The organism is Pseudomonas bananamidigenes (assembly GCF_001679645.1).
Lineage (GTDB): Bacteria > Pseudomonadota > Gammaproteobacteria > Pseudomonadales > Pseudomonadaceae > Aquipseudomonas > Aquipseudomonas bananamidigenes.
Genome location: NZ_LRUN01000002.1, coordinates 1 through 57,671, shown reverse-complemented (window position 1 = coordinate 57,671; position 57,671 = coordinate 1). Strand labels below are relative to the sequence as shown.

The window sequence follows — 57,671 nt, the reverse complement described above, 5'->3', positions numbered from 1 at the left end:
GGATCTGCGCTTGCTGGCCTCGCCCATTGCCGTTCCGGCCGGCGAGCTGAGCAAGGATTCACAGGTCTTGCAACAGCTCTACGCCGACATGCTGCACCACGGATTGGACCGGCATTGCTATGTGCTGGCCCTGGGCGGTGGCGCGGTGCTGGATTGCGTCGGTTACGCCTGTGCCACTTTCCATCGGGGCATCCGGCTGATCCGGGTGCCAAGCACGGTGCTGGCCCAGAACGACGCCGGCATCGGCGTGAAAAACGGCATCAACGCTTTCGGCCAGAAAAACCTGCTGGGGGCCTTCTACCCTGCCACCGCCGTGATCAATGACTTCCAGTTGCTGACCAGTCTGAGCCGCCGCGATCAGATCGCCGGGCTGGCCGAAGCGGTCAAGGTCGCGTTGATCAAGGACCGGACGTTTTTCGAGTGGATGGAGCAACAGGCCGAAGCCCTCGCCCGCTTCGATCACCCGGCCAGCCGTTACGCGATTCGCCGCTGCGCAGAACTGCACCTGGCACACATTACCGGCGCCGGCGATCCCTTCGAGCGCGGCAACGGGCGACCACTGGATTACGGGCACTGGGCGGCGCACAAACTGGAAAACCTCAGCCACCATCGCCTGCGTCATGGCGAAGCCGTCGCGGTGGGCATGGCCCTCGACGGGCTCTACGCCAACGCCCTCGGGCTGCTGAACGATGGTGATACCGAGCGGGTGACGAGTCTGTTGAGCCGGCTCGGCTTCAACCTGTGCCCGCCGGAACTGGCCCTCAAAGATGCGCAAGGTCGCTCGCTGGTGTTGCTTGGACTGGAGGAGTTCCGCCAGCACCTCGGCGGACAGCTCTCGATTCCGATGCTCAGCGGCATTGGCCAGTCGGTGGACCTGCATGAGATCGACGACACGCGAATGGAGCAGGCGCTGGCGAAGCTGTCCGCTCTCAATGCCCCGGCTATCGGTCTGAGCGAGGGTTTCGCGAAATGAGCCAGACCCCGCAAAACCTCAAGACCTGGATGACCCTGGGCCGGGTCTCCAACCTGCCGACAGTGTGGACCAACACCCTGGCCGCCGCCCTGCTGGCCAGCAGCGCCGGTGCCCTGGCGCCGCCCTCGTCGCCGGTGTGGGTTCTGCTGCTGTTCACCCTTTCGCTGTTGTATCTGGCCGGCATGTTGCTGAACGATCTGCTGGACGCCGACTGGGATCAACAGCACCACAATCCTCGGCCCATCACCCTGGGGCTGGTCAGCCGCCGGCAAGTGCGCCTTGCCACCGTATTGTTGCTGACACTCGCGGCGGCGTCGGTGCTGGGCCTGAGCCAACTGATCGATCAACCTCATTGGCTGCTGGCCAGCGTCAGCCTGCTGGTGGGCTGCATCATCGGTTACAACGTGCTGCACAAGAAATACGCCCACAGCGTGTGGTTGATGGGTGCCTGCCGCTCGGCCCTGTACCTCACGGCGGCTGCCAGCCTGGCGCTGCCACCGGAGCCGATCTGGCTGTGCGCGGTGCTGCTGGGGGTCTACATCAGCGGGCTGACTTATCTGGCGCGTAATGAGCACAACAACCAGTTGCTCAGTCGCCTGCCTCTGCTCCTGATGTTGAGCCCGCTGGTCCTGGCGATCTACTCCGACAACCTGTGGTTCTGGCCGGTGCTGCTGCTCTGGCTCGGCTGGCTGGGCTGGCATTACTGGCACCACCTGGCCAACCCGCAGCATCGACAGATTCGCGCGTTCATCGGTGCCGGTCTCGCGGCGCTGCCGCTGTTCGATGCGCTGGTGATGGCCGTGGCCAACCAGCCGTTGGGCAGCCTGCTATGTGTTCTGGTGTTTTTCCTGCTCCCACACTTCCAACGCTGGGTCAAACCGACATGAACATGGACGTCACTGCACCGCCGACGGCGGCTCTTGGCATGCGCCGCGATTGCCTCGCCCGACAGCATCAGGCCCTGGCCGAACAACTCGATGACAGCGAATTGCACTGGTGGCGACAGGCACGGGAGCAACTGGCCCGGCAACCGGACGCCAACACAGCGGCGCTCCTGAGCGGTCAGTGCAAGCGTCATCTGCATGATCGCGCCCTGCCCGACAACGACAGCTGGAGTCTGATCCAGCTGGCCCGCGCCCTATTGCTGGCACAGGTCCTCGAACAGTCCTCCGGGAGCGGACAATTGTCCATGCTGCGCCAGCTTTTTCTATGGGGGGACGATCAGGAAAAGATCGCCATCCTCAAAGCCTTCGACTGGCTCGACAGCCATGGCGTGTGCGTTGAACTGGCGTTGCAGGCCGGACGCACCAGCAACAGCCAGGTGTTCGCCGCACTCGCCCTCGACACCCCCTACCCGTCCCGCCATTACCCGGAACGCGCCTTTCACCAACTGGTGCTGAAGGCGCTGGGCATGGGCCTGGACATAAGCCGTCTGGTCGGTCTGAGCCAGCGACACGGCACCGCTCTCAATCAACTGGCCCTCGACCTGCTGGAAGAACAGTTGGCCGCTGACCGGGCGGTATCCGTCGGGTTGCCTCTGGCGATCGCCTTCGACCAGCTCAGCCCGGTTCAACACCAGCGATTGATCGAGCTGAACCGACAGCGGCGCTTGCCGGCGCGATGGCGAGATCACCTGAACTGATACCCGACGATCCCTTTCCCTTGATGAGGATTCACCATGGCCAAGTACTTCGACCCGCATATTCATATGGTCAGCCGCACCACCGATGACTACCAGAACATGGCCGCCGCCGGGATCACCGGGGTGATCGAACCGGCCTTCTGGCAGGGCCAGGCCAGAACCAGTGTCGGCAGCTTCATCGACTATTTCGACACCCTGCTGGGCTGGGAACGCTTTCGCGCCAGCATGTTCGGCATCCATCACTTCTGCACCATCGGCCTCAACCCCAAGGAGGCCAACGATCTGTCGGTGGCCAACGAAGTGCTGGAAGTCCTGCCGCGCTACCTGGTGAAGGACGGCGTGGTGGCGGTCGGTGAAATAGGCTACGACGACATCACGCCCGAGGAAGACCGCTTTCTCGCCGCGCAACTGGAACTGGCCAGACAATTCAACCTGCCGGTGCTGGTGCACACACCGCATCGCGACAAGATCGGCGGCACCAAGCGCACGCTGGCGGTGATCCGCGAAGTGGGGATTGCTGAACATCTGGTGATCATCGACCACCTCAACGAGCTGACCCTGCCGTTGGTGCTGGACAGCGACTGCTGGCGCGGCCACTCGATCTATCCCAACACCAAAATGTCGGAACAGCGCATGGTCGCCCTGCTCCAGCAGTACGGCACCGAAAAAATGGTGGTCAACAGCGCCGCCGACTGGGGCATCAGCGACCCGCTCAAAGTGCCGAAAACCGGTCAGGCGATGTTGGCGGCGGGCTTCAGCGAAGCCCAGGTCGAGCAGGTGCTGTTCCATAACCCGGTCGACTTCTTCGCCCAGAGCGGCCAACTGGACAAAACCCTGATCAGCACGCCGTTGCCCATCGATCAGCGCCGGCAGTGGCAGGACAACTCTGCCCTGCGGGGGCAGGAGCCGGTGATCAAATGAGCACCGGCAAGGGGTGGGCCGCCGCGCAGGTCGGGTATTGCAGCAACGTGCACCCGACCCACGACCTTGCCAGGCTGAAGGCCTCCATCGACCAGCACTTTCAGGGTGTGCGTACGCAACGCGGGCTACAGGAACAGGACAGCGGGCTGTGGATCAGCGCTCTGGCCGCCTCCGCACTGCAGCAGACATCCGCTCGCTCGGAATTCCTGAGTCTGCTGCAACGCAGCGGATTGCGCCTCACGTCGCTCAATGGTTTCCCCTACGGTCAGTTTCACGAAGGGGCGGTGAAAGCCGCCGTCTACCTGCCCAGCTGGGCCGAGCCGAAACGGTTGGCGTACAGCCTCGAACTGGCGCAGATCCTCGCGCAAGCGTTGCCGGCGGACTGTCAGCAAGGGGTGATATCCACTGTACCGCTGGGGTACGCCGCCACCTGGAGCCCGACGCTGCAACAGCGGGCCGAGTTTCAACTGCGCGAACTCACCACGGCACTGGCCAGGCTGCATCGGGAAACCGGCAAGAAAATCGTGTTCTGTCTGGAGATGGAGCCGGACTGCGTGCTGGAAAACACCGAGCAGGCCATCGCCTTCTTCCGCCGCTGGCAAACCACTGATCCGCACCATGGCTATCTGGCGCTGTGTTTTGACGTTTGCCATCAGGCCGTGATGTTCGAAGACTGCTATCGATCACTGGTCAGGCTGCGTCAGGCGCAGGTGCCCATCGGCAAGATCCAGCTGTCCAGTGCCTTGGTGTGTCGCTTGCCTGCCCCGGACGACGAACGCCGCGAACACGTCCTCCAGACGCTGAGTGACTTTTGTGAAACCACTTATCTGCATCAAGTGAAGGCGCTCGACAGCGAGAACCGCCTGGTGGCCTGGGCGGATCTGCCGGCTGCGCTGGACGATTGCACAACGCATCCGGGACGCTACCCTGAGCTACGGATTCACTTCCACATCCCGCTGTTCAGCGAACAACTGGTGATACCCGAGCTCAGCGGCAGCCAGCTCGCCCTGGCGCAGACCTTCGACTACCTCGCCGACCATCGCGATTTTCGCCCCGTGCTGGAAGTGGAAACCTACAGCTGGGGTGTTCTGCCTGCCCAACTGAGGCCGACCACCGAACAGGCCCAACTGCAAGGCATCGCCACCGAACTGCAATGGGTCGAGGATCAGTTGCGCCAGCGTCAATTGCTGCGCCCACAGGCGCGGGAGGCGTACGCCGATGCCCTCTGATCGTTCACGCCAACCGCTACTGCTGATCAATGTGGTCGGGCTGACCCCGTCGCTGTTGGGAGACGCGACGCCGCACATCAATGTCCTGCTGAAAACCGCCAGAATGGCCAGCCTGCAACCGGTGTTCCCGGCGGTCACGTCATCGGTGCAAGCCTCGATTCTTACCGGCCGCCCACCGTCGGAACACGGCATCGTCGGTAACGGCTGGTATTTTCGCGATCAGGCCGAAGTACGCTTCTGGTTGCAACCCAATGCGTTGATCCAGGGCGAAAAGGTCTGGGAAACACTCAAACGCGAGATCCCAGGCTTCCGCTGCAGTCAGTTGTTCTGGTGGTACAACATGTACGCGGACGTGGACGCCGCCATCACTCCGCGTCCTCATTACCCCGCCGATGGCCGCAAGCTATTCGGCCTGTATTCGTCTCCGGCTTCGTTGCACGAAACCATCGAACAGCAGATCGGTAAGTTTCCTTTCCCCGGTTTCTGGGGCCCGGCGGCAGGCATTGCGTCGAGCCGCTGGATCGTCGATTGCGCCATCGCCGAGTTCCGGCTCGACCGGCCCGACCTGCAATTGATCTACCTGCCGCATCTGGATTACAGCCTGCAACGTGTGGGGCCTGATCATCCTTCGATTGCCGATGAGGTGCGGGCCATCGACCATGAAGTCGGCCGGCTGCTGGCCTTCGCCGAAGAGCAAGGCGCTGCGGTGATGCTCTTGTCGGAGTACGGCATCGAAGCGGTCAATCAATCGGTTTCCATCAACCGCGTGTTGCGTTCGGAAGGTTTGCTGCAGGTACGTCAGTCACTGACCTGGGAACTGCTCGATCCCGGCGCCAGCGCCGCGTTTGCTGTCGTCGATCACCAGATCGCGCATGTCTATGTGAAAAACACCCACGACATTCCTCGCGTCAAAGCGTTGCTGCAACGCCAGCCCGGCATCGAGCAAGTGCTGGATAAGGCCGAACAAAAGGCGTTTCAGCTGGACCACCCCCGCAGCGGCGAACTGGTGGCCGTGGCTGCGGCGGGTTACTGGTTCGATTACTACTACTGGTTCGATGATCGCAAGGCCCCGGACTTTGCCCGCACCGTGGACATCCACCGCAAGCCGGGCTACGACCCGCTCGAGCTGTTCATCGACCCGGCCATCCGTTTCCCGATCCTGAAAGTGGCGCGCGTCTGCTACAGAAAAAGCTTGGCTTTCGCTACTACATGGACCTGATTCCGCTGGACACCGGACTGGTTCGTGGCAGTCATGGTCGCCTGCCCGGGCGCGAGGAGACCGGCCCGCTGCTCATCACCAATTGCGATCTGCCGCTGCCGCAAACCCTGGCGGCCACGGCGGTGAAACAACTGCTCCTTGCGCATTTTCTGGGGCATCTCTACCACCACTCGGCCAATGCCAAGGAGCTTCCATGCGGCGAGCCATTTCTTTAACCGTTCTCAGTGCACTGGCCGGTTTGGCTCAGGCACAGGACACCAACAGTTTCGATTGCAACCAGTTCCTGAAATACGGAACCGATATCACCAAGACCCGGGCCGCGTTTCAGCAGAGTCCCGAAACCATGGCCTGGAACTGGTTCGTCTGTCTGAACCAGCCCAGCGCCGCACAGACCAGCAACCGGGTGTGGGAAACCATGAAACCTTCGGATCAGGTCTACCTGCCCGATGGCGCTGCGCCCGGGCCCTATGCCAGTAACGCGCCGCTTCCGGCCGACGTGACAAAACAGGCTACGGCGCTGGGCATGGACTTGAACCGGACCTTCCACAACATCAACGCGGTGCAACAGGTCGATGGTCTGGCGCTGCACATGGGCGGGTCGGTGCCGGCCTCCGAGAAAGGCAAACCCGTGCGCTTCCAACTGTTGATGGGGCAGGACACCTACGACTACATCGTGGCGCGCAATGTCTACAACATGAACGGCCAGAATGCGCTGGCCGGCAATCTGGACTTTCCCGCGACCGCCTGGGAGCTGAAAGCCGCGTGGCTGTGGATCGGTTCGGACACGACCTATCGGCAGACCCTGGCCAACGACGGTTACTACATCGGCCAGGCCTATTACCAGCAGGATGACGGCACCTATCAGGTCGGTTATGCGGCATTGAGCGGTCTGCATGTGGTCAACAAGCTGGACGCCAACTGGGTCTGGACCACCTTTGAAAACGTCAACAACAGCAAGTACACCGTCACCAACGCGCCGACCCCGACGCCGATGACCAACACCACGGGGCCGACCCCGGCTGCCAAACCGGTGAACGCCAGCTTCCAGGCCGGCAACCCGTCGCTGTCGAAGTACGAATTGATCGGCGTCGAGTTCCAGCCGGTCACGCAGGTGCTGGCCAACTCGCAGCTGGAGTCGGCGTTCCAGAACACCTCATCGTGCCTGGCCTGCCATGGCACCGCCGCCTACTCCAACGACAAGGGCTACTTCAACTTCGCCATCAAACAAGGTGGCGGCATCGTCTACCCGACCACCCCGCTGCCGCCGTCCGATTTCGACGGCTACAAAAAACTGGACTTTGTCTGGTCGCTGAAGCGCGCCCAGTGGCAACGCTAAGGAGCACGACATGAGCGTATTGAACTTCCCCCGCATCTACCTCAACGGCCATATGTTCTGGAATCCGCCCACGGCCAACAACAACGATGTGCTGCCGTTGTATGACGCGGTGAACATGGACATCAACTGGCCGTTCACCAACTACTTCGACATCACCCAGGCCAACGCCCCCACCACCCTGATGCCCTGGATCATTTCACCGGTGCAGGCCAAGGATCTGCCGCCCTATGTGCAGCAGGTTCCGACCAATGGCAGTCCGACCACCTTCCCATTCATACCCGCTGAATGGGATCTGTTCGGCGACAACGCCTGCGGGACGGTGAGTTACCAGAGCACACGCTCGACCATTATTGGCGGCGAGTTGCAGGCAAACACCTACATTGTTGAAGACGCCTTGGTCGGCAGGGACTTCCAGCTGCTCGGCAATCCCTTCGGCAGCCAGAGCCCGACCGCCGCGCGCTTCGTGGATATCAGCCCGTGGCAGAACACCTTCACGGCGCTGTACTTCGACAAGCTGCAACTGGGGGATGCCAGTTGCGGGCTGACCCTGAACCGTGAATACCGGATGCTGGACCGTTTCCTGACGTTCAATTGGGCCGGCGATTTCGGTGGACTGGCGTATGTCACCACCACCTGGCAGACCTGCTTTCCCCGGGACAATCTGGAATGGGTCACCGGCGAGTCGGTCCTGCTGAACAGTCTCAAACAACAGATGGAGTTGCAAAATGCCAAGGGCCTGATGTTCAGGTTCGCCACTTACCTCACCTGCTACGACAGGAACGGGGTATTCAACGACTTCCCGTACGTCGACACACGCGACAATGACCCATCGGCGCTGAAACGGCTGACGGCGATGTATCAGAAGGGGCTGGACAACGTTTCCGATATCTTCTTCAACCCCGCCTACAACCGGACCGCAGCGACCCTGGGACTCTGGTTCGAACACGAATACCCCACGGCGCCCGCCGGCCAGCGCCTGGTCACCGACCAGAAGATCATGGTCACCTGCCCCGCAATGCCTCAGCCGACCAGCACCAACCTGGGCGTGACCTCGGCGCAGATCACCAACAACACGCTGTCGCTGGATCTGGCCAACACATTCCCTTTCTATCCGCTGGACAAGAACGCCGATATCTTGACTGCCGAGAAGTTCCAGGCCGGCAACTATAAGCTGGGCGTATCGCAGAACGGGAATTTCGTGCCGGTGGTCGACATCGGCTTTGAGCAATATCGACAGTCGGCCTTTCACCAACGCTCCGGCCTGCTGGACATTCCGCTCACCGCCGCGCAAACGGCCACCCTGCAATCCGGTCCGCTGGAGTTGCAACAACAGAATCCGACAGGAGCCGTCAAAGCTGCCACTCAGCAAGTCTGGACCGCCGAGGTCATCGAAAGCGGCACCTTCGTCGACGTGAATGACCACAAAACGCTGAACATCATGGTGCAGAAAAATGGTCAACCTGCGGCCAACACCACCCTGTTTGTGGCGGAGTACGGCAACCCGTACAACGTGACCACCAGCGACTACTACCTGACGTTCAGCAACAAAGCCGACTTCACGCTGTTCTATGACCACCCCGAAAACCGCAACCTGAACAAGGCCAATCTGCAGCAGTTTCGAGGCGCGAGCCCCGTATCGAACTATCTGGCCACCGGCAGCGGACGTCGACTCACTGCCCTCAAGAACGTAAGTCAGCAGACGGGAACACCGGTCGGTTATCAGACGTTCCTGACCGGCTCGAGCAAACCGATTACGGTGCCCCTGACCCCGTGCCTGCAGTTCGATGCCGGTATCTATACCACGGGAATACTCGAGAACGACCAGTCCACCGAGGTTGATTACTCCTATGTAACGACCACCACCGGCCCGGACGGCATCGCCCAGGTGAGCTTCAGGGCCATAGCCCCCGGCTTCCCGACGTTACGTTTTTTCGTGAAGGACACCGCCAGCGACCCGGACATCCCTTTCAGCTTCGCGCTCAACCAGGCCCAGATCGATTTCCTCGCCCCGCTGCGCGTCCTGCCACTGGACATGCAACTGCAACAGGATTTCGTCAATCACTGGAACGACATCTACAAGGACAAGAATGCACCCGAAGAAATCTGGGATGACTTCATCTACCCAAGGGTGCTCAAGACCTTCTACTACCTGTACCCGATCATGAACAAGTTCATGCCGCTCAACTCCCGCACGCGGGTCGAAGGCGCCGTCGACCAGTTGATCCGGCTGATCAGCAAGGAATACCAGGAAGAAAGCACCCTGGCGATGCCCATCACCCGCGACCTGTCGCAAAGCCGTCGAGCGGTGCTGGAGTTATGGGCGCAGAAGCTGGTCAAGCGCAACTTCCCGCCCATGCCTCTGAAGATGAGCGATTACGACAACCTCTGATACACGCAGCTCAACCAGGAACGATGAGCCACTGCGGGCTTGGCGCCCGCAGTGCGCCCTGCCAGGGAGTGACCCATGAACGTCAGCCTCTTGAACCGTCTGTTGCTGTTGATCCTGCTGTTCTGCCCAATTGCATTCGCCCAGGACAGCGGCGCCGTCTACTTCACCAATGGCGTGCACAACACGCTGGGGTGCAATGAAGAGAACGGCAACTGCATCGCCAAACGCAAAGCGGGTGAGCCGTCCGACCCGTTCTTCCCGGCGTTCTGGATCAGTAACTGGACCATGTACCGGGTGATGCACAACTACGAAAACAACCCGCCGCCCTACAGCAACCCGCCAACCACCCTGAAGCCTGCGGACTACACCGTATCCAGGGGAACCAGCTACTACGACACGACGTACATCCCGCCGGATGGCGACGGTTTCGGCGCGATGATGGAGCACTACGAGAAATATTGCCTGCCGATCTTCCCGATCAAGAACAACAACTACACCTGCTCGTTCGTGTCTTTGGGCAACAAGGCGTACTTCCTGACCTATCCGCAGGATCGTCCGAAGGACATGCCGGCCTGCTGCATGTTTTCGCCGATGAATCATCCGCCACGACAGGACTTCATCGAACACCTGCCTTATGACCCCGAGCGCAGCAAGAACCTCGATGGCAGCGTGCAGGCCTACGCACTGGATCTGCAATCGCCGCAAGGGCCGATTCTGTTCGGCTATGCCTTCTACAAAAAAATGTCGGGTCAACCGCCCTTCCGCCCACCGCAATCGTTCTTTTTCTCGGGCGATACCAGCGTCGCCAATGCGCCGATCGTCAGCCAGAACTACACCGACTTCCGTATCGCCAGACCGGACCCGGCGCAGACCTGGGCGCAGGTCGCCGCCATGTGCCCGTCGAATCCGCCGCCCTGCCAGTTGTTCGAGCCGCCGGCTTCGCAGAGCAACGGCCAGAAGGCGCAGTGGAACAAACTCATGCAGCGTAAACCGTGATCAACGACGAAGGATCGCCATGAAAACCACACTCTGTTTTTCCGCGATGTTACTGGGTCTGGCCAGCCTGCCGGCGCTGGCCAGGGAACAAGCCATGCCCGCGATGCTGGCCAGCCAGTTGAACTGCCAACCGCCCGCTACCGCACCCGCCGCCACGGCGGGTCAGGACCAGTTCGATCAATACAGCTGGCAGATGTTCATCGCTTTGAGCTGGCCGGCAAAGGATGGGCAACGGGGTAACCCCGACTGCACCAGGCAGCCTGGTGCTGCCGGCTACACCGTCTGGCAGACCTACAAGACCGTGAGCGAGATCTTTCTGCCGAACGCCGCCAATCCGGGGCCGTGGAATTCCCCGCAACTCGCCAAAAGCTTCAACATCATCAACATCGCCTCTTTGAAAAACAGCGCTCAGGTGAACGCTGTCGATCAGGCGGTCGGCGGCTGGCTGATCGACCAGGCGAAAAACCCGACCTATTACGACATTTCGGCCAACGAGACTTCATACAACTACATCGTCAACAACAACTTCTACAACGCCGACGTCGTCTCCAGGGCCAACAACATCACGTTTCCGTGGGGCGTCATCGAGATCAAGTCGAGCTGGCGCATTCTCACACCTCATGACAATGCCCGCCGCTATCTGACCCAGTTCGCCCGGGTGGCAACCTTCAACGAGCAGGGCCAGAAGAATGGCGTCACCGAGGCGTTTCTGGGACTGGTCGGCCTGCACATCATCACCAAGGCCAACGGTTATCCGCAGTGGATCTGGTCGACGTTCGAACAGGTCGACAACGTTCCGCCCAAGGCACTGGTGAACGGCCAGTGGGTCGATCAGCCCGTCGCGGGCACGGCCTATTCCTACTTCAACGCCGCGGCGCCCGCCGCGTCCCTCAACCAGTCACCCTGCGACTGGCAGACCCAGGGCCCGCATCAGGTCTGCGTGCCCAAACCCGGCACCACGTTCCAGACCCCGAACCCGCTGAACCGGGTCACGCCCATCGCCGACATCACCAACCAGATCAACGCCCGTTACCAGGCCGATCCGGGGCTGCAAAACAGCGTGTTGAAGTACTACCAGCTCATCACCACCCAGCGCCCATTGATGCCTGACAACCCGAGCAACCCGCTGGGCCAGCCGACGCCGGCACTCTCGGCCAACGTGACCATGGAAAGCTACATCCAGCCCAACAGCAGTTGCATGAACTGCCATTCCATGGCGACGCCGGTCAAGAGTCCCTACAAGTCCGATTACTCCTACCTGTTCAAATTCGCCAACTCGCCGCTCGGCAAAACCATCAAGGACGGGAAATAAATCATGAGCATCCTCAATGGCCCGCGACTGAATTTCTGGGGTGGTATCCGCACGGATGTCAGCCTGCCGAACAATTCACCCACCATTCCTTATGACGGCGATGACAACTGGCCGATCTTTGACCTGACCACTTCGACGCTGGCATCGGGTGCCCAGTCTTACACCGACGATCAGTTGAACAACATGATCAATGCGCCCACGGGCGATTACTACACCGCCGGCGGCTGGAATCACTACGGGCAGCATGTCGTCGACATGCAGAATGCGCTGATCAGTTCTCAAGGCAGCCCGGGCAGCGTCAGTACCACCGGGGATATGGTGGGCCAGCCGGTCTATCTGCTGGGTTCCGTGGACCCGGTCACCGGACAGGGGCCGGTATCAGGTCCGATGATGGTCGACCTGGACCCCACCTCGACCACCACCACCCAGATATTTGTCGGTGGTCTGCAAATCGGTAGCAGCAGCAACATTCAATTGCTGATTCACGCCAACACGGTTTGCAGCAGCCAGGATCTCGGCAAGCGGGTGCTGCAACCGACGCCGAAGGAACTGGATGCACCGGGTTCCTGCCGTATCAGCGGCACCTTCCAGCTGACCTTTCCACTGAGCAGTATCGTCAGCTGGAACCAGAACAGCAGCGGTTTGCGATCGATCATCCAGGCACCGGGTGCCACCGGTATCGTGCTGCGCTTCGTGATGTTCGAAATGTGCCCGACGATGACCACGCCCCAGTTGCAAGCCGATTACGCCGCCGGCAGAGACACCCCGAACCCGAGCATTGGCCGGGTCATCGGTACACTGGCTCCGGCGTTCGCCAATGAGCCGCTGGACTGTCAGGCGGGCCGTCAGATCGTCAATCAAGTCACGGGCGGCACCGGTTATGCAGACCTGAGCAATCCGGCCATGCTGAGCGTCGACATGGTCAACATCATTCCGAAACAGACGTTCAGGACCGTCAGGGATGACATCACCAGCCCTATCGGACCTAACGGCAATTACGGGCCCGTCACCCTGGCAGCCGGTGAGACCACCCTGAGCACACTCGATCCGACCAGCAGTCCCCTGCTCGACTATTACGTCTATGGCGGCATTGTCGATCTGCCGCTCAATACAGCCCAACAGTCGGCGGTCAGATCCTCGGCGCTGGCCATCAGCGCCCCCGGCACGGTCGCCGGGACCAGGTTGCTGGCAACAGAGTCTGTCTATCGGATCTACGCGGATCAACGCAGCGTCTATACCGAGGACTACCCACAGGGTCTGTCGATAACCCTGCAGGTCCGGTATCTCGGTGCTGCGGTAACCAGCACGACTGAAATCGATCTCACCGCCGCGTCCCCGGGACCCTATTACACGCAACAGCGCTACTGCGATTTCCTTTACTTCCCCCCTGCGCTGACGGTGAGCCCCGGTCAGTTGTCCGTCACGTTCTGCGTCAACGTAAAACCCGCAGCGGCACCCCTCGCCGGCTTCGTCGCCCTGACCTACACCGTCAACGGTCAGGACAGCGGCACCTATTTCACCAATTTTCGCAAATACGCCCAGACCGACTTCGGCATTCCCAAAGGCACCACCATCACCTGGGAACAGATGTACCCGAACGTCCTGCGTTTTCACTACCTGGCCTTTCCGGCCATGTCTCGTTACATCCCGCTGAATCAGCCGGACGCGATCATGGGCGCGAAGAATCCGATCCTCGCCCGAACCTCGGATGCCTACAAAGGCACCACGCTGTTCATGCCCGTGGTGCGCTCGATGTCGGCCTCTCAGCGGGCGCTGTTGCGGGCCTTTCTCACGGGCGAGCCATGGCAACCGCCGCAGTAATCGCACCCCTTTGCCTCTGGAGAGAAATCCATGACCGTTCACATTCCTGCGCGACCCCGGGAAACTTTGCGCCCGAGCACGATCATCGCTGAAGGCCTGCTGAACCCACGCGGTGCCTGCCTGCAAGCCGACGGCAGCCTGCTGCTGGTCGAAGCGGGTTCGGGCCTGCCCGACCAACCCTTCAGCGGTCGCATCAGCCGATTGCGCCCCGACCCGCTCCACCCCGGCGCCTGGCTCGCCCGGGAAACCCTGGCCCAGGGTTATCGCTCGATGAACATGCAGGCCCGCATGTTGCGCGATGAAATCATGGGCCTGTCGGACGTGGCCTGTGGCGACGGGCGCTGCCTGGTCAGCCAGACCGATTACGTCGCGGGCTCGAAACTGCTGGACCTGCAATACACCCCGCCCGAACCGATATTTCACAGCCGGGGCAATCTCAACGCTTTGTGTTATCACCCGACCCGCCGTAGCTGGCTGGCCGTCAAACCCGATACCAATCAACTGGTGGAATTCAGCTCCGGTGAGGACGAGCAGGTACTGGTGCAACTGCCCGATCTGGACATGGGCCAGGAAGCCGTCCCGGTCACACTGATCCACGAACCGGCAACAGACGCCGTGCTGATCACCCTGTTCTCCGGGGAGTTGCAAAGCGACCCGGCCCGCAAAGGTATCGACTTTGACGATCAGGCTGGCCAGGTGATCCGGGTCTGGCCCGACACCGGCCGGATCGAATTGCTGATTCGTGGCCTGCAATTGCCCACCGGACTGGCGCTGTGCCCACAAGGCAACGTCTTGGTGCTGGAGCTCTGCAACCGTTTGCAACAACCGCTGCCGCCTGACTGGAATGGCGAAACCCTGCATGGTGGTTTCACCCGGTTCAGCGGGCGGCTGTTGAGCTGCAATCTGCAAACCGGCGAAGTGGCCGTACTCGCCCGTGACCTGGATACCCCGTCCAATCTGTGTCTGGTGCGGGATGCGGTACTGGTGAGCGAAGGCATGGGATTGACCGGACGACGGCTGCCCACGCCTGACAATAAAGAGGTAGCGTTGAGCGGCAGGCTGCGTCGGGTGCAGCTCTGAAAACAGATGGAAAAAAGGCGCGGCCCCGTGAAAGCCGCGCCTTCCGTTTACTGAGTCACCACAATCTTGCCGATCATCTGCGGATGCAGCACGCAGAAATACTCGTACTCACCCGGCGTATTGAACACCCAGGAAAAACTGTCGTTAGTGTCCAGCGCCCCCGAGCGAAACACCTTGTGGGTTTCAGCCACCGTGTGCGGGATCTGATCGTCATTGACCCACGTCACTTTGGTGCCCACGGCCACGGTCAAGTCCCTGGGGCCGAACATGAATTCCTTGATGTCGACCTTTACTTCCTGTGCCCATACCGGCATCGACAAAAACAGGCAAAGCACTGCCAACAGTCGCGCTTTCATCAGCTCGCCCTCCCCTGAACCAGTGTCGAATCGATCAGCGCCAACGGATGATCGCCCTGTGTGGCCCGCACCTCGGTGATCCCCAGATAGTTGCGCAACTGATCCGCCGCCACGCTCATCGGCCCCGGCGACGGTGCAGCGCCCGGTGCCGGTTGCGGATAGGCCGTACCACGGGCGGTGTGGAAGGTGATGTTGCCTTCGACCTTCTGGATCACCTGATGGATGTGCCCGTTCAGCACCGTCACCGAGCCGTACTTGCGCAGCATCGCAATTGCCTGGTCGCCGTCCTCGGTGCCCCAGCCCCAGGGCTGATAGATGGTCCACAACGGAATGTGGGTGAACACCACGATCGGCGTACTGGTCGATACCGCACGCAAATCATCGGCCAGCCACGCCAGTTGATCGGCGCCGAGGTTGGCTTCATGTCCGGCCTGGAAGTTGAAGACATTCACCAGCGCGATGAAATGCACGCCATGGTCATCGAAGCTGTACCAGCCGTTGCCTTTGGTGCCTTTGCCGTAGCGCTCCAGATAGAGCTTGCCGCCACCCTCATCGAGGGTGTCGTGTTCACCGGGGGTGTAATGCACGGTGGACGGCAGGCCTTTGAGCACCTGCGCTGCGGTGTCGAACTCCTCAGGCTTCGACAAGTGCGTGATGTCGCCGGTGTGCAGGATCAGCGAAGGTCTTTTCGGCAACGCGATGACCTTGTCGATCGCCACTTGCAGGGTCTTCACCGGCTCAGGATTGGCTTCCTTGTTGAAGCCGATGTGCGAGTCACTGATCTGCACGAAATGAAAGGTGCTGGCCATCGCTTCGGGATCGCTGACCTTACCCGCCTCATCTATCGCAAAGGCTCTGGGAATGCCGCCGCTCAGGGCCCAGAGGACTCCGGCCCCGGCCCACGCCGAACACTTGAGCAGCGTTCGCCGGTCCGGGTTGCTCGGCAAGCCGTCGGTGCGCAGTGGATGTTTTGTTTGATTGTCCATCGGTAGGTCCTCGCTGGCGGACTACAGTGATGTAGCTGACACCAGAGAGAACTTTGTGGCCCGGGCATTTATTCCACGCCGCAAAACAAATTCTTTTCAGGGAATAAAACACCACGCATCACGGTTATAGGGGTGTGACGGTGCGGAAGCCACTATGAATCGATTCGAGGAGCTGATTGCGCCGCATCTGGACGCGGCTTACAACCTCGCGCGCTGGGTCACGGGCAGTGACAGTGCCGCACGGGACGTGGTGCAGGAAAGTGCCCTGCGTGCTTTCCGGTTTTTGCAGCGTTTCGCCGACGGCAATGCCAAGGCCTGGTTCCTGACCATCGTGCGCAACGAAAGCTACACCTGGCTCAAGGCCTCGGCCGGGCGCCACTGGGTCGCTTTCGATGACGAGATCGAAAAGAACGAAAGTGCCCTGAGCCACAGCCAGACGCCGGAACTGCTGGCCATTCATACGGAAAACGCGGCGTTGCTCCAGCAGGCTCTGAGCGCCTTGCCGCCAGCCTTTCGCGAGGTCATTGTGCTCAAGGAACTCGAAAACCTGCCTTACAAGGACATTGCGCTGGTGGTCGACATTCCCATTGGCACCGTCATGTCCAGGCTGGCCCGGGCCCGGGCGATGCTCAAGCTCGAATTACTGAAGTTGTACGACCATGAATGAATTCGACTGCACGGTTTGCCAGACACGACTGCAGGGTTATCTGGATCAGGAGCTCGATCCGGCAACAGCTGCGGATGTCACGGCGCATCTGGCCACCTGCGCAGACTGTGCGCGGCTGCATGATGAGGCGAAACTGTTGAAGGTCAGCGTGAAGCGCCAAGCACCGTATTACTCCGCGCCGGCATCGCTGACGGCCAGCGTGCTTGCTGCCGTTGCGCCGGCTCCGCCGAGCCCGTTCGAGCGATGGCGAAAATGGCTCGCCCCGGCATTTTCCACTGCCGCTCTGGCCTTGGCGATGGTGCTTTACGTGGCAACGCCGGGCAGCGAACAGCCATTGATGGACGAAGCGGTTTCCAGCCATGTGCGCTCGTTGATGGGTGCTCATCTGAATGATGTGGTGTCGTCCGACCGTCATACCGTCAAACCCTGGTTCACCGGCAAACTCGACTTCTCGCCGCCGGTGGTCGACTATTCGGCGCAGGGCTTTCCACTGCTCGGCGGGCGGCTGGATTATCTGCAGCACCAGACAACCGCAGCGCTGAGTTACGGTCGGGCCAAACACATCATCAATGTGTTCATTCTGCCGATGACAGACGCCGACAAACCCACGCAGAGCCAGTCGATTCGCGGTTTCAATGTGATCTCCTGGCAGATCAATCACATGCGTTTCGTGCTCGTTTCCGATGTAGAGAAAGGCGAGCTGGAGGCGTTCGCTCAATTACTCAGGAACGGTGTTTGAGAAGACGTATCGCCTCCGTCAGCGACAGGCTCGTTTCAAGGTTTCACTCGGCAGCTCATTGAACAAGGTGCGGTAGCTGTTGGAAAACCGCCCCAGGTGCCAGAACGACCAGTTCATCGCCACCTCGGCCACAGTCGTTTCATGGGATGAACGATTGAGCAACTCACGACGGGCACTGTTGAGCCGACGCAGGCGCAGCCATTGGGTCGGCGACAAACCGGTGTAGGCCTTGAACGTCTGCTGCAACTGGCGCAACGACACCCCGGCCACCTGGGCCAGCTCCAGCAGGTTGAGGGTTTCTTCCGGCGAGTCCGCCGCCCACTCCCCCACCCGTTTCATGGTCTGCCGCTCTTGCGTGCGACGCTGCAAACCATCGTTATCCAGACACACCCGGGCGTTATCGAGGATGAACAGGCAGTCCTCCAGCAGCTGCTGGGTCAAAGTCTCTTTGCTTGGCTGATCCGGGGCTTGCGACAACTTTGTGAGCGTCGAACTCAACCAGCGGCTGAACAGCGCGTTCTGCGCGCCGTTGAGGGGGGCCATGAACAGCCCTTCCAGCCGGGCCACGTCGAGGCCGTTGCGCCGGACGAATTCCGGGCCGAACACCACGGCGATTTCCTGGTAGTTCTCCGGGGTGATCCAGATGTTGCGGCTCTCTTCGTTCAGCAGATAGAGCGCGTTGTCACTGCGATCGAAACAGAACGCCAGGGCACCCGACGGCGCACTGAAATTCTGCTCGACCCGGGTGTTCATCTGTTCTTCGTAGACCTCCACACCCTGCAAATCCAGATAGCGGATCCGCCCGGCGAAATGCCCCGGCGACATCTGCTGGTAATGCTGGACCCAGCCCGGTGTCGCACGGATCTGCTCGGCGACATCGGCGGTGTTGAAGGCTTGAACCTGTAGCGGATTACACGTCGTCATGGGAGACCTTGCGCACTCTTTTGGTGCGCTTTGGTGCTGCTGAAAGTGGATAGATCGAACGGCAAGGCCCGCCCAAGATAGTCGTCAACGCGCCACAGGGGAAGCCTGCGAAAGATGAAATCGCACTTCCCCCGCGTCAATGAAACCAACGACGAGGTCTTTATGAATGCCCCTTTCGATCAGCTGTTCACGTGGCTGAAAGATCACAAGATTACCGAAGTGGAATGCGTGGTCAGCGACCTGACCGGCATCGCCCGCGGCAAGATTGCACCGACCAACAAGTTCCTGCATGAGCGAGGCATGCGCCTGCCGGAAAGTGTGCTGCTGCAAACGGTAACCGGGGATTTTGTCGACGACGACATCTACTACGACCTGCTCGACCCGGCCGACATCGACATGGTCTGCAAACCGGTGAGCGACGCGGTGTACGTGGTGCCATGGGCCATCGAGCCGACGGCCATCGTGATTCACGACACGTTCGACAAGTTCGGCAATCCGATCGAACTGTCGCCGCGCAACGTACTGAAAAAGGTCCTGCAACTCTATACCGACAAAGGCTGGAAGCCGATCGTTGCGCCGGAAATGGAGTTCTACCTGACCCAGCGCTGCGAAGACCCGGACCTGCCGTTGAAGGCACCGCTGGGCCGTTCCGGTCGCGCCGAAAGCGGTCGGCAGTCGTTCTCCATCGACGCCGCCAACGAATTCGATCCGCTGTTCGAAGACGTCTACGACTGGTGCGAACTGCAGGGCCTGGATCTGGACACGTTGATTCACGAAGACGGCCCGGCGCAGATGGAAATCAACTTCCGTCACGGCGACGCGCTGGATCTGGCCGACCAGATCACCGTGTTCAAGCGCACCCTGCGTGAAGCCGCACTCAAGCACAACGTGACTGCGACCTTCATGGCCAAGCCGATTGGCGATGAGCCCGGCAGCGCCATGCACCTGCACCAGAGCGTGGTGGAAATCGCCACCGGCAAGCCGATTTTCGCCAACGCCGACGGCAGCATGAGCGACCTGTTCCGTCATCACATCGGCGGTCTGCAAAAGCTGATCCCGAAAGTGCTGCCGATGTTCGCGCCGAACGTCAACTCGTTCCGCCGCTTCCTGCCGGACACCTCGGCGCCGGTCAACGTCGAATGGGGCGAGGAAAACCGCACGGTCGGCCTGCGGGTTCCGACGTCCGGGCCTGAGGCGATGCGCGTGGAAAACCGCTTGCCCGGCGCCGACGCCAACCCGTACCTGGCGATTGCCGCGAGCCTGCTGTGTGGCTACATCGGCATGGTCGAGGGCATCGAACCGAGCGCTGCCGTCGAAGGCCGCGCCTACGAGCGCCGCAACCTGCGCCTGCCGATCACCATCGAAGAAGCCCTGACCCAGATGGAAGAATGCGACACCGTCGCCGAGTACCTGGGCAGCAAGTTCGTGCGTGGCTACGTGGCGGTGAAACGTGCCGAGCATGAAAACTTCAAGCGCGTGATCAGTTCCTGGGAGCGTGAGTTCCTGTTGCTGAGCGTTTGAGACCTTCACTCCTCCCTGTGGGAGCGAGCTTGCTCGCGAATGGGCCAGTTCAGTTAACGAAGACGGCGACTGACACACCGCTTTCGCGAGCAAGCTCGCTCCCACAAGGAAGCAACCCATCACCTGAAAAATCCAATAATTCGAAGAGGTGTCGCCATGCGTCTGTTGAAATCCCTGATCCCCGCCGCTCTGGCTTTGGCTTGCAGCGCCGGTGCGCAAGCCCAGCCCCAGGTCAGCGTCTATAACTGGACCGATTACATCGGCGAAACCACCCTCGCCGACTTTCAGGCCGGCAGTGGCATCAAGGTGATCTACGACGTCTTCGACTCCAACGAAACCCTCGAAGGCAAACTGCTCGCCGGTCGCACCGGTTACGACGTGGTGGTGCCGTCCAACCACTTTCTCGCCCGTCAGGTTAAGGCAGGTGCGTTCCTCAAACTGGACCGTTCGCAACTGCCGAACTGGAAAAACCTCGACCCGAAACTGCTGGCATTGCTTGAGAAAAACGATCCGGGCAACCAGCACTCAGTGCCGTATCTGTGGGGCACCAACGGCATCGGCTATAACGTCGACAAGGTCAAGCAGGTGCTGGGCGTCGACCACATCGATTCCTGGGCGGTGCTGTTCGAACCGGAGAACCTGAAAAAACTCACCCAGTGCGGCGTGTCGATGATGGACTCGGCGGACGAAGTGTTCCCGGCGATTCTCAACTACATGGGCATGGACCCGCGCAGCGAGAACCCGGAGGACTTCAAGAAGGCCGAGGCCAAGCTTTTGAGCATCCGCCCGTACATCACCTACTTCCATTCCTCGAAATACGTGACCGACCTGGCCAACGGCGACATCTGCGTGGCGTTCGGTTATTCCGGCGACGTGTTTCAGGCCGCCAACCGCGCCAGGGAAGCGAAGAACGGCGTGAACATTGCCTACGCGATTCCCAAGGAAGGCGCGAACCTGTGGTTCGACCTGCTGGCCATTCCGGCCGACGCGACCAACACCCAAGAGGCTCACGCGTTCATCAACTACCTGCTCGATCCGCAAGTGATTGCCAAAGTCAGCGCCCAGGTCGGTTACGCCAACCCGAACCCTGCGGCCAAGCCATACATGGATGTGGCACTGGTCAGCAATCCAGAGGTGTATCCGCCTCAGGAGGTGCTCGACAAGCTCTATATTTCCACCACCCCGCCCCAGTCGATCATGCGTCTGATGACCCGTTCCTGGAGCAAAGTGAAGTCGAACAAATGAATCAGTACACCCAGGAACACACACGCTCCTACTACGCCGCTTCGGCCCGTTCGAGCGCGCGCTACCCTGCGCTGGACGCCGACCTGACCGTCGATGTCTGCGTGATCGGCGGCGGTTTCACCGGCGTCAACACCGCCATCGAACTGGCACAGCGCGGCCTCTCGGTGGTCTTGCTCGAAGGGCGACGTATCGGCTGGGGCGCCAGCGGGCGCAATGGCGGTCAGTTGATCCGCGGCATTGGCCATGAAGTCGAAGGTTTTTCCCGCTACGTCGGCACCGAAGGCGTGCGCTACCTGCAACAGGCCGGCGTCGACTCGGTGGAGCTGGTGCGCCGACGCATCGAAGACAACGGCATCGAATGCGACCTGCGCTGGGGCTTCTGTGAACTGGCCAACACCCCGACGCAATTCGAGGCATTCAAGGCTGAACAGGACAGTCTGGCAGCTTCGGGTTATGCCCACGAAACACGGCTGGTCAGCCCTGAAGACATGCGTCGCCAGGTCGTCGATTCGGGTGTCTATAAGGGCGGTCTGATCGACATGGGTTCGGGCCACCTGCACCCGCTCGATCTGGTTCAGGGCGAGGCCCGGCTCGCGGCATCACTCGGCGTGCGGATCTTCGAACAGAGCCCGGTGCTGGAAATCATCCACGGTGCGACGGTACAAGTGCGCTGCGCCTCGGGCACGGTGCATGCCGGCAGTCTGGTGCTCGGTTGCAACGCACATCTGGATGAACTCGAGCAACGGCTCAGCGGCAAAGTCCTGCCGGCGGGCAGCTACATCATCGCCACCGAACCGTTGTCGAAGGCGCGGGCCGACCAACTGATCCCGCAAAACCTGGCGCTCTGCGACCAGAAAGTCGGCCTCGACTATTACCGGCTCTCGGCAGACCGCCGGCTGTTGTTCGGCGGTGCCTGCCATTATTCCGGTCGGGATCCGTCGGACATCGCTGCCTACATGCGACCGAAAATGCTCAAGGTTTTCCCGCAGCTGGCGGATGTACGCATCGACTATCAATGGGGCGGCAAGATCGGCATCACCGCCAATCGCTTCCCGCAGGTCGGGCGACTCAAACAGCACCCGAACGTGTTCTACGCCCAGGGGTATTCCGGACATGGCCTGAACGTCACGCACTGGTGCGCAAAGCTGCTGGGCGAAGCGATTCATGCCGGTCACAGTCAGGGCATGGACGTGTTCAGCGGCGTGCCGCACATGACGTTCCCGGGCGGCCCTGCGTTGCGCTCGCCGCTGCTGGCACTGGGGATGTTCTGGTATCGCCTGCGGGAAATGCTGGGCTGAGGCCGGCCGATTTGCTCTATCGCAAAGCACTTCTATATTGATGAAGTGCTTTTGCGTTCCTGACGCTCAGTGCCCAACACACTCTGGAGGTCATGGATGGAGTCGTCAGCCGCCGACAAACCGCAGGCACCCGGCCAGGCCCCGATCAAGACTCGGCGTTTCAGCATTTCGCTGGTGTGGATCGTGCCGATTGTCGCGGTGCTGGTGGGCATTTCGCTGGTGGTGCACAACCTGATGCAGGAAGGCCCGACCATCGTCGTCACCTTCAAGACCGGCAGCGGCCTGACCGCCAACAAGACCGAAGTCAAATACCGCAACGTGGTGGTCGGCCATGTCTCGGACGTCGAGCTGAGCGACGATCAGAAGAGCGTCAACGCCACGATCAAACTGGCCAAACAGGCCGAAACCTTTACCCGCGAAGACTCGAAATTCTGGGTGGTGCGCCCTCGCATCGGTGCCGGTGGCGTTTCGGGCATCGACACGTTGCTGTCCGGCGACTACATCGGTGCCGACATCGGCCAGTCAGGTTCACGCGCCAAATACTTCAAGGGCCTGGAAAACCCGCCACCGATCACCTACGGCGAGCCGGGCAAACGCTTCAACCTGCACACCCAGGACCTGGGGTCGCTGGATATCGGTTCACCGGTCTATTACCGCAAGATCCCGGTCGGTCAGGTGGTGGCCTATGCCCTGGATGGCGATGGCAAAGGGGTGAATATCGAAGTGTTCATTCATGCGCCGAACGATGCCTTCGTCACCGAAAACACCCGTTTCTGGAATGCCAGCGGCATTGACGTCAATGTCGGCGCCAATGGCTTTGCCGTGAAAACCGAATCGCTTTCAACCTTGCTGATCGGCGGCATCGCGTTTCGCGCTCCGGACTACAGTCCCAACGACGTCGCCGCCGCCGAAGAAAAGACGTTCGACCTGTTCGAAGACCAGCAGACCGCCCTCGCCCCGCCTGCCGGCAAGCCGCAGTACCTGAGCCTGCGTTTCGATCAGTCGATGCGCGGCCTCAAGGTCGATGCGCCGGTGGAATTCCTCGGTATGGAAATCGGCCGGGTGGTGAGCGTCAACCTGGACTACGACGAGAAGAAACGCAGCTTCCCGGTGAGTGTCGGCATCGTGATCTACCCGCAACGCCTCGGCCGGGCCCACGAAAAAATGCTCAAGGTGCTCAATCACAATCCGGATGACGAAGCGGCCGCTGTACGCCTGATCGGCACGTTCGTCGACAACGGCCTGCGCGCCCAGGCCCGTAGCGGCAACCTCTTGACCGGTCAGCTGTACATCGCGCTGGATTTCTTCCCCAAGGCCGAAAAGGTCGCGTTTGACCCGACCGCTCGCCCGATTGTCATTCCGACCATTCCCGGCAGCCTCGAACAGTTGCAGGAAAAACTCGAAGCCATGGTCGACAAGCTCAACAAACTGCCAGTGGAGCGTATTGCCGGCAATCTGGACGGCAACCTCGTGGAATTGCGCAAAAGCCTGACCCAGTTCAATGCCAAGACCCTGCCGAGCGTGCAAAACACCCTGGCCGACGTCAGCAAGACCCTGCAATCGGCCAATTCGACCCTGGCCGAAGATTCGCCGCAGCGGGAAAAGCTCACCCAGACCCTCGACGAACTCGGGCGCATGTCGCGCTCGTTGCGTGAACTGTCGGATTACCTCGGTCGCCATCCGGAATCGCTGATTCGCGGTCGCCCCGACAACGCTGCGCCGCTGGATCTCAAGGGACCGCCGCGCAATTGAGCACAGGAGCCTTGCCATGGCTTTACCGCTGAAGTTCACCGTGCTCGCTGCGTGCCTGCTGCTGGGTGCGTGTCGCAGTGACCCGATCAGCTTCCACACCTTGACCCCGGCACAACCGACGCCCGGACGATCAGGGCAGGACATCGCAATTGAAAGCATCAGCGTGCCGCCCCAGGTTGACCGCCCGCAAATCGTTATCCGTCAGGGCAACAGCGGGCTGGCGATTCTCGAAACCCAGTGGTGGGCGGCGAGCCTGAGCGACGAGCTGCGCAGTGCGCTGGTGGATCAACTGAGCAATGCGGGCGTTGCGCACAAGACGTCGGTGCGCATTGATGTGCAACGCTTCGATTCGGTGCCCGGACAATACGGGCTGATGGACGTGAAATGGCGTCTGCGCCCGGCCAATGCGGGCGACACCGGTTTGATGACCTGCCGCTCGATCCTGCAGACCCCGTCCGGAGGGAGCATCGACGATCTGGTGATCGCTCAGCAGAACAACGTCAAACGCCTCGCCGCGCTGATCCGTCAGGCCGCCGGTGAAATGCGGGGCTGTCCATCCTCATCCTGAGCCGGTTTCAATTCCACGCTGAAGCGGCTGCCACTGGACTGGCCGCTGCTCAAATGCACCCGCCAGTGCTGGCGCTTGCAGATCCGCTGCACGAGTGACAACCCCAGACCAAGGCCCTCTCCCCGCCCCTCGTCGCCGCGTACGAACGGCTGGAACACGGTATGACGCTGCTCTTCTGGAATGCCGATGCCGCTGTCCTCCACCACAAAACCGTTGGAGGTCAGGGTCAGCCGGACAAACCCGTGATCGGTGTAATGCCAGGCATTGCGCAACAGGTTGCCCATCACCGATTGCAGGAACGTCAGGTTGAAGCGTTCCGGGCACGGCTGATGCACCTCGTAGAAAAACGCCAGACCTTTTTCCCGGATCAACCGGCCCCAGATTTCCGCCTGGGCGTCCGCCACTTCCTTGAGTGTCACACAGCGATCGTTGCCGGTATCGTCCTGCGCGCGGGCGAGCATCAGAAAGGTATCGACCAGTTGCCGCATCTCGTGGCTGGCCCGGGCGATACGGTTGACCTGCGCAGTGGAGCGGGCATCCAGCGACGGGTTGGCCAGCAGCAACTCGCAGGCACCGCACAGCACCATCAACGGCGTGCGCAGTTCATGGCTGACGTCACTGGTGAAGAGCTTTTCGCGGCTCAGGGTTTCACGCAGGCGCCCCAAGGTCTGGTCGAACGAAAGCGCCAGTTCCCCCACTTCATCGGCTGCATAATCCGGGTGCAACGGCGGCGCCAGAACCAGCAGTTGATCGCGGTGGCGCACCTGACGCGCCAGACGAATGACCGGCGCCATGACCCGCCGCGCCAGCAATCGGCCGAGCACGAGCGCCAGCAGTATGCTCAGGACGACACCCACGGTCACCACGATGAACAACAGCCGCTCACGCTGTTCGAGGCTTTCCTGATCGCGCAACAACACATATTTGCGCCCGCCGACTACTTCGACCATGGCGAAGAAGTCATCGCCATTGAAACGGATTTCCTGAAAACCGGGCAAAAGTGCCGCCAGCGAAGGAATGAGGGCCATGGGACCGGGTCCTCCTTCGAAGAAAAACAGTTCGCCTTTCTCCGGTTGATGACTCCAGCGATCAATGTCTTCCATCGCCAGCAAGCGGTGCAGACCGCCACTCAGGGAGCTGCTGGCCAGCCTGTGTTCGACCACATGAACGGCGGCCACGATGCCCAGCGCAAAGACCCCGGCCACCAGGGCACTCATCAAAGCGAACACGATGACGATCCGTTTCGTCAGGCTTTGCTTGAGATCCATTCGGGTCGATGACTCCACGGCTGATTGCAGACTTCACGGTCAAGAACAGGCGAAGACCGCGACATTGACCGAACCTGCGCAGCTTCACCGCAAACATGAACATTTGTTAAGACTGGCCGGCAAAAAAAGGGTATTTGAGTCTGGTTATCAAACACCCGATTAGTTGCGACTTTTCGACGCTCGCGAAATTTTCACATGTTCTTCACTACCCCCCGACGTGCATGAACGTAATGTTCAGCCATTATTCAAGTACATAACTATAAAAGTTGGTTAAATCGCCGGCCCAACTCGCCTGCGACGTCAAGGGGCATGCCGTGGAGCGACAGATGCAATTAACTGCGACATATAAACAGCGCCGCACGTCTGGACTTGGAAAACTGTTGACCGGCATCGGCGTAGTAGCCGCGATTGCACTGGTCAGTGGTTTCGTCTGGGTGACCCGTTCGCCCATGGATCTTGGTCAGGCCGGCAAGGCCGCACGCGCCGACTGGACCCGGGCCTGGCAGGCTGGCGAAGTCGTGGCGCTGGTGCGTCATGCCGAACGTTGCGACCGCTCCGGTAACCTTTGCATGGGCCCGGCCGATGGCATCACTCAGGTCGGCAATGACGCTGCAGTGCAGGTGGGCAAAGGCTTCATGGGCCTGGGCATGCAGCAGGCACAGGTGTTTACCAGCCCGCTGACCCGTACCGAGCAGACGGCCCGTGCCATGTTCGGTCAGGACGCTACCGCCCAGACCTGGCTCGAATCCTGTGGTTCTTCGCTGCGCAACGACGTGGTGGCGCACAAGGTTGCCAAGCGTAATCTGGTGCTGGTGACCCACAGTGGCTGCATCAGCGATTTTGAAAAACAGACCGGTTTTCCTCACGCCGTCGCCGCCGAATACGGCAGTACTTTATTTGCCCGCATCGATGACAAAGGGCAACTTAAAGTACTGGGCATCATGAATGCCGATGCCTGGTCGCAATTCAATAGTCATTAATGCTTTAGTTGGGGCGGGCCGGCAAGGTTGCGTTTTTTTCAACTAGCCAAGTACGGACTTCATTAATTTGTAATGAAACATGTATCTGCCCCCGATTTACTGGACAACCGTTTTTTTTAAGCTTGGCTATAGTGCGAGAACTCCAGCCTGGAGGTTTGGCAGTTCTCTGGATACAGGAAATGCCCGTCGCCCGATCGCACACCTGCATTCATTCAACACGATGACCCGCCCGCTCAGGAACGCGCCGGGCAGGCCATCGACACAAGAACTTCGTTTGGCACCAAGGCTTTGTCATGACGTCTGAAAACAACCCGCTGCGCCACGCTGCCCGTCATTTTTCCCCCGCCACGACCTTCGAACGCTGGGCCATTCCCGGTCTGATTCTGGGCTTCGTGGTGTTTTATCTGTTGCCGCTGATGACCCACGGCCTGTGGATCCCCGATGAAACCCGCTACGGCCAGATCAGCCAGGAAATGCTGCTCAGCGGCAACTGGGTCGCACCGCATTTCATGGGCATCCGCTATTTCGAAAAGCCGATTGCCGGCTACTGGATGATTGCGATCGGCCAGGCGATCTTCGGCGACAACCTGTTCGGCGTGCGCATTGCGTCGGCGCTCAGCACCGGTGCCAGCGTCTGGCTGACCTACCTGATGGCACGCCGGTTGTGGAACAACCCGCGAATCAGTGCCGCCAGCGCCCTGCTTTATATGAGCTTCGGGCTGATTGCCGGTCAGGCCGGCTACGCCAACCTCGATCCGCAGTTCACTTTGTGGGTCAACCTGAGCATGGTCGCCGTGTGGTTTGCGATCGACAGCCAGACGCCTCGCGCTCGTCTGGGCGGCTGGGTGCTGCTCGGTGTCGCATGCGGCATGGGCCTGATGACCAAAGGGTTTCTGGCCCTGCTGCTGCCGGTGCTGATCGCTCTGCCTTACATGATCTGGCAGCGTCGCTTCGGCGAACTGGTGCGTTATGGGCTGGTCGCGGTGGTGGTCTGCACCCTCGTCAGCCTGCCATGGGTACTGGCTGTTCATTACCGCGAGCCTGACTTCTGGCGTTTCTTCTTCTGGCACGAACACATCCGCCGCTTTGCCGCCGGCGATGCGGCGCAACACGCCCGTCCATGGTGGTTCTACCTGCCGCTGCTGTTCGCCTCGACCCTGCCGTGGGCCCTGCTGCTGCCTTCGACGTTGCTGCGCATGTGGCGTGAAAAGCGTGATGCAAAAACCGCCTACCTGGCATTGTGGTTCCTGTTGCCATTGGCGTTTTTCAGCCTGAGCAGCGGCAAGTTGCCGACCTACATCATGCCGTGCCTGCTTCCGGTCGCCCTGCTGATGGGACAGACCGTGATCAACTGGCTGGATCAAAACAGTGGCCGCGCCCTGCGCCTGAACGGCGTGATCAACACCGTCATTGCCAGTGCTGCGCTGGTGGCACTGCTCTATCTGCAAGCGACGAAGGAAATCTACGAAAACACCGAGATGTTCAGCCTTTCACTGGCCTATATCGTGCTGGTGGGCTGGATCATCGTGAATGCCCTGCAAGTGCTGCGTCCGCTGACGCTGTGGGCGATGCCGGCGCTGGGTATCGGTCTGCTGGTGGCGTTGCTGCCGGCGGCCATGCCGGGGCAGATCGTCAACAGCAAGATGCCTGATCAGTTCATTGCCGAACATCAACAGGAACTCAGTGAAACCGCATCCCTGCTGAGCAACGACCTGGGCGCTGCCTCGGCGCTGGCATGGCGACTGAAACGTCCGCAGGTAGACCTTTACAACACCATCGGTGAACTGAAGTACGGCCTGGACGATCCGGCCATGGAGGCCCGTAAAGTCACCATGGAAAACGTCGGTCAATGGATGACCGAAGCCCGGAAAAAAGGCGCAGTGGGTGTGGTCTTGCGGGTCAACAGCACGCAGGAAGAGCAGGAAGTCGAATTGCTGCCGGTAGACGGCAAGCACTATCGTCGCGGCAACCTGCAGATCTTCATCTTCCCGCAGCGCCAGCCATGACCCTGCGCAATAGCGACCGGGGCGCCCTGCTGCTCCTGCTGGCGGCCAGCGCCCTGATGTTGCTGCTCGGTCTGGGCAGTCGCGAACTCTGGGGCGCGGAAACCCGTTGGGCCAACATCGCGTTGCAGATGATGCAGAGCGGCGATTACTTCGACCCGTACCTCAAGGGCGATCCCTATTACGACAAGCCGCTTTTGTCGTACTGGCTGATCACCGCGACCGCCTGGTTGACCGGCAGTCTGGATCACTGGTCGCTGCGCCTGTCTTCGGTGGTGTCCGCTTGGCTCAGCGTCTGGTTGGTGTATCTGCTGGGCGAGCAGTTGTTTCGCAAAGGCACGGGCCTGATCGCCGGCTGGATGCTGGCCACCACCTTCTATTTCGTGTTCTGGGCGCGGGTGGCCACAGCCGACATCCTCACGGTGTGCGGCGTGCTGGCAGCGGTCTGGTGGTACTGGCGCGGGCCGGAGGACACGCGGTTTTCGCGCTACCTGGTGTTCTGCGTGTTGCTGTCGCTGACGTCATTGTTCAAAGGCCTGATCGGTTTCGTCCTGCCCGGGCTGGTGCTGCTGCCGCACCTGCTGAATGAAGGCCGCTGGAAGCGTCATCTGAACCTGCGCCTGCTCGCGGCGCTGGTGATTGCCGGGGCGCTCTACATGACGCCATTCCTGCTGTCGCACCTCTACGGCGCGCCGAACTACGGGGAAAGCGGGCTGGGGCTGGTGTTGCGGGAAAACGTCGTGCGGTTTTTCCAGCCGTTCGACAACATCGGCCCGATCTACACCTATTTGCTGTACCTGCCGGTCTACACCCTGCCCTGGGCGCCGTGCTGGATCATCGCGCTGTGGGTGGCGGCGCGGAACTGGAAACACATCGAACCGGACACCCGCTGGCTGATACAGGGCCTGGGGTTGTTGATGCTGTTCTTCACCGCCAGCGGTAGCCGGCGCAGTTATTACGTGCTGCCGCTGGTGCCGTTCGCACAATTGCTTGGAGCCTGGTGGATCACCCGGCGCATGGCCGCTCGCAATGCCGTGAGCCCGTTTGGCGGGCGCGGCCTGAAAATCGGTTTCGCCGTGACCACGGTGTTGCTGCTGGGCATCCTCGGTGTGCTCTACCCCTGGACCAACAGCGGAGGCGGTGCGATCCGTTTCGGCGAAACCGTGCGCCTGCAAGCCAGCCAAAAGGCGCCGTTGAGTCAATGGCACTTCGTCATGGTCGAGGTGGACAACAAGGTTCCGATGTACCTGCAGACTGGTGGTGAGCCGTTCTACTACGTGCCGGAAACCCGTGATTTCCCTCGTGATGGCGACGCGGCGGCGATGTTCGAATGGCTGGAACGCACCAGCGGACGGCATTGGAATCCGCAACGGACGATCTTTGTCGCTCAGTACCGCACCGGCGATCCTGTTCCCCTTTCTCGGCTCGGTCGCGATCATCAAATCATCACGACCACCCCGACCCGCGGCGAACAGGTTTTCCATGGCCGCGAGGATCAAAGCGTCGCTTACCTCCCCAAAGACTCCTGAAAGACAACGCCGGGTTCGCCCGGCGTTCCCGCGCAGTGACTGCTAACCTGAATGGCAATGACATGTATTAACGGTTTGTTTGACGTTTTTTTCTCATTTGCCTCTCTACATTGCCAGCCAGCCAACATATGCAAATCATTCGCATTGAAGCTTTCCGGCGAATGCTCGCCCATAACGTCTAAAAAAACAGGAGCTGCTCCGTCATGAGTCCATCCGTTCCGTACTTTTTCAAGCACGCTGTTCTGGCGACCGCGCTGCTGGCAGCCGGCCAGGTGTTTGCCGCCGATTCCGTCGGCATCGTGGTCTACAACGCCCAGCACGAAACCCTGACCAAGGCCTGGGTTGCCGGCTTCACCGAAGAAACCGGGATCCCGGTCACGATCCGCAACGGCGACGACACGGAAATGGGTAATCAGCTGGTGCAGGAAGGCGCGGCATCCCCGGCGGACGTGTTCCTGACGGAAAACTCCCCGGCCATGGTGCTGGTGGACAATGCCAAACTGTTCGCCCCGGTGGCACCGGCCACGCTTGAACAAGTGGGTTCGGCCTATCGTCCGGCCCATGGCCAATGGGTCGGCATCGCCGCTCGCTCCACGGTATTCGTCTACAACCCGGCCAAATTGCCGGAGAAGGATCTGCCAAAATCCCTGATGGATCTGGCGAGCCCGGCATGGAAAGGTCGCTGGGCCGCCTCCCCTGCCGGGGCCGACTTCCAGGCCATCGTCGCCGCCGTGCTGGAGCAGAAAGGCGAAGCGGCCACTCTGGAATGGCTCAAGGGCATGAAAACCAACTTCACCGCCTACCGTGGCAACAGCTCGGTGCTCAAAGCGGTGAACGCCGGCCAGGTGGACAGCGGCGTGATCTATCACTATTACGCTTTCGTCGATCAGTCCAAGACCGGCGAAAACAGCAAGAACACCGCCCTGCACTACTTCAAGCATCAGGACCCGGGCGCGTTCGTGAGCATCTCCGGTGGTGGCGTGCTGAAGTCCAGCAAACACCAGGAAGAAGCGCAGAAATTCCTCCAGTACATTACCGGCAAGGAAGGTCAGGACGTGTTGCGCACCGGCAACTCCTTTGAATACGCCGTGGGCAAGGACGCGGCTTCCAACCCGAAACTGGTGCCGTTGAAGGATCTTGACGCGCCCAAAGTCGATGCGTCGAAGCTCGACAGCAAGAAAGCCGTCGAACTGATGACTCAGGCGGGACTGCTTTAATTGATGCCTGAAACTCTACCGGCGGGGATCGCTGCGGCGTCCCCCGCCAAGTTGCCACGCAGAACCCGCGCCCTCAACGGGCGCGGGAGTCCGTGGGTGGTCGTACTGGCGATAGGCGTTTCGCTGCTGTCACTGCTGCCGATTGCATTTGTCATCGGCGTGTCGTGGTACACCGGCTGGGCGACGATCGAGGCCATGATCTTTCGTCCACGGGTCGCCGAACTGCTGATCAACACCTTGCTGTTGGTATTGATCACCCTGCCGATCTGCATTGTGCTGGGCGTCACTCTGGCCTGGCTCACCGAACGCACCGACCTGCCGGGACGGCGAATGTGGTCAGTGCTGGCGGTCGCGCCGCTGGCGGTGCCGGCGTTCGTGCACAGCTATGCGTGGGTGAGTCTGGTTCCGTCGATCAACGGACTGCCGGCCGGCGTGCTGGTGTCGGTGATCGCCTATTTCCCGTTCCTTTATCTGCCGATCGCGGCGACATTGCGGCGTCTCGACCCGGCGATAGAAGACGTGGCCGAATCCCTCGGTCTCAAACCGTGGGCCGTGTTCTTCCGGGTGGTGCTGCCGCAATTGCGTCTGGCGATCTGTGGCGGTGCGCTGTTGGTGGGCCTGCACTTGCTGGCCGAATACGGTCTGTACGCAATGATCCGTTTCGACACGTTTACCACGGCCATTTTCGACCAGTTCAAATCCACCTTTAACGGCCCGGCCGCCAATATGCTCGCCAGTGTTCTGGCGTTGTGCTGTCTGGCGATGCTGACCGCCGAATCCAGCGCCCGCGGCCATGCCCGTTATGCCCGGGTCGGTTCCGGCAGCGCCCGGGAGCAGCGGACGGTGCGCCTCACATCCGGCATCGCAACGCTGGGTCTTTGCCTGCAAATCCTGACTTGCCTGCTGGCCCTCGGCGTCCCGATGCTTACGCTGGGCCGATGGCTGATCGCTGGCGGCGCCGACGTCTGGCAAGGCGAAGAACTGCTGCCCGCGCTGCTCCAGACCCTGTCGTTCGGCGTGGCCGGTGCGCTGTTGACCAGCCTCGCGGCGATTCCAATTGCCTGGCTGTCGATTCGCGCCCCCGGCAAGTTGCAGCGCCTGCTCGAAGGCTGCAACTACATCACCAGTTCACTGCCGGGCATTGTCGTGGCTCTGGCGCTGGTCACCGTGACGATCCACTTCGCGCGGCCAATCTACCAGACCACCCTCACCGTGCTGCTGGCGTACCTGCTGATGTTCCTGCCACGGGCGCTGGTCAGCCTGCGTGCCGGTTTCGCCCAGGCGCCGGTAGAGCTGGAGAACATCGCGCAAAGCCTCGGTCGCTCGCCGCTGCGCGCCTTGTGGCTGATCACCTTGCGCCTGGCCGCACCCGGTGCGGCGGCAGGTGCCGCGCTGGTGTTCCTGGCGATCACCAACGAACTGACCGCGACCCTGTTGCTCGCGCCCAACGGCACGCGCACCCTGGCCACCGGTTTCTGGGCCATGACCAGTGAAATCGACTACGCCGCCGCTGCGCCTTATGCGCTGCTGATGGTCGTGCTTTCGCTGCCGCTCACGGCCATTCTCTATCAACAATCCAGGCGCAGTGCCGGCCGATGAACGCTCTCGACATCATCAATCTCAGCAAATCCTTCGGCGCACAAACGGCGCTGGACACCATCAACCTGTCCGTCCCCACCGGCAGCCGCACGGTCATCGTCGGTCCGTCCGGATCGGGCAAGACCACGCTGCTGCGGATGATCGCCGGCTTCGAATTTCCCGATGCCGGCAGCCTGACGCTCAACGGCCAGACCCTGGTGGACAGCAGCCATGCCGTACCCGCCTATCAGCGCCAGATCGGCTACGTGCCGCAGGACGGCGCACTGTTTCCGCACATGAGCGTCGCCGACAACATCGGCTTCGGGCTCGCCGTCACTGGCAGTGCCAGAACCGAGCGCATCCAGTCGCTGATGGACAGCGTTGCATTGAACGCCAACATGGCCGGCCGCTGGCCCCATGAATTGTCCGGCGGCCAGCAGCAACGGGTCGCCCTCGCCCGGGCGCTGGCCCAGCAACCGCGCCTGATGTTGCTGGACGAACCCTTTTCCGCCCTTGACACCGGCCTGCGCGCCGACATGCGCAAAATGGTCGCCCGATTGCTGGAATCCGCTGGCGTAACCACGATTCTGGTCACTCACGATCAAAGTGAGGCGCTGTCATTCGCCGACCAGTTGGCGGTGATGCGAGAAGGACGCCTGGTGCAGTCGGGGCATCCGATGGATCTGTATCGTTACCCTGACGACGAGCAGACTGCGCGTTTCCTTGGCGAAGCAGTGGTCATGCCGGCGCGGATCGAGGCTGGCTGGGCCCATTGCGATCTGGGTCGGGTGGCGGTGAACACCAACGGGTTTGCCGGTCCGGCGCACATCATGCTGCGCCCGGAACAACTGTTGCTGTCCGATCATCCCGAAAACCCGCAAGGCTGCAATGCCGTGGTCACCGAGCGCGATTTCGGCGGCAATACCTGCACGTTGACCGTCGAATTGCTTGCCGGAGCCGGCGAATCATCGGGCCGCTCGTTGCTGGTGCGCAGTTCCGGAATGCACGCGCCACCCGCCGGCAGCGCGGTGCAGCTGTCGATTCTGGGAGCGGCCCACGTCTTCGAGGTGTCGTGACGCTCGACTACAGGTCGAAACGGTCCACGGCGCGACGCCGTTCATTGTCGTCGCGCACGTCGTAGTTGGCCGTGGTCTGGATGTTGCTGTGGTGCGCCAGTTTCTGGGCAATCGACAGATCGTGCTCTTCGATCACCCGGGTGATGAACGAACGCCGGAAATCGTGGGGCATGATTTTCACCCCGACCTGGGTTCCACGCTGGCGAGCGATGTAATAGATCGCGTGCTTGGTAATGCGCTCGCGGGTGATATGGCTGCCACGGCGGATACGGTTGAACAGAAACGCGTCGTCGCTTTCGCCCTCGCTGAGCTGGGAACGGCGAAATTCCAGCCAGGCGTCGAGTTTGGCGAAGGCCCAGGCCGGCGCGTACTTGATCAGTTGTTTGTTGCCCTTGGCCGTGACGCACAGACTGCGCTCGGCGAAATCCACCTGGTTCAGGTCAAGGTCCACCGACTCCGACTTGCGCATGCCTGTGCCATACAAAAGCGCAATGACCGCCGCATCCCGCAGACCTTGCGGACGCGGATCCGCCGCGCAGACTTCCATCAACTCATGGATCAACGTGCGTTTCAGATTGCGTCCCTGTGACAGTCGCGTGCCGGAAATCCCCTTGACCGAGCGCATCTTCAACAGATGATCCTGGCTGATCAGACTCATGCGCCAGGCTTCGTTCATGACACCACGAATGGCGTTTACATAAAGTGAAGAGGTGTTGGGAGCATAGTTATCGGCACGCAAGGCCGCGACTAACGCAACGACATCTTCCGGTTGCAGGGCGTGCCACGGAATGTCCTCGACATTCATGTCTTCAAAGCCCAGACGATCAGCGGCATCCTGCAGGACGTAGCGCATGGTCAGTTGGCTGGAAGGTGCCAAACGCGCCAAATACAAGGACAAAGGGTTACTTGCGATGGATTCTGAAGGGGTAACGGATAAGCTGCTCAAACGAAAGGCCTTGAGTAAAAACAGTCCAGCACAACAACTAACTACTGCAATGAACTTGATGTAAAGAAGAGTCTTTTAATGGGACTTTCCAGATAAAGCCGCGCAAATCTGAACAACGGCTGTATGACTTTCAGATAAACGATTCGCCGACCGGTTTTTCATATTCCTTTCACAAAATCGGGAATAACCTACGCCAGATAGGTCCTCAGTCGGTACCGCCCAACCTGCCGGGCAACGCCTGAAAAGTCAACCAACCCCCGACGTCATGCTTACCAAGCAACTTGTTGATGCAAAACCCGTTTTTTGTGTCTACGCTGGGATTGGATCCGATGAACAGATGGATCTGTCCATTTTTTTCGCAATGAGGTGTCCATGAGTCAGGCGTTTCTCCCCTTCTCTCGCCCGAGTATCGGCGACGAAGAAATTGCGGCCGTCGAACAGGTACTGCGTTCGGGCTGGATCACCACCGGGCCGAAAAACCAGGCACTTGAAGAACAGTTCGCGCAGTACGTAGGTTGCAAGCACGCCGTTGCCCTGTCCTCCGCCACCGGCGGAATGCACATCACACTGCTGGCCCTGGGCATCGGCCCCGGCGATGAAGTCATCACGCCGTCGCAGACCTGGGTCTCCACCGCCAACATGATTTCCCTGCTGGGTGCCACACCGGTGTTCGTCGATGTCGACCGCGACACCCTGATGACCGACGCCGCCCGTATCGAAGCCGCCATCACGCCGCGCACCAAAGCCATCATTCCGGTGCACTACGCCGGCGCCGCATTCGATCTGGATCCGCTGTACGCCCTGGCGGACAAGCACGGCATCCCGGTCATCGAAGACGCCGCCCATGCTGCCGGTACCCGCTACAAGGGCCGCCATGTCGGCTCCCATGGCACCGCGATCTTCTCGTTCCACGCGATCAAGAACATGACCTGTGCCGAAGGCGCGATGTTCGTCACCGACGACGAAGCCCTGGCCAGCCGCGTGCGCATGCTCAAGTTCCATGGTCTGGGTGTCGATGCCTACGACCGCCTGACCGGTGGCCGCAAGCCGCAGGCCCAGGTCATCGAACCCGGCTTCAAGTACAACCTGTCCGATATCAACGCCGCCATTGCCCTGGTGCAACTGCAGCGTCTGGACGCCATCAACGCCCGCCGCACCGAGCTGGCCGGTCAGTACCTGCACAAGCTCGAAGGCCTGCCGGTACAACCCCTGGCCGTGCCGCAATACGCCCAGCAACACGCCTGGCACCTGTTCATCCTGCGCATCGACAGCGAGCGCTGCGGGATGGATCGCGAAGCCTTCATGAAAGGCTTGCAGGAGCAAGGCATCGGCACCGGTATCCACTTCATCGCCACCCACCTGCACACCTGGTACCGCCAGCGTGACCCTGACCTGTATCTGCCCAACACCGAATGGAACTCGGCGCGGCTGTGCTCGATTCCGCTGTTCCCCGACATGACCGACCAGGATCTGGATCGTGTTGTCGGCGCCATCGCCACTCTTATGGACAAACGCTCGTGAGACCTTACCCGATTAAATGCGTGTCGATCGTCATCCCGGTCTACAACGAACAGGACAGTCTGCCTGAGCTGCTTCGGCGCACAGAAGCGGCTTGCGCCCAACTCAAACATGACTACGAAATCGTGCTGGTCGACGACGGCAGCCGCGACGAGTCGGCCAACATGCTCGAAGAAGCCGCCGGACGCGAAAACAGCCCGTTCGTGGCGGTCATCCTCAACCGCAACTACGGCCAGCACGCCGCGATCATGGCCGGTTTCGAGCAGTGCAAGGGCGACGTGGTGATCACCCTCGACGCCGACCTGCAGAACCCGCCGGAAGAAATTCCGCGTCTGGTGGCAGAAGCCGAGAAAGGCTATGACGTGGTCGGCACCGTGCGTGGCCATCGTCAGGATTCGGCGCTGCGTCGCTATCCGTCGAAACTGATCAACCTGGCGGTGCAACGCTCCACCGGCGTGGCCATGAGCGACTACGGCTGCATGCTGCGCGCCTACCGCCGCACCATCATCGACGCGATGCTGGCCTGCCGTGAACGCAGCACCTTCATCCCGATCCTGGCCAACAGCTTCGCCCGTCACACCACCGAAATCGTCGTGGCCCACGCCGAGCGTGAACACGGCGACTCGAAATACAGCCCGATGCGCCTGATCAACCTCATGTTCGATCTGGTTACCTGCATGACCACCACGCCGCTGCGTCTGTTGAGCATCGTCGGCTTCGCGATGGCAGGTCTGGGCGCGCTGTTCGCCGTTGCGCTGATCGTTCTGCGTCTGGCATTCGGTGCGGTCTGGGCCGGTGACGGCACGTTCGTCCTGTTTGCGGTGCTGTTCGTGTTCACCGGTGGCCAGTTCATCGGCATGGGTCTGCTGGGTGAATACCTGGGACGCATGTACAGCGACGTGCGCGCCCGCCCGCGCTTCTTCATTGAAAAGGTGTTGCGCAGCCAGCCGGCCTCCCCGGCGCCTGCGATCACCGTTGACGGCCTTACTTCCAATTCCACTTCCGATCAGGTTCTCTCATGAGTGCAAAAACTGTTGTCTTCGCTTACCACGATATTGGCTGCGCCGGCATTGAAGCCCTGCTTAACAGCGGCTATGACATTGCAGCAGTGTTCACTCACGCCGACGATCCGAAAGAAAACGCCTTCTACGCCTCGGTAGCACAGCTGTGCGCCAACAAGGGCATCCCGGTGCACGCGCCGGAAGACGCCAACCACCCGCTGTGGATCGAGCGCATCGCCAAACTCGACCCGGATTACATTTTCTCGTTCTACTACCGCAACCTGCTGAGCGAGCCGCTGCTGGCCCTGGCCAAAAAAGGCGCGTTCAACCTGCACGGCTCGCTGCTGCCACGCTACCGTGGTCGCGCACCGGCCAACTGGGTGCTGGTCAACGGTGAAACCGAAACCGGCGTCACCCTGCACCGCATGGTCAAGCGCGCCGATGCCGGCGCCATCGTCGCCCAGCAACGCGTGGCCATCGAGCGCAGCGACACCGGTCTGAGCCTGCACGCCAAACTGCGCACGGCCGCCAGCGACCTGCTGCGCGACACCCTGCCGAACATGCTGCAAGGCAAGATCACCGAAACCCCGCAGGACGAATCCAAGGCCACCGTCTTCGGTCGTCGTACGCCGGCGGACGGCAAGCTGGTCTGGGCCAAGCCTGCCGAGCAGCTGTTCAACCTGGTTCGCGCCGTGACCCGTCCGTACCCGGGCGCCTTCTGCGCCGTGGGCGAGCACAAGCTGATCGTCTGGAGCGCCGACGTCGTCAAGGGCAACGAAGGTCAGGCGCCGGGTCGCGTGATCAGCGTCGATCCGCTGCGCATTGCCTGCGGTGAAGACTCGCTGGTGATCAACGCCGGTCAGCGCAACGACAACGGTCTGTACCTGAGCGGCCCGCAACTGGCCAATGAACTGGGTCTGGTGGACGGCTCGCTGCTGCGCGGCGCCGAATCCGGCCGTGCGCCACGTCGCACCCGCGTACTGATCCTGGGCGTCAACGGTTTCATCGGTAACCACTTGTCCGAGCGCCTGCTGCGTGACGACCGTTACGAAATCTATGGCCTGGACATCGGTTCCGACGCCATCGACCGCCTGCGCGACCACCCTCGTTTCCACTTCGTCGAAGGCGACATCAGCATTCACACCGAGTGGATCGAGTACCACATCAAGAAGTGCGACGTGGTCCTGCCGCTGGTGGCCATCGCCACGCCGATCGAATACACCCGCAACCCGCTGCGCGTATTCGAACTGGACTTCGAAGAGAACCTGAAACTGGTTCGCTACTGCGTCAAATACAACAAACGCGTGATTTTCCCGTCGACCTCGGAAGTCTATGGCATGTGCCAGGACAAGAACTTCGACGAAGACAACTCCAACCTGATCGTCGGTCCGATCAACAAGCAACGCTGGATCTACTCGGTGTCCAAGCAACTGCTGGACCGCGTGATCTGGGCTTACGGCGCCAAGGGCCTGAACTTCACCCTGTTCCGTCCGTTCAACTGGATGGGCCCGCGTCTGGACCGTCTGGACTCCGCCCGTATCGGCAGCTCCCGCGCCATCACCCAGCTGATCCTGAACCTGGTGGAAGGCACCCCGATCCGCCTGTTCGACGGTGGCGAGCAGAAGCGCTGCTTCACTGACATCGCCGACGGCGTCGAGGCACTGGCCCGCATCATCGACAACGACAACGACGTCTGCAACGGCCAGATCATCAACATCGGCAACCCGGAAAACGAAGCGAGCATCCGTCAACTGGCCGAAGAACTGCTGCGTCAGTTCGAAGCTCACCCGCTGCGCTCCAACTTCCCTCCGTTCGCCGGTTTCCGCGACGTGGAAAGCAAGGCGTTCTACGGTGCCGGTTACCAGGACGTGGAACACCGCAAGCCAAGCATCGCCAACGCCAAGCGCCTGCTGAACTGGGAGCCGACCGTGGAAATGCGCGAGACCATCGGCAACACCCTGGACTTCTTCCTGCGTGAAGCCATGCTCGAAATCGCGGACAAGCGTTGATGCAGGCAGGTCTTCGTATCGATGTCGACACCTACCGAGGCACCCGTGAAGGGGTGCCCCGGTTGCTGGAAATCCTCGACGAAGCGCAGGTCAAGGCAACGTTTTTCTTCAGTGTCGGCCCGGACAACATGGGCCGGCATCTGTGGCGCCTGATCCGTCCGCAATTCCTCTGGAAAATGCTGCGTTCCAACGCCGCCGGCCTGTATGGCTGGGACATCCTGCTGGCCGGCACCGCCTGGCCGGGCAAGCCGATCGGTCGCGACCTCGGGCACCTGATGCGTCAGGCCCGGGACGCCGGCCATGAAATCGGTCTGCACGCCTGGGATCACCATGGCTGGCAGGCCAATGCCGGGACCTGGAGCGACGCGCAACTGATCGAACAGATCCGTCTCGGCGTCGACACCCTGAGCGACATCATCGGCGAGAAGATCCAGTGTTCGGCCGCCGCCGGCTGGCGTGCGGACGAGCGTGTGGTCGAAGCCAAGGAAACCTTCGGTTTTCGCTACAACAGCGATTGCCGCGGGAATCGGCTGTTTCGACCGCTGCTGGCCGATGGTTCAGTGGGTGCGCCGCAGATTCCGGTGGACATGCCGACGTTCGACGAGGTGGTCGGTCCGACCGTGGCGGCGAAGGACTTCAACGCGTTCATCCTGGACCGGTTCCGTCCGGACAACCTCAACAACTACACCATTCATGCCGAAGTAGAAGGGATTCTGATGGCCGAAGAGTTTCGCCGTTTGCTGGCTGATGCACGCCAGCGAGAAATCGAGTTTCAGCCTCTGGGCGATCTGCTGCCCGAGTTTCTCAACACCTTGCCTGTCGGCCGTGTGCAACGTGGCGTTCTCGAAGGCCGTGAAGGCTGGCTGGGAGTGCAAGGCGCATGAGCAAACGCTGGGCATTGCCGCTGCTGATCGGATTGCTTCTGCTCGCCTACCTGCTGCCGCTCGGCACCCATGGTCTGTGGATTCCCGATGAAACCCGTTACGCCCAGATCAGCCAGGACATGCTGCTGAGCGGCAACTGGGTGTCCCCGCACTTCATGGGCCTGCGTTATTTCGAGAAGCCGATTGCCGGTTACTGGATGATCGCGCTGGGTCAGGAACTGTTCGGGCAAAACCTGTTTGGCGTGCGTTTCGCCTCGGCCCTCAGCACCGGTTTGAGTGTGCTGTTGTGCTTCCTGGTCGCCCGTCGCCTGTGGAACGAGCCGAGCAAAAGCTTTATCTGCGCCCTGCTCTACATGAGCTTCACGGTGGTTGCCGGTCAGGCGGGTTATGCCAACCTCGATCCGCAATTCACCTTCTGGGTCAACCTGAGCCTCGTCGCCCTGTGGTTTGCCGTCGACAGCCGCAGCACCCGGCAACGCGTAATCAGCTGGGCGGTCCTGGGGCTGGCCTGCGGGATGGGGTTCATGACCAAGGGTTTTCTCGCCTGGCTGCTGCCGGTGCTGATCGCCCTGCCCTGGATGCTCTGGCAGAAACGCTGGCGTGAACTGCTGATCTACGGTCCGGTGGCGGTTGTCGTGGCGATCGTCGTCAGCCTTCCGTGGGTGCTGGCCGTGCACAGTCAGGAACCGGATTACTGGCGGTTCTTCTTCTGGCACGAACACATTCGCCGCTTCGCCGGTGACGATGCCCAACACGACGCGCCGTGGTGGTTCTACCTGCCCTTGCTGGTTGCCTTCAGCCTGCCGTGGGTCGGCATGCTGGTGCCGGCGTTCAAGCAAGCCTGGCAGACCCGTACCCAACCGGGGATTGCCTTCCTGCTGCTGTGGCTGGTGATGCCGCTGGCCTTTTTCAGTACGGCCAACGGCAAGCTGCCGACCTACATCCTGCCGTGCCTGCTGCCGCTGGCGCTGTTGCTGGGTCATGCCCTCGCCGACCGACTGCGTCTGGAACAGGGCCGGGCACTGAGCGTCAATGGCCTGCTTAACCTGGTGCTGGGTGTCGTTACGCTGATCGCACTGGTTTACCTGCAACTGAAAAAACCGGTGTACGACCACGAACTGCACAGCATGGTGCTGGTGTTCATTGCCCTGATCGGCTGGATCATCTCCAACCTTGCGCAGGCCTTTCTGCCGCTGCAGTGCTGGGCCGCTCCGGCGCTCGGCAGTCTGCTGCTGATCGGTGTGCTGCCGGCCGCGCTGCCGAAGTCGGTGGTGGCCAACAAGACGCCGGACCAGTTCATCCTGCATCACCTCGATGAACTGTCCGGCACCACGCACCTGCTGAGCAACGATCTCGGTGCCGCCTCGGCACTGGCCTGGCGTCTGAAGCAACCCAAGGTGGCGTTGTACAACACCGTAGGTGAGCTGAAGTACGGCCTGAGCTACCCCGAAGGCGCGCAGCAGCGGATCACCACCGATGAAGTCCAGCAGTGGGTACGCGACGCCCGCCGCACCGGCTCGGTCGGCGTGGTCATGCGGGTCAAGGGTGACGACGAGCTGCATGAAGTCGACCTGCTGCCCAAGGACGGCACCCGTTACGAGCAAGGCAACCTGGTGATCATCGTCCTGCCCAAGGATCGGTCATGAGCTGGTTGCTGTTGCTGACGGCGTGTCTGCTGACGTGCCTGGGCCAGGTTGCACAGAAGTACGCGGTGGAGAGCTGGCGCGGTGTCGACTCGTCCTGGGCCGACAAACTGCGCTCGCCCTGGCTGTGGCTGGCACTGTTCGCGCTCGGTTCGGGCCTGCTGGTCTGGCTGCTGGTGCTGCAACGCCTTGAAGTGGGCATCGCTTACCCGATGCTCAGCCTCAACTTTGTGCTGATCACCCTGATCGCGCGTTTCGTGTTTCGCGAACCGATCGATCGCCAGCACTGGATCGGCGTGGCACTGGTGATCGGCGGTGTGGCACTGCTGGGGCAACAGTCATGAGTCAGGGACGCGGAATCGGCTTCGCTCTGGGCAGCGTCTTGCTGGTCAGCAGCGCCCAGCTGGGCATGCGCTGGAGCATGACGCGCCTGCCGCAGCCGGAACAATGGTTGTTCGCCCTGAGCGCCGGCAATGTCGATCTCTCGGCACTGGCGGTGGTGTCCACGGCCATCATTGCGTACGCACTGTCGATGCTCTGCTGGCTCGCCGCCCTGCGTGACCTGCCGCTGGGCCGGGCCTACTCGTTGCTGAGCATCAGCTATGCGCTGGTTTATCTGCTGGCGGCCAGTCTGCCGCTGTTCAACGAATCTTTCAGTTTCACCAAATCGCTGGGCGTGGCTCTGGTCATGCTCGGTGTCATCACTATCAACACTCGTCCGGCACAAGCGCCCGATTTGAGGAGTGCTCCATGAAAATCACAGTATTTGGAAGCGGTTACGTCGGCCTGGTGCAAGCCGCGGTTCTGGCCGAGGTCGGCCATGATGTAGTGTGCATGGATATCGATCAGAAGAAGGTCGAGCTGCTCAGCCAGGGTCACGTCAGCATCTTTGAACCCGGGCTTTCCGGCCTGGTCCGTGAAGGCCTGGATTCCGGTCGCCTGCACTTCACTTCCGATGAAAAAACCGCCGTGCTTCACGGTCGCGTCGCCTTCATCGCCGTGGGCACACCGTCCAGCGAAGATGGCTCGGCCGACCTGAAATACGTGCTGTCGGTGGGTGATGCCGTCGCCCGCCATCGCGAACAGCCGCTGATTCTGGTGGAAAAATCCACCGTTCCGGTCGGCACCGGCGACACCCTGCGCGCCCATATCCAGGCCGCACTGGACAAGGCCGGTCGTACGCTGCAATTCGATATCGTCTCCAACCCGGAATTCCTCAAGGAAGGCTCGGCGGTCTCCGACTGCCGTCGTCCGGACCGCATCGTCATCGGCTGCGAAGGCGATGAAGTGCGCGACGTGATGCGCGACCTGTACTCGCCGTTCAACCGCAACCATGACCGCATCATGTTCATGGACCTGCGCAGCGCCGAGCTGACCAAGTACGCCGCCAACTGCATGCTGGCGACCAAGATCAGCTTCATCAATCAGATCGCCGAGCTGGCCGAACACCTGGGCGCCGATATCGAGTCGGTCCGTCAGGGCATCGGTGCGGACACGCGCATCGGCTACCACTTCATCTATCCGGGCTGCGGCTACGGCGGCTCCTGCTTCCCCAAAGACATGCGCGCGCTGATCCACAGTGCCGAGCAGGCCCACTGCTCCAGCGACCTGCTGCAAGCGGTCGAAGCGATCAACGAGCGTCAGAAGCACAAGCTGTTCGACCGCATCAATGCGTTCTACAAAGGCGAGTTGCGCGGCAAGACCTTCGCCCTGTGGGGCCTGGCATTCAAGCCGAACACCGACGACATGCGCGATGCGCCAAGCCGAGTCCTGCTCGACTCGCTGTTCGCCGCCGGCGCCAGCGTTCGCGCCTTCGACCCGGAAGCGATGCAGGAAACCCAGCACCTGTACCCGAACGAAGAAAAACTGATGCTGATGGGCACCCCTGAATCGGTGCTGTCCGGTTCCGACGCGCTGATCATCTGCACCGAATGGCAGCAGTTCAAGGCGCCGGATTTCGACCTGATCCAGCAACGCCTCAAGGATCCGGTGATCTTCGACGGCCGCAACCTGTATGACGCCGATCGTCTGGCGCGCAATGGCTTCAAGTACTTCCCGATCGGTCGGGGGGATTCGCGCAAGCTGCCGATGCCGCTGCATCAATGGCCCAACACTGCGGACGTCGCTTGATTACGTTGTCGCCTGCCATCCGCCGGCAGTCCCTGATCGCAGGGCTGCTGGCACTGTTGTTGTTTATCGCCGGGGTTTATGGACAGGCACCCATCGGCTTTGATTCACGCTTTGTACTGTTTGCCCAGGAAATGCTGCGACACGGGCCGACGGTATTTCCGACCACCTACGGCGAGCCTTACGCCGATTATTCGGCATTGTCGACGTTGTTCATCTGGCTGTTGGCGTTGCCTTTCGGCGCGATCAATACCCTGACCGCCTGGCTGCCCAGCGCCATCGCCGGCGGGGTGATCGTGATGCTGATGTACCGCTTGCTGGCGGTGCATTCGCAGCGCTGGGCATTGATCAGTATTGCGCTGCTGATGCTCACCAGCACCTTCATCACGGAAGTCCGCGCCGTGTCGCAAGACCTGATGCTGGCCGCCGTCGCACTGTCGGTGTTCTACCTGGGTTACGCTCACGACCACTTTGGCTCCGGTCGGCGCTGGCCGCTGATATTTGCCCTGTTGCTGCTCGGCTTTGGCATTCGCGGGCCGATCGGGCTTGTGGTGCCGACCGGCATGCTCTGCAGTTATTACCTGCTCGATCGCCAGTGGACCCGGCTGTTCGTGTTCGGCGTGCTGGCGTCGATCCTGCTCGCGGTGTGCGTGGGGCTGCTGCTGTGGCTGGCCCGACTCAGCGGTGGCGAGGCTTTCCTGCAAGACGTGATCCGCATGCAGTTCATGGGGCGCATGGATGGCAGTGAAGGTGTCAGCGGTTCGCTGTATTACTTCACCAGTTCACTGGGCAACTACGCGCTGGCGTATCCGCTGGCGCTGGTGGTACTGGCGGCGGCGTGGCTGAGCAAACCGCATCAGCGCGGGCCGGCATTGCGTCTGGTGCAATACTGCGCAGCTGCCGGGCTGATCGTCATGGTCGGCCTGTCGATTCCGCAGGCGAAGAAGGCGCGCTACCTGCTGCCGATGTTGCCGATGGCGGCGATCATCGCGGCGTATCCGTTTCAGGTGGCTCACGGTCGAGTGTTTGCGTGGCTGCGCGGCATCATTCAGGCCCTGTGGCTGCTGACGCCGCTGTTGCTGATCGTTGCCCTGCTGGTGGCTCGACGCAAATTCCCCGAACTGTTGAGCGGTGTGATGCCGGTACTGATCGTGCTGGGCGTGCTGCAACTGCTGGCGCTGTCCCGACTGTGGAAACCGCGCTGGCGTGCCGAAGTGTTGGCATTGAGTTCGGTGCTGGCGTTGTGGGTGGTCTACGCCGCGGTGTTCGAGCCGGTGGAGCGCGCGCTCTACGATACCCGCGCCTTCAGCCGCGCCGCGTTCGCCCAGGTCCGGCAGAACCCGGCACCACTGGTGCTGCATGGCATGGGCAAGGACGCCAAGGCGATCAAGTTCATGGTCAATGTCGAACAGGACCTGCAACCGCAGTTCACCGAAACCGTTCAGCAACTGGAAGCGTTGAAGGGGCCGGCCTGGCTGATCATGGACAGCAAGGACCTGCAGTCGCTGCAAGGCACGCAGTTGGCCAGTCTGCAACCGGTACTGAGCGGGCGCTTCGACAAGAACGATTACGTGCTGTTGTACCTGAAACCCTTGTAGACCTCGTTGAAGGCTGCGATCTTTCCGTGTTTCCGCATCAGAAGATCGCAGCCCTTGATGACCCTTTCCATTCGCTCTGCCCGTCCTGCCGACGCTGCCGCCCTCCCCGCCATCGAGCGTTCGGCCGCTGCACTGTTTCGCCTCGATCCCGCATTGGCCTGGCTGGCCGACAGCGATGTCCCCGATGCCACTCAACATTTGCAGGCCATAGAACAGGGCAAGGTGTGGGTGGCAGAACAAATCGACGGACAACTTGCAGGTTTTCTCAGAGCGGTTGAAATCGACAGGCAACTGCACGTCGAGGAACTGTCCGTTCACCAGCACTTTCAAGGTCGCGGCTTCGGTCGCAAATTGCTGTCGGGCGCGATTGAATACGCACGACGGCAGCAACTACAAGCCGTGACGCTGACCACTTTTCGCGACCTGCCATGGAATGCGCCGTTCTATCAGCGGATGGGATTTGTCCTGTTGCGTGAAGAAGATATCGATGCGCATCTGATCCAGGCCCTGAACGATGAAGTCGCCCACGGGCTTCCTGGCGAGCGCCGCTGTGCGATGCGCCTGTCGCTTGACTGACCTTTTCTGCGAGCCGACTTGACCGGTGTCCTGCGCCCGGTGAGGATGGCGACGACACTTGCTCCTGAATCTGCAATAAGGACATTGATTTTCCGTGGCCACTTACTCGCGTCTGATCCGCCGGCTGATGATCACCTCCCTGACCATCGTCATCAGTCGGGCACTGATCAGTCCACTCCTGACGCTGTTCCTCAGTAACAAACTGGGCCTCGACCCACAGGATGTCGGTCTGCTGCTGGGCATCGCGGTGTTCAGTGCCACGCTGTTCTCGCTGTACGGCGGCTACGTCATCGACCGACTCGACAAGCGCCAGTTGTTGATGCTGACGATGCTCTCCAGTGGCATCGGCCTGATATTGCTGAGTCTTGCGCAGAATCTGTACCTGGTGACATTGGTGCTGATCGTCAGCGAAACCGCCTCGGCGCTGTTTCTGATCTGCTCCAAGGCGATCCTCAGCGAAAATCTGCCGGTCAGCCAGCGAGGGAAAGCCTTTTCGCTCAACTACACCCTGACCAACATCGGCTACGCCGTCGGCCCGATGATCGGAGTGGTGATTGCCGGGGTCCAGCCGACAGCGCCCTTCATCGTCGCGGGGGCGATTGCCTGTGGCAGCATTTTTCTGCTGACCGGGACCTCCCGTGAAGCGAACCCGGCGGATTCATCCAGCCAGCCGCAGAGTTTTCTCAATACCCTGCTCATCCTGAAAAACGACCGCACGATGATCCTCTTCACCCTCGGTTGCCTGCTCAGCACGCTGGTTCACGGGCGATTCACGCTGTACCTGTCTCAGTATCTGTTGGTGACCCACACGCAGGAGCAGACCCTCGACACCATGGCCGCGTTGCTCGCCTGTAACGCAATCACCGTGATCCTGCTGCAATACCAGATCGGGCGCCTGCTCAAGCGTGAACACCTGAGGCGCTGGATCGCTGGCGGCACAGCCTTGTTCATCGCCGGGTTGATCGGTTTCAGCATGGCCGACAGCCTGATCGGCTGGTGCGTGGCGATGTTCATCTTCACCCTGGGTGAAATGATCATCTATCCGGCGGATTTCCTGTTCGTCGACACCCTGGCCCCCGAGGCCCTGCGCGGCAGCTATTACGGCGCGCAAAACCTGGCGGCACTGGGTGGGGCCTTGAGCCCGGTGATGTGCGGATTCCTGTTGATGCACACCCCTGCGCCGAGCATGTTTTATGCATTGAGTGCACTCGCCGCGCTCGGCGGTTATCTGTGTGTAGTAAGCGGTCGCCGGGTGAAAACAGTTCAAAAATAATGCACTGAAGATGCATTTATATGAATTTGTCAGCATCGAGATTGATTGGCACACTGTGCGCGTTCCTCCCCCAATCGTTGGAACGCTTCGAAGGACTTTCCGGGTTGACGGACAAGTCCTTTTTTTTGCCTTCGGTTTTCTGCAAAGGATCGTTTTTTCATGCTCGCTCGCTGGTTGCCCGCCGCCATCAATACCCGCCCCACCGAATGGAGCCGTGCCGCCATCGGCATGGCACTCGGCACGTTGTTCAGCGTGTGGGCGTGCAGTCAGGTGTTCGGTATCGAAGTGGCGTATCACCTGATGGGCCCGCTGGGGGCATCGGCGGTGCTGCTGTTCGCCGTATCTTCCGGCGCCCTCGCCCAGCCATGGTCAATCATCGGCGGTTATCTGTGTGCCGGCGTTGTTGCATTGCTGGTGGCTCATGTCCTTGGCCGAACGTTGGGCAGCGCCTGCCTGGCGGCGGGCATGGCGCTGATCCTGATGTGCTGGCTGCGCTGTCTGCACCCGCCGGCCGGTGCGGTGGCATTGACGATGGTGCTGGCCGATCCGACGACCATCGCCATGGACTGGAAAGCCCTGGAACCGCTGATGCTCAGCGCCGCATGCATGCTGTTGGCCGCGTTGGCCTACAACAACCTGACCCGCATCCGCTACCCGAAACGCCCCGCCGAGCCTGCGCCAGCCGTGGCACCGGTCGATTCTCAGGCCATCACGGCCGAGGATCTGAAATTGGCGCTGGCCGATATGGAGGCGTTTATCGATGTCACGCCGGAGGATCTGGAACAGCTGATTCATGCCAGTGAGTTGCATGCCAGACGGCGCAGTATCGGACAGGTGTTCAGATAAGCTCCGGGCCTGTCCCTGTCAGCATTGTCGATAGAAAACAAGCCGCGATCCGGAGCATTTGGCCTAAGGCAAAAATGCAGACACCCCATGCACATATCCCCGTTGTACACGGCAAATTTGCACTGTTACGATCCGTCAACGCCCGTGCCCGGGCTTCTCGAATAAAGACAATAAAAGCAGGGAGTTAGTGATGACTGCTCAGGCTTCATCCCCGCGGACTTCGCCCATGGATGCCACGCAAGACGAAGTGCTGGCCGAGGTTCGCAATCATATCGGTCACCTGACCCTCAACCGCCCCGCCGGCCTCAATGCCCTGACCCTCGACATGGTTCGCCGGCTCCAGCGACATCTGGATGCCTGGGCTGACGATGACCAGGTACATGCCGTGGTCCTGCGCGGAGCCGGCGAAAAAGCCTTCTGTGCCGGTGGCGACATTCGTTCCCTTTACGACAGTTTCAAAAGCGGTGACACGCTGCACGAAACATTCTTCGTCGAGGAATACGCCCTCGACCTGACGATCCACCATTACCGCAAACCGGTGCTGGCGCTGATGGACGGTTTTGTCCTCGGCGGCGGCATGGGCCTGGTGCAAGGCGCCGATCTGCGGGTGGTCACCGAGAAGAGCCGTCTGGCGATGCCGGAAGTGGCCATCGGGTATTTTCCGGATGTCGGCGGCAGTTATTTTCTGCCGCGCATTCCCGGTGAGCTGGGAATTTACCTGGGTGTCAGCGGCGTGCAGATTCGTGCGGCGGATGCGCTGTATTGCGGCCTCGCCGACTGGTATCTGGACAGCAGCAAACTCGGCACCCTCGACGAACAGCTCGATCACCTGGAGTGGCACGACACGCCGCTCAAAGACCTGCAAAACCTGCTGGCCCGCCACGGCGTGCAAACGCTGCCGGACGCGCCGCTCGAAGCCTTGCGTCCGGCCATCGACCATTTCTTCGCGTTGCCCGATGTACCGAGCATCGTCGAGCAACTGCGCGCCGTGACCGTCGCCGACAGCCATGAGTGGGCGACCACCACTGCTGACCTGCTGGACACCCGCTCGCCGCTGGCCATGGGCGTGACCCTGGAAATGCTGCGTCGTGGCCGGCACCTGAGCCTGGAACACTGCTTTGCCCTCGAACTGCATCTGGATCGCCAGTGGTTCGAGCGCGGCGACCTGATCGAAGGCGTACGCGCCTTGTTGATCGACAAAGACAAATCACCACGCTGGAACCCGCCGACGCTGGCTGCGTTGCACGCCGAGCAGGTCGCGAGTTTCTTCCACGGTTTTGATGAGAGCGGGAGCTGAGTCATGCACGATCTCGAATTGACTGAAGACCAGGTCATGATCCGCGACATGGCCCGGGATTTTGCCCGGGGCGAAATCGCCCCGCACGCACAAACCTGGGAAAAGGCAGGCTGGATCGATGACGCTCTGGTGGCGAAGATGGGCGAACTCGGGCTGCTGGGCATGGTGGTGCCGGAAGAATGGGGCGGCACTTACGTCGACTACGTGGCTTATGCGCTGGCCGTGGAAGAAATTTCCGCCGGCGACGGCGCCACCGGTGCGTTCATGAGCATCCACAACTCGGTCGGCTGCGGGCCGGTGCTCAATTACGGCAGCGAAGAACAGAAACAGACCTGGCTGGCGGATCTGGCCAGCGGCGCGGTGATCGGCTGCTTCTGCCTGACCGAGCCGCAGGCCGGTTCCGAAGCGCACAACCTGCGCACCCGTGCCGAACTGCGCGACGGGCAATGGGTGATCAACGGCGCGAAGCAATTCGTCAGCAACGGCAAACGGGCAAAACTGGCGATCGTGTTTGCCATCACCGATCCCGATCTGGGCAAACGCGGTATTTCGGCGTTTCTGGTGCCGACCGATACGCCGGGCTTCATTGTCGACCGCACCGAACACAAGATGGGCATCCGCGCTTCCGACACCTGCGCGGTGACGTTGAACAACTGCAGCATTCCTGAAGCGAATCTGCTGGGTGAACGCGGCAAAGGCCTGGCAATTGCTTTGTCCAACCTTGAAGGCGGACGTATCGGCATTGCCGCGCAAGCACTGGGCATCGCCCGTGCGGCATTCGAAGCGGCGCTGGGTTACGCCCGTGACCGGGTGCAGTTCGGCAAGGCCATCGTCGAACACCAGAGCATCGCCAACCTGCTGGCGGACATGCAGATGCAGATCAACGCGGCGCGTCTGATGATCCTGCACGCGGCGCGGCTGCGCACGGCGGGCAAGCCGTGTCTGTCGGAGGCTTCGCAGGCCAAGCTGTTCGCGTCGGAAATGGCTGAAAAGGTCTGCTCATCAGCGATTCAGATTCATGGCGGGTATGGATATCTCGAAGATTATCCGGTGGAGAAGTATTACCGGGATGCGCGGATTACCCAGATTTACGAGGGGTCCAGCGAGATACAGCGGATGGTGATTGCTCGGGAGTTGAAGAACTATCAGTTGTGACTGTGTTGACCCCTTTCCCCTCACCCTAACCCTCTCCCAGAGGGAGAGGGGACTGACCGTGGGATATTCATGAGTTACACCGACTTGAACGATCGTTTGTGAATCCATAATCGACCCGGTCTCTCAGGTCGATATCGGACCTGAGACACCCCGGTCGGCTCCCTCTCCCTCCGGGAGAGGGCTGGGGTGAGGGCATTTTGTAATTGCGCCGCGTTACTTGCCCTGGAACTTGGGCTGCCGCTTGGCCACAAACGCCGCCATCCCTTCTTTCTGATCCTGCGTCGCAAACGCCGCATGGAACACCCGGCGCTCGAAACGCACGCCTTCGGTCAGGTTCACTTCAAAGGCGCGATTGACGCTTTCCTTGACCATCATCGCAATCGGCAGCGATTTGCTGGCGATGACTGCAGCGACTTTCAGCGCTTCATCCAGCAGCTCATCGCTCGGCACGATCCGCGCAACGATGCCGCAACGCTCGGCTTCCACCGCGTCGATCAAACGCCCGCTCAGGCACATTTCCATGGCCTTGGCCTTACCCACGGCGCGGGTCAGGCGCTGGGTCCCGCCCATGCCTGGCAGCACGCCGAGGTTGATTTCCGGCTGACCGAATTTGGCGTTGTCGCCGGCCAGGATGAAGTCGCACATCAGCGCCAGCTCACAGCCACCGCCAAGGGCGAAGCCGTTGACCGCCGCGATGATCGGCTTGCGGCGGTTGGCCACGCGGTCGCTGTCACTGAACAGGTCGTCCATGTAGATCTGCGGGTAGGTCAGCTCGGCCATTTCCTTGATGTCGGCACCGGCTGCGAAAGCCTTCTTCGAACCGGTAATGACGATGCAGCCAATGTTCGCATCGGCTTCCAGACCGTCGAGGGCGCGGTTCACTTCGCTGACCAGTTGCGCGTTCAGGGCATTCAGCGCCTGCGGGCGGTTCAGGGTGATGACGCCGACGCGGCCGTGGGTTTCCAGCAAAATCGTTTCGTAACTCATGTGCAGATTCCTTCTCAAAGATTGCGCGAAATGACCATGCGCTGAATGTCGCTGGTGCCTTCGTAGATCTGGCAGACCCGCACGTCGCGGTAGATGCGCTCCAGCGGGAAGTCGTTGAGGTAACCGTAACCGCCGAGGGTTTGCAAGGCCATGGAGCAGACCTTCTCGGCCATTTCCGAGGCGAACAGTTTGGCCATCGACGCTTCGACCAGCGCCGGCTGACCGCTGTCACGCAGGGCGGCGGCGTAATGCACCATCTGCCGCGCCACGGCGATCTGCGTGGCCATGTCCGCGAGGCGGAAGGCCACGGCCTGATGCTCGATGATCGGATTGCCGAAGGTGTCGCGTTCACGGGCGTAATCACGTGCCGCTTCGAACGCGGCACGGGCCATGCCCACCGATTGCGAAGCGATGCCCACGCGGCCGCCTTCCAGGTTAGCCAGGGCGATCTTGTAGCCTTCACCCTCCTCGCCCAACCGGTTGGCCACCGGCACCTTCACGTCTTCGAAGAGAATCTGGCAGGTGTCCGAAGCGTGCTGACCGAGTTTGTCCTCGATGCGGGCGACTTTGTAGCCCGGCGAGTCGGTCGGAACGATGAAGGCGCTGATCCCGCGCTTGCCGGCACTCGGATCAGTGACGGCAAAAACGATCACGATCCCGGCGTTCTGCCCGGAGGTGATGAACTGTTTGCAGCCGTTGAGCACGTAGTGATCACCTTCCAGCCGTGCACGGGTTTTCAGGCTGCTGGCATCGGAGCCGGCCTGGGGTTCGGTCAACGCGAAAGCACCGAGCATTTCGCCGCTGGCCAGCGGCTTGAGGAAGCGCTCGCGCTGATCGTCGTTGCCGAACTTGAGGATCGGCACGCAACCCACCGAGTTGTGCACGCTCATGATCGTCGAGCAGGCGCCGTCGCCGGCGGCAATTTCTTCCAGGGCCATGGCGTAGGCCAGGTAACCGGTGTCGCAACCGCCCCACTGCTCCGGCACCAGCATGCCGAAGAAGCCCAGCCCGGCCATTTCGCCGATGGCTTGCTTCGGAAAACGGTGCTCGCGATCCCATTCGGCGGCGAACGGTTTGAGCCGTTCCTCGGCAAACTGCCGGGCCATGTCGCGGATTTGTTGCTGGTCGTCATTGGGAATCATGGCAAATCCTTAATTCTGATTGCAGCGCAAAACCTGTGGGAGCGAGCTTGCTCGCGAAAGCGGTATGTCATTCAGTTACTTGTTAACTGACAGGATGCCTTCGCGAGCAAGCTCGCTCCCACAGAGTTTGTCGTCCGCTTTAACCCAGGCATTCCACGGCCATCGCCGTGGCTTCGCCGCCGCCGATGCAGATCGCCGCGACGCCGCGTTTCAGGCCTTTCTGGCGCAGGGCCGAGAGCAAGGTCACCAGAATCCGCGCACCGGACGCACCGATCGGGTGGCCCAGGGCGCAGGCGCCGCCGTGAATGTTCAGTTTGTCGTGGGGGATTTCCAGATGGGTCATCGCCGCCATGCCGACCACGGCGAACGCCTCGTTCACTTCAAACAGATCGACCTGATCCAGCGACCAGCCGGTTTTCTTCATCAATTTTTTGATCGCGCCAATCGGAGCCACCGGGAACAGGCCCGGGGTGTCCGCGAACGCGGCGTGACCATGAATCACCGCCAGCGGTTTCAGGCCCTGTTTCTGTGCTTGCGACTGGCGCATCAACACCAGAGCGGCAGCGCCGTCGGAGATCGAGCTGGAGTTGGCCGCCGTCACGGTGCCGCCCTCGCGAAACGCCGGTTTCAGCGAGGCAATCTTGTCCAGTTTGGCTTTGGGTGGCTGCTCGTCGTTGCTGATCACCACTTGTTCCTTGCCGACAGTCACGGTCAGCGGGACGATTTCGTCCTTGAAGCTGCCGTCCTTGATCGCCTGCTGGGCACGGGTGGTCGAGGCGATGGCGAATGCGTCCTGAGCCTCGCGACTGAAGTCGTTGGTTTCAGCGCAATCCTCGGCGAAGGTGCCCATCAGGCGGCCCTTGTCGTAGGCGTCTTCAAGACCGTCGAGGAACATCGAATCCAGCACCCTGCCGTGGCCCATGCGGTACCCGGCACGGGCGCGATCCAGCAGGTACGGCGCGTTGGACATGCTTTCCATGCCGCCGGCGATCACCACATCGGCGCTGCCGGCCAGCAGCATGTCGTGGGCCAGGATGGTGGTTTCCATGCCCGAACCGCACATCTTGTTGACGGTGGTGCAGCGGGTGGATTTGTCCAGGCCGGCGCCCAGGGCAGCCTGACGTGCAGGCGCCTGGCCGAGCCCTGCCGGCAGCACGCAACCGAACAACACTTCATCGACCGCATCGGCGGCGACACCGGCGCGCTCGACCGCCGCCTTGATTGCCGCCGCGCCGAGTTGCGGCGCGGTCAGGCTTTTCAGTTCGCCCTGGAAACCGCCCATCGGGGTGCGGACGGCGCTGACGATGACAATCGGATCGTTGGAGATGGTCATGGGAAATCCTCCTTACTTGGCGGCCATGCGCAAGGCGCCGTCGAGACGGATCAGCTCACCGTTGAGCATGCTGTTTTCAATGATATGCCGCACCAGCGCGGCGTACTCGGCAGGCTTGCCCAGACGCGGCGGGAACGGCACGCCAGCGGCGAGCGAATCGCGCACTTCCGGGGTCATGCCGGCCATCATCGGGGTTTCGAAAATGCCCGGGGCGATGGTCATCACGCGGATGCCGAAGCGCGCCAGCTCACGGGCGGCAGGCAGGGTCAGGCTGGCGATGGCGCCTTTGGAAGCGGAGTATGCGGCCTGGCCGATCTGACCATCGAACGCCGCCACGGACGCCGTGTTGATGATCACGCCGCGTTCACCGTCAGCGTTGGCCTCGCTTTCGGCAATCGCTGCCGCCGCCAGGCGCAGCATGTTGAAGCTGCCGATCAGGTTGACGTTGATCACCTGCGCGAAGCTGGACAAGGCGTGCGGGCCGTTCATGCCGAGGATCTTCTCGCCACGGACGATGCCGGCGCAGTTCACCAGCCCGTTGAGGCTGCCGAAGGCTTTCACGGTCGCCTGCACGGCGGCTTCAGCGGCGGCTTCGTTGCTGATGTCGGCCACGACACTTTGCGCGCCGAGGCGCTGGGCCTGGGCGGCGACGGCTTCGGCGTTCATGTCCACCAGCATCACTTTGGCGCCGGCGCTCACCAGCAATTCAGCGGTGGCGGCACCCAGGCCGGACGCGCCGCCGGTGACGATAAAAACCTTGTTTTCGATCTGCATGACTGACTTCCTGATTCAAGCTGGAACGTTGTGCGCCGCGGCCTCTTGAGCCTTGGCGATTTCCTGGTTGCGCAAGATAAAGCGCTGCAATTTGCCGCTCGGGGTTTTCGGCAATTCGCTGACAAATTCGATTTCACGGGGGTACGAATGCGCGGCCAGACGCTTACGCACGTGTTGCCGAAGTTCTTCGGCCAGCGCAGGCTCGGCGCGGTATTGCGGGTTGAGCACGACGAAGGCTTTGACCAGTTCGGTGCGCTCCGGATCGGGTTTGCCGACCACCGCCGCTTCGACTACGGCCGGGTGTTCGATCAGCGCGCTTTCCACGTCGAACGGGCCGACCCGGTAGCCGGAAGTAGTGATCACATCGTCGCTGCGACCGACGAAGCTGATGCTGCCGTCCGGGTTCCACTCCACGGTATCGCCGCTCAGGTAGTAATCGCCGACGAAGGCCTTGGTCGGCGCGCCTTCGTAACCGGCGAACCAGCACATCGGCGACTGTGTGCGGTCGATGGCGAGGATGCCGGGCTGGCCGATGCCGAGTTCGTTGTACTGGTCGTCAAGCACCACGATGCGATGGCCCGGCGAGGCGAAACCGGCGGCACCCAGGTGGATCGGGTGTTCGAGGCCATGATGGTTGCACAGCACCATGCCCAGTTCGGTCTGGCCGTAGTGGTCGTGAATGACCACGCCGAGGTTGTCGGCGAACCAGCGGATCACTTCCGGGTTCAACGGCTCGCCGGCACTGCTGACGATGCGCAGCCTGCCCTTGATCGAACGGGCGAATTCATCGCCGCCGGCAATCAACAGGCGATACGCCGTGGGCGAACCGGTGAGGTTGGTGATGCCGTATTTGTTGATCACCCGGCAGGTGCTTTCGAGGGTGAACGGGCCATCGTAGAAAGTGATCGGATGCCCCATCGACAACGGGCCGGTCACGCCGAAATAAATGCCATAGGCCCACCCCGGATCGGCGACGTTCCAGAACGCATCTTCCGGACGCAGATCCACGGCGTCACGGGTGTAGCTCTGAAATGCGACGATGGCCTTGAGCGGCACCGACAGCGCTTTCGACGGGCCGGTGGTGCCCGAGGTGAACATCAGCAGGAACGGGTCTTCGCCGGTCAACAGCACCGGTTCGCAGACATTGGAATGGTTGGGCAGCTCGGCCCAGAAACTGAAATCGCCACGGACAATGCCCTGGCCTTTCAGGCCGCCGACGGTGACCAGCGTCGGGCAATCGGCGACTTCGCTGAGCTTCGGCCGGTTGACCGCGTCGGTCACCACCACTTTGGCGCCGGAGCTGTTCAGGCGATGTTCGAGGGCTTTCGGGCCGAACGCGGTGAACAGCGGTTGATACACCGCGCCGATGCGCCAGGTGGCGAAAACGGTGATCAGCAGTTCGATGTTGCGCGGCAACAGGCCGGCAACCTTGTCGCCCTTCTGCACGCCTTGGGCGAGGAGGAAATTGGCGAAACGTGCGGCTTTGTCCTGCAGGTCACTGAAGGTGTAAGTCGCACTGGCGCCGTCGCGGCCTTCCCAGAACAGCGCGATGCGCCCCGGCAAGGCGTGACGGTCACAACATTCGACGCAGGCGTTGAGCGCCTCGAGCGAGCCGCTGAGTGCGGCGTCCACGGTGTGCTGATAATTGAACTGTTCGGTGGCAGACAAGTAATCGCGCATTGCCAGAATCCCTCTGTGTTTTTATTAGGTCGGGGAACCGTAAACATCAGAGGAATACTCGCGCCGCACGCCGGTTGCGGCAATGGCCAAAGCCTTCAAAGTGGATGACTGGTTTGGCCATGAATCCGGACTTTGATCGTTCCCACGCCGTACCGCGATGATCGTTCCCACGCTCCGCGTGGGAATGCCTCAAGGGACGCTCCGCGTTCCAGCTCTGGAGGGGACGCAGAGCGTCCCGGGCTGCATTCCCACGCAGA

Annotated in this window: 48 protein-coding genes and 2 pseudogenes (1 of these 50 running past the window's edge); 40 read left to right on the top strand and 10 right to left on the bottom strand. The window is 61.2% G+C overall.

Going from position 1 to position 57,671, the window contains the following annotated elements:
- The 12 genes and pseudogenes from BBF94_RS01650 to BBF94_RS01595 all read left to right on the top strand — a co-directional run.
- Positions 1-973, top strand: partial view of a 3-dehydroquinate synthase gene (locus tag BBF94_RS01650; RefSeq protein ID WP_065257315.1) — the 3' portion only. Its footprint begins 902 nt before the window's first position; only the last 973 of its 1,875 coding nucleotides appear in the window; its start codon lies beyond the left edge, outside the window; its stop codon occupies positions 971-973.
- Positions 970-1,860 carry a UbiA family prenyltransferase gene (locus tag BBF94_RS01645; protein WP_065257314.1) on the top strand — a complete coding sequence of 297 codons (891 nt, stop codon included), beginning with the start codon at positions 970-972 and terminating at the stop codon, positions 1,858-1,860. Before BBF94_RS01650 ends, BBF94_RS01645 begins: the two co-directional genes overlap by 4 nt.
- Positions 1,857-2,615, top strand: coding sequence for an EboA domain-containing protein (locus BBF94_RS01640; RefSeq protein ID WP_065257313.1), 759 nt, complete (start codon positions 1,857-1,859; stop codon positions 2,613-2,615). The genes BBF94_RS01645 and BBF94_RS01640 overlap by 4 nt, the downstream gene beginning before the upstream one ends.
- 36 nt (positions 2,616-2,651) lie before the next feature.
- A complete protein-coding gene (locus BBF94_RS01635; RefSeq protein WP_065257312.1) occupies positions 2,652-3,536 on the top strand; it encodes a TatD family hydrolase in 885 nt (294 codons plus the stop codon).
- Positions 3,533-4,765, top strand: a complete 1,233-nt coding sequence (gene eboE / locus BBF94_RS01630) for a metabolite traffic protein EboE (RefSeq protein WP_065257311.1) — start codon at positions 3,533-3,535, stop codon at positions 4,763-4,765. The genes BBF94_RS01635 and eboE overlap by 4 nt, the downstream gene beginning before the upstream one ends.
- A pseudogene (locus tag BBF94_RS01625) lies at positions 4,755-6,199 on the top strand (alkaline phosphatase family protein). The gene eboE and the pseudogene BBF94_RS01625 overlap by 11 nt, the downstream one beginning before the upstream one ends.
- Positions 6,178-7,320 (top strand): hypothetical protein, encoded by a 1,143-nt coding sequence (locus BBF94_RS01620; RefSeq protein WP_065257310.1) that lies wholly within the window; start codon positions 6,178-6,180, stop codon positions 7,318-7,320. The pseudogene BBF94_RS01625 and the gene BBF94_RS01620 overlap by 22 nt, the downstream one beginning before the upstream one ends.
- A gap of 10 nt (positions 7,321-7,330) precedes the next feature.
- A complete protein-coding gene (locus tag BBF94_RS01615; RefSeq protein WP_065257309.1) occupies positions 7,331-9,709 on the top strand; it encodes a hypothetical protein in 2,379 nt (792 codons plus the stop codon).
- 75 nt (positions 9,710-9,784) lie between these two features.
- Positions 9,785-10,705, top strand: coding sequence for a hypothetical protein (locus BBF94_RS01610; protein WP_065257308.1), 921 nt, complete (start codon positions 9,785-9,787; stop codon positions 10,703-10,705).
- A gap of 19 nt (positions 10,706-10,724) precedes the next feature.
- Positions 10,725-12,017, top strand: a complete 1,293-nt coding sequence (locus BBF94_RS01605) for a hypothetical protein (protein ID WP_065257307.1) — start codon at positions 10,725-10,727, stop codon at positions 12,015-12,017.
- A gap of 3 nt (positions 12,018-12,020) precedes the next feature.
- Positions 12,021-13,838 carry a hypothetical protein gene (locus tag BBF94_RS01600; protein ID WP_065257306.1) on the top strand — a complete coding sequence of 606 codons (1,818 nt, stop codon included), beginning with the start codon at positions 12,021-12,023 and terminating at the stop codon, positions 13,836-13,838.
- Positions 13,839-13,868: 30 nt separating this feature from the next.
- Positions 13,869-14,918 (top strand): hypothetical protein, encoded by a 1,050-nt coding sequence (locus BBF94_RS01595; protein WP_065257305.1) that lies wholly within the window; start codon positions 13,869-13,871, stop codon positions 14,916-14,918.
- A 47-nt stretch (positions 14,919-14,965) separates the two neighbouring features.
- On the opposite strand, the gene BBF94_RS01590 is transcribed toward BBF94_RS01595, so the two are convergent.
- Together BBF94_RS01590 and BBF94_RS01585 are read right to left on the bottom strand one after the other, a co-directional pair.
- Entirely contained in the window at positions 14,966-15,274 is a 309-nt protein-coding gene (locus tag BBF94_RS01590; protein ID WP_065257304.1) for a cupredoxin domain-containing protein, read from the bottom strand.
- Positions 15,274-16,260 carry a metallophosphoesterase family protein gene (locus BBF94_RS01585; protein WP_065257303.1) on the bottom strand — a complete coding sequence of 329 codons (987 nt, stop codon included), beginning with the start codon at positions 16,258-16,260 and terminating at the stop codon, positions 15,274-15,276. Before BBF94_RS01585 ends, BBF94_RS01590 begins: the two co-directional genes overlap by 1 nt.
- A gap of 154 nt (positions 16,261-16,414) precedes the next feature.
- Between BBF94_RS01585 and BBF94_RS01580 the strand changes: the two genes are divergently transcribed.
- Both BBF94_RS01580 and BBF94_RS01575 read left to right on the top strand, forming a co-directional pair.
- Positions 16,415-16,927 carry a sigma-70 family RNA polymerase sigma factor gene (locus tag BBF94_RS01580; RefSeq protein WP_065257302.1) on the top strand — a complete coding sequence of 171 codons (513 nt, stop codon included), beginning with the start codon at positions 16,415-16,417 and terminating at the stop codon, positions 16,925-16,927.
- A complete protein-coding gene (locus tag BBF94_RS01575) occupies positions 16,920-17,666 on the top strand; it encodes an anti-sigma factor family protein (RefSeq protein WP_065257301.1) in 747 nt (248 codons plus the stop codon). The genes BBF94_RS01580 and BBF94_RS01575 overlap by 8 nt, the downstream gene beginning before the upstream one ends.
- Positions 17,667-17,684: 18 nt before the next feature.
- On the opposite strand, the gene BBF94_RS01570 is transcribed toward BBF94_RS01575, so the two are convergent.
- A complete protein-coding gene (locus BBF94_RS01570) occupies positions 17,685-18,590 on the bottom strand; it encodes a helix-turn-helix domain-containing protein (RefSeq protein WP_065257300.1) in 906 nt (301 codons plus the stop codon).
- 162 nt (positions 18,591-18,752) lie between these two features.
- Between BBF94_RS01570 and BBF94_RS01565 the strand changes: the two genes are divergently transcribed.
- From BBF94_RS01565 to BBF94_RS01545, 5 genes are all read left to right on the top strand, one after another.
- Complete coding sequence (locus BBF94_RS01565) at positions 18,753-20,111, top strand: glutamine synthetase family protein (protein ID WP_065257395.1); 1,359 nt, start codon at positions 18,753-18,755, stop codon at positions 20,109-20,111.
- 156 nt (positions 20,112-20,267) lie between these two features.
- Positions 20,268-21,356, top strand: a complete 1,089-nt coding sequence (locus BBF94_RS01560) for a polyamine ABC transporter substrate-binding protein (protein WP_065257299.1) — start codon at positions 20,268-20,270, stop codon at positions 21,354-21,356.
- Positions 21,353-22,654, top strand: a complete 1,302-nt coding sequence (locus BBF94_RS01555; RefSeq protein ID WP_065257298.1) for an NAD(P)/FAD-dependent oxidoreductase — start codon at positions 21,353-21,355, stop codon at positions 22,652-22,654. The genes BBF94_RS01560 and BBF94_RS01555 overlap by 4 nt, the downstream gene beginning before the upstream one ends.
- 96 nt (positions 22,655-22,750) lie before the next feature.
- Complete coding sequence (locus tag BBF94_RS01550; protein ID WP_065257297.1) at positions 22,751-24,406, top strand: PqiB family protein; 1,656 nt, start codon at positions 22,751-22,753, stop codon at positions 24,404-24,406.
- Between the two features lie 16 nt (positions 24,407-24,422).
- A complete protein-coding gene (locus BBF94_RS01545) occupies positions 24,423-24,974 on the top strand; it encodes a PqiC family protein (RefSeq protein WP_065257296.1) in 552 nt (183 codons plus the stop codon).
- Here BBF94_RS01545 and BBF94_RS01540 read toward each other — a convergent pair.
- Positions 24,932-26,242 carry a sensor histidine kinase gene (locus tag BBF94_RS01540; protein ID WP_065257295.1) on the bottom strand — a complete coding sequence of 437 codons (1,311 nt, stop codon included), beginning with the start codon at positions 26,240-26,242 and terminating at the stop codon, positions 24,932-24,934. The genes BBF94_RS01545 and BBF94_RS01540 overlap by 43 nt on opposite strands.
- A gap of 326 nt (positions 26,243-26,568) precedes the next feature.
- Here BBF94_RS01540 and pmrG point away from each other — a divergent pair, with 326 nt between their 5' ends.
- The 6 genes from pmrG to BBF94_RS01510 all read left to right on the top strand — a co-directional run bounded on the left by pmrG (position 26,569) and on the right by BBF94_RS01510 (position 34,625).
- Positions 26,569-27,222 (top strand): lipopolysaccharide core heptose(II)-phosphate phosphatase PmrG, encoded by a 654-nt coding sequence (gene pmrG / locus BBF94_RS01535; protein ID WP_065257294.1) that lies wholly within the window; start codon positions 26,569-26,571, stop codon positions 27,220-27,222.
- Positions 27,223-27,515: 293 nt separating this feature from the next.
- On the top strand, positions 27,516-29,228 hold the full coding sequence (gene arnT / locus BBF94_RS01530) for a lipid IV(A) 4-amino-4-deoxy-L-arabinosyltransferase (protein WP_065257293.1): 1,713 nt from the start codon (positions 27,516-27,518) through the stop codon (positions 29,226-29,228).
- Positions 29,225-30,754 carry an ArnT family glycosyltransferase gene (locus BBF94_RS01525; protein ID WP_065257292.1) on the top strand — a complete coding sequence of 510 codons (1,530 nt, stop codon included), beginning with the start codon at positions 29,225-29,227 and terminating at the stop codon, positions 30,752-30,754. The genes arnT (BBF94_RS01530) and BBF94_RS01525 overlap by 4 nt, the downstream gene beginning before the upstream one ends.
- A gap of 203 nt (positions 30,755-30,957) precedes the next feature.
- The gene (locus tag BBF94_RS01520) at positions 30,958-31,971 is read left to right on the top strand and encodes an iron ABC transporter substrate-binding protein (RefSeq protein ID WP_065257291.1); all 1,014 of its coding nucleotides are present in this window, start codon (positions 30,958-30,960) and stop codon (positions 31,969-31,971) included.
- Positions 31,972-31,974: 3 nt separating this feature from the next.
- On the top strand, positions 31,975-33,570 hold the full coding sequence (locus BBF94_RS01515; RefSeq protein WP_065257394.1) for an ABC transporter permease: 1,596 nt from the start codon (positions 31,975-31,977) through the stop codon (positions 33,568-33,570).
- Positions 33,567-34,625, top strand: a complete 1,059-nt coding sequence (locus BBF94_RS01510) for an ABC transporter ATP-binding protein (RefSeq protein ID WP_065257290.1) — start codon at positions 33,567-33,569, stop codon at positions 34,623-34,625. The genes BBF94_RS01515 and BBF94_RS01510 overlap by 4 nt, the downstream gene beginning before the upstream one ends.
- Before the next feature lie 7 nt (positions 34,626-34,632).
- Here BBF94_RS01510 and BBF94_RS01505 read toward each other — a convergent pair whose 3' ends face one another.
- Positions 34,633-35,478, bottom strand: coding sequence for a site-specific integrase (locus BBF94_RS01505; protein WP_225875027.1), 846 nt, complete (start codon positions 35,476-35,478; stop codon positions 34,633-34,635).
- Here BBF94_RS01505 and BBF94_RS27860 point away from each other — a divergent pair.
- From BBF94_RS27860 to BBF94_RS01435, 15 genes and pseudogenes are all read left to right on the top strand, one after another.
- Complete coding sequence (locus tag BBF94_RS27860) at positions 35,477-35,635, top strand: hypothetical protein (RefSeq protein WP_176704399.1); 159 nt, start codon at positions 35,477-35,479, stop codon at positions 35,633-35,635. The two genes, BBF94_RS01505 and BBF94_RS27860, sit on opposite strands and share 2 nt — an antisense overlap.
- A gap of 308 nt (positions 35,636-35,943) precedes the next feature.
- A complete protein-coding gene (gene arnB, locus BBF94_RS01500; RefSeq protein ID WP_065257288.1) occupies positions 35,944-37,092 on the top strand; it encodes a UDP-4-amino-4-deoxy-L-arabinose aminotransferase in 1,149 nt (382 codons plus the stop codon).
- Positions 37,089-38,111, top strand: coding sequence for an undecaprenyl-phosphate 4-deoxy-4-formamido-L-arabinose transferase (arnC, locus tag BBF94_RS01495; RefSeq protein ID WP_065257287.1), 1,023 nt, complete (start codon positions 37,089-37,091; stop codon positions 38,109-38,111). The genes arnB and arnC overlap by 4 nt, the downstream gene beginning before the upstream one ends.
- Positions 38,108-40,099 carry a bifunctional UDP-4-amino-4-deoxy-L-arabinose formyltransferase/UDP-glucuronic acid oxidase ArnA gene (gene arnA / locus BBF94_RS01490; protein ID WP_065257286.1) on the top strand — a complete coding sequence of 664 codons (1,992 nt, stop codon included), beginning with the start codon at positions 38,108-38,110 and terminating at the stop codon, positions 40,097-40,099. The genes arnC and arnA overlap by 4 nt, the downstream gene beginning before the upstream one ends.
- Complete coding sequence (arnD, locus tag BBF94_RS01485) at positions 40,099-40,983, top strand: 4-deoxy-4-formamido-L-arabinose-phosphoundecaprenol deformylase (protein ID WP_065257285.1); 885 nt, start codon at positions 40,099-40,101, stop codon at positions 40,981-40,983. The genes arnA and arnD overlap by 1 nt, the downstream gene beginning before the upstream one ends.
- Positions 40,980-42,629, top strand: coding sequence for a lipid IV(A) 4-amino-4-deoxy-L-arabinosyltransferase (gene arnT / locus BBF94_RS01480; protein WP_065257284.1), 1,650 nt, complete (start codon positions 40,980-40,982; stop codon positions 42,627-42,629). Before arnD ends, arnT (BBF94_RS01480) begins: the two co-directional genes overlap by 4 nt.
- Positions 42,626-42,970, top strand: coding sequence for a 4-amino-4-deoxy-L-arabinose-phosphoundecaprenol flippase subunit ArnE (arnE, locus tag BBF94_RS01475; protein WP_065257283.1), 345 nt, complete (start codon positions 42,626-42,628; stop codon positions 42,968-42,970). Before arnT (BBF94_RS01480) ends, arnE begins: the two co-directional genes overlap by 4 nt.
- The gene (gene arnF / locus BBF94_RS01470; RefSeq protein WP_065257282.1) at positions 42,967-43,380 is read left to right on the top strand and encodes a 4-amino-4-deoxy-L-arabinose-phosphoundecaprenol flippase subunit ArnF; all 414 of its coding nucleotides are present in this window, start codon (positions 42,967-42,969) and stop codon (positions 43,378-43,380) included. Before arnE ends, arnF begins: the two co-directional genes overlap by 4 nt.
- A pseudogene (locus BBF94_RS01465) lies at positions 43,377-44,758 on the top strand (UDP-glucose dehydrogenase family protein); the annotation flags it as partial. The gene arnF and the pseudogene BBF94_RS01465, both read left to right, overlap by 4 nt.
- The gene (locus BBF94_RS01460) at positions 44,753-46,351 is read left to right on the top strand and encodes an ArnT family glycosyltransferase (RefSeq protein WP_065257393.1); all 1,599 of its coding nucleotides are present in this window, start codon (positions 44,753-44,755) and stop codon (positions 46,349-46,351) included. The pseudogene BBF94_RS01465 and the gene BBF94_RS01460, both read left to right, overlap by 6 nt.
- A 57-nt stretch (positions 46,352-46,408) precedes the next feature.
- Positions 46,409-46,927 (top strand): GNAT family N-acetyltransferase, encoded by a 519-nt coding sequence (locus BBF94_RS01455; RefSeq protein WP_065257280.1) that lies wholly within the window; start codon positions 46,409-46,411, stop codon positions 46,925-46,927.
- Between the two features lie 94 nt (positions 46,928-47,021).
- Entirely contained in the window at positions 47,022-48,200 is a 1,179-nt protein-coding gene (locus BBF94_RS01450; protein ID WP_065257279.1) for an MFS transporter, read from the top strand.
- A gap of 159 nt (positions 48,201-48,359) precedes the next feature.
- Positions 48,360-49,046, top strand: a complete 687-nt coding sequence (locus tag BBF94_RS01445) for an HPP family protein (RefSeq protein WP_065257278.1) — start codon at positions 48,360-48,362, stop codon at positions 49,044-49,046.
- A 190-nt stretch (positions 49,047-49,236) separates the two neighbouring features.
- Positions 49,237-50,343, top strand: a complete 1,107-nt coding sequence (locus tag BBF94_RS01440) for an enoyl-CoA hydratase/isomerase family protein (RefSeq protein ID WP_065257277.1) — start codon at positions 49,237-49,239, stop codon at positions 50,341-50,343.
- Positions 50,344-50,346: 3 nt separating this feature from the next.
- The gene (locus BBF94_RS01435) at positions 50,347-51,498 is read left to right on the top strand and encodes an acyl-CoA dehydrogenase family protein (protein ID WP_065257276.1); all 1,152 of its coding nucleotides are present in this window, start codon (positions 50,347-50,349) and stop codon (positions 51,496-51,498) included.
- 213 nt (positions 51,499-51,711) lie between these two features.
- On the opposite strand, the gene BBF94_RS01430 is transcribed toward BBF94_RS01435, so the two are convergent.
- The 5 genes from BBF94_RS01430 to BBF94_RS01410 all read right to left on the bottom strand — a co-directional run bounded on the left by BBF94_RS01430 (position 51,712) and on the right by BBF94_RS01410 (position 57,414).
- A complete protein-coding gene (locus BBF94_RS01430) occupies positions 51,712-52,485 on the bottom strand; it encodes an enoyl-CoA hydratase (RefSeq protein WP_065257275.1) in 774 nt (257 codons plus the stop codon).
- A gap of 14 nt (positions 52,486-52,499) precedes the next feature.
- Complete coding sequence (locus tag BBF94_RS01425; RefSeq protein WP_065257274.1) at positions 52,500-53,627, bottom strand: acyl-CoA dehydrogenase; 1,128 nt, start codon at positions 53,625-53,627, stop codon at positions 52,500-52,502.
- A 139-nt stretch (positions 53,628-53,766) separates the two neighbouring features.
- Positions 53,767-54,960, bottom strand: a complete 1,194-nt coding sequence (locus BBF94_RS01420; protein ID WP_065257273.1) for an acetyl-CoA C-acyltransferase — start codon at positions 54,958-54,960, stop codon at positions 53,767-53,769.
- Between the two features lie 12 nt (positions 54,961-54,972).
- On the bottom strand, positions 54,973-55,734 hold the full coding sequence (locus BBF94_RS01415; protein WP_065257272.1) for an SDR family NAD(P)-dependent oxidoreductase: 762 nt from the start codon (positions 55,732-55,734) through the stop codon (positions 54,973-54,975).
- A 15-nt stretch (positions 55,735-55,749) separates the two neighbouring features.
- Positions 55,750-57,414: an AMP-binding protein gene (locus BBF94_RS01410; RefSeq protein ID WP_065257271.1), complete on the bottom strand. Its 1,665-nt coding sequence runs from the start codon at positions 57,412-57,414 to the stop codon at positions 55,750-55,752.
- Between the last annotated feature and the right edge of the window lie 257 nt (positions 57,415-57,671).

What these genes read in the sequence shown, in the direction of transcription:
- BBF94_RS01645 (WP_065257314.1), top strand. Translation starts at nt 970, where the DNA reads ATGAGCCAGACCCCGCAAAACCTCAAGACCTGGATGACCCTGGGCCGG.
- BBF94_RS01640 (WP_065257313.1), top strand. Translation starts at nt 1,857, where the DNA reads ATGAACATGGACGTCACTGCACCGCCGACGGCGGCTCTTGGCATGCGC.
- BBF94_RS01635 (WP_065257312.1), top strand. Translation starts at nt 2,652, where the DNA reads ATGGCCAAGTACTTCGACCCGCATATTCATATGGTCAGCCGCACCACC.
- eboE (WP_065257311.1), top strand. Translation starts at nt 3,533, where the DNA reads ATGAGCACCGGCAAGGGGTGGGCCGCCGCGCAGGTCGGGTATTGCAGC.
- BBF94_RS01620 (WP_065257310.1), top strand. Translation starts at nt 6,178, where the DNA reads ATGCGGCGAGCCATTTCTTTAACCGTTCTCAGTGCACTGGCCGGTTTG.
- BBF94_RS01615 (WP_065257309.1), top strand. Translation starts at nt 7,331, where the DNA reads ATGAGCGTATTGAACTTCCCCCGCATCTACCTCAACGGCCATATGTTC.
- BBF94_RS01610 (WP_065257308.1), top strand. Translation starts at nt 9,785, where the DNA reads ATGAACGTCAGCCTCTTGAACCGTCTGTTGCTGTTGATCCTGCTGTTC.
- BBF94_RS01605 (WP_065257307.1), top strand. Translation starts at nt 10,725, where the DNA reads ATGAAAACCACACTCTGTTTTTCCGCGATGTTACTGGGTCTGGCCAGC.
- BBF94_RS01600 (WP_065257306.1), top strand. Translation starts at nt 12,021, where the DNA reads ATGAGCATCCTCAATGGCCCGCGACTGAATTTCTGGGGTGGTATCCGC.
- BBF94_RS01595 (WP_065257305.1), top strand. Translation starts at nt 13,869, where the DNA reads ATGACCGTTCACATTCCTGCGCGACCCCGGGAAACTTTGCGCCCGAGC.
- BBF94_RS01590 (WP_065257304.1), bottom strand. Translation starts at nt 15,274, where the DNA reads ATGAAAGCGCGACTGTTGGCAGTGCTTTGCCTGTTTTTGTCGATGCCG.
- BBF94_RS01585 (WP_065257303.1), bottom strand. Translation starts at nt 16,260, where the DNA reads ATGGACAATCAAACAAAACATCCACTGCGCACCGACGGCTTGCCGAGC.
- BBF94_RS01580 (WP_065257302.1), top strand. Translation starts at nt 16,415, where the DNA reads ATGAATCGATTCGAGGAGCTGATTGCGCCGCATCTGGACGCGGCTTAC.
- BBF94_RS01575 (WP_065257301.1), top strand. Translation starts at nt 16,920, where the DNA reads ATGAATGAATTCGACTGCACGGTTTGCCAGACACGACTGCAGGGTTAT.
- BBF94_RS01570 (WP_065257300.1), bottom strand. Translation starts at nt 18,590, where the DNA reads ATGACGACGTGTAATCCGCTACAGGTTCAAGCCTTCAACACCGCCGAT.
- BBF94_RS01565 (WP_065257395.1), top strand. Translation starts at nt 18,753, where the DNA reads ATGAATGCCCCTTTCGATCAGCTGTTCACGTGGCTGAAAGATCACAAG.
- BBF94_RS01560 (WP_065257299.1), top strand. Translation starts at nt 20,268, where the DNA reads ATGCGTCTGTTGAAATCCCTGATCCCCGCCGCTCTGGCTTTGGCTTGC.
- BBF94_RS01555 (WP_065257298.1), top strand. Translation starts at nt 21,353, where the DNA reads ATGAATCAGTACACCCAGGAACACACACGCTCCTACTACGCCGCTTCG.
- BBF94_RS01550 (WP_065257297.1), top strand. Translation starts at nt 22,751, where the DNA reads ATGGAGTCGTCAGCCGCCGACAAACCGCAGGCACCCGGCCAGGCCCCG.
- BBF94_RS01545 (WP_065257296.1), top strand. Translation starts at nt 24,423, where the DNA reads ATGGCTTTACCGCTGAAGTTCACCGTGCTCGCTGCGTGCCTGCTGCTG.
- BBF94_RS01540 (WP_065257295.1), bottom strand. Translation starts at nt 26,242, where the DNA reads ATGGATCTCAAGCAAAGCCTGACGAAACGGATCGTCATCGTGTTCGCT.
- pmrG (WP_065257294.1), top strand. Translation starts at nt 26,569, where the DNA reads ATGCAATTAACTGCGACATATAAACAGCGCCGCACGTCTGGACTTGGA.
- arnT (WP_065257293.1), top strand. Translation starts at nt 27,516, where the DNA reads ATGACGTCTGAAAACAACCCGCTGCGCCACGCTGCCCGTCATTTTTCC.
- BBF94_RS01525 (WP_065257292.1), top strand. Translation starts at nt 29,225, where the DNA reads ATGACCCTGCGCAATAGCGACCGGGGCGCCCTGCTGCTCCTGCTGGCG.
- BBF94_RS01520 (WP_065257291.1), top strand. Translation starts at nt 30,958, where the DNA reads ATGAGTCCATCCGTTCCGTACTTTTTCAAGCACGCTGTTCTGGCGACC.
- BBF94_RS01515 (WP_065257394.1), top strand. Translation starts at nt 31,975, where the DNA reads ATGCCTGAAACTCTACCGGCGGGGATCGCTGCGGCGTCCCCCGCCAAG.
- BBF94_RS01510 (WP_065257290.1), top strand. Translation starts at nt 33,567, where the DNA reads ATGAACGCTCTCGACATCATCAATCTCAGCAAATCCTTCGGCGCACAA.
- BBF94_RS27860 (WP_176704399.1), top strand. Translation starts at nt 35,477, where the DNA reads ATGGTCAGTTGGCTGGAAGGTGCCAAACGCGCCAAATACAAGGACAAA.
- BBF94_RS01505 (WP_225875027.1), bottom strand. Translation starts at nt 35,478, where the DNA reads ATGCGCTACGTCCTGCAGGATGCCGCTGATCGTCTGGGCTTTGAAGAC.
- arnB (WP_065257288.1), top strand. Translation starts at nt 35,944, where the DNA reads ATGAGTCAGGCGTTTCTCCCCTTCTCTCGCCCGAGTATCGGCGACGAA.
- arnA (WP_065257286.1), top strand. Translation starts at nt 38,108, where the DNA reads ATGAGTGCAAAAACTGTTGTCTTCGCTTACCACGATATTGGCTGCGCC.
- arnD (WP_065257285.1), top strand. Translation starts at nt 40,099, where the DNA reads ATGCAGGCAGGTCTTCGTATCGATGTCGACACCTACCGAGGCACCCGT.
- arnT (WP_065257284.1), top strand. Translation starts at nt 40,980, where the DNA reads ATGAGCAAACGCTGGGCATTGCCGCTGCTGATCGGATTGCTTCTGCTC.
- arnE (WP_065257283.1), top strand. Translation starts at nt 42,626, where the DNA reads ATGAGCTGGTTGCTGTTGCTGACGGCGTGTCTGCTGACGTGCCTGGGC.
- arnF (WP_065257282.1), top strand. Translation starts at nt 42,967, where the DNA reads ATGAGTCAGGGACGCGGAATCGGCTTCGCTCTGGGCAGCGTCTTGCTG.
- BBF94_RS01455 (WP_065257280.1), top strand. Translation starts at nt 46,409, where the DNA reads ATGACCCTTTCCATTCGCTCTGCCCGTCCTGCCGACGCTGCCGCCCTC.
- BBF94_RS01445 (WP_065257278.1), top strand. Translation starts at nt 48,360, where the DNA reads ATGCTCGCTCGCTGGTTGCCCGCCGCCATCAATACCCGCCCCACCGAA.
- BBF94_RS01440 (WP_065257277.1), top strand. Translation starts at nt 49,237, where the DNA reads ATGACTGCTCAGGCTTCATCCCCGCGGACTTCGCCCATGGATGCCACG.
- BBF94_RS01435 (WP_065257276.1), top strand. Translation starts at nt 50,347, where the DNA reads ATGCACGATCTCGAATTGACTGAAGACCAGGTCATGATCCGCGACATG.
- BBF94_RS01430 (WP_065257275.1), bottom strand. Translation starts at nt 52,485, where the DNA reads ATGAGTTACGAAACGATTTTGCTGGAAACCCACGGCCGCGTCGGCGTC.
- BBF94_RS01425 (WP_065257274.1), bottom strand. Translation starts at nt 53,627, where the DNA reads ATGATTCCCAATGACGACCAGCAACAAATCCGCGACATGGCCCGGCAG.
- BBF94_RS01420 (WP_065257273.1), bottom strand. Translation starts at nt 54,960, where the DNA reads ATGACCATCTCCAACGATCCGATTGTCATCGTCAGCGCCGTCCGCACC.
- BBF94_RS01415 (WP_065257272.1), bottom strand. Translation starts at nt 55,734, where the DNA reads ATGCAGATCGAAAACAAGGTTTTTATCGTCACCGGCGGCGCGTCCGGC.
- BBF94_RS01410 (WP_065257271.1), bottom strand. Translation starts at nt 57,414, where the DNA reads ATGCGCGATTACTTGTCTGCCACCGAACAGTTCAATTATCAGCACACC.